The sequence below is a fragment of the Pseudomonas sp. genome (assembly GCF_048265905.1).
Classification (GTDB): Bacteria; Pseudomonadota; Gammaproteobacteria; order Pseudomonadales; family Pseudomonadaceae; genus Aquipseudomonas.
Genome location: NZ_JBLXAP010000011.1, coordinates 1 through 57,671, shown reverse-complemented (window position 1 = coordinate 57,671; position 57,671 = coordinate 1). Strand labels below are relative to the sequence as shown.

General features: G+C 54.4%; 43 protein-coding genes and 1 pseudogene (1 of these 44 running past the window's edge). 29 read left to right on the top strand and 15 right to left on the bottom strand.

All coding sequences use genetic code 11. The features are described 5' to 3' along the window. The 3 genes in view from ACN0UH_RS14950 to ACN0UH_RS14940 are tightly spaced (at most 55 nt apart) and all read right to left on the bottom strand, a layout consistent with a single transcriptional unit that may run on beyond the window. A protein-coding gene (locus ACN0UH_RS14950; RefSeq protein WP_417662803.1) for a lipase family protein crosses the window boundary here: on the bottom strand, positions 1–207 show its 5' portion. The gene continues 1,959 nt to the left of window position 1, outside the view; the window shows 207 of its 2,166 coding nt (coding positions 1–207); its start codon is at positions 205–207; the stop codon falls past the left edge of the window. A gap of 6 nt (positions 208–213) precedes the next feature. Beyond that, positions 214–945: a hypothetical protein gene (locus ACN0UH_RS14945; protein WP_417662802.1), complete on the bottom strand. Its 732-nt coding sequence runs from the start codon at positions 943–945 to the stop codon at positions 214–216. Positions 946–1,000: 55 nt separating this feature from the next. Continuing rightward, complete coding sequence (locus tag ACN0UH_RS14940) at positions 1,001–1,930, bottom strand: LysR family transcriptional regulator (RefSeq protein ID WP_417662801.1); 930 nt, start codon at positions 1,928–1,930, stop codon at positions 1,001–1,003. A 144-nt stretch (positions 1,931–2,074) separates the two neighbouring features. On the opposite strand from ACN0UH_RS14940, the gene ACN0UH_RS14935 reads away from it, so the two are divergent. Next, positions 2,075–3,304, top strand: coding sequence for an acyl-CoA dehydrogenase (locus tag ACN0UH_RS14935; RefSeq protein ID WP_417662800.1), 1,230 nt, complete (start codon positions 2,075–2,077; stop codon positions 3,302–3,304). Positions 3,305–3,387: 83 nt separating this feature from the next. On the opposite strand, the gene ACN0UH_RS14930 is transcribed toward ACN0UH_RS14935, so the two are convergent. Beyond that, positions 3,388–4,779: a substrate-binding domain-containing protein gene (locus tag ACN0UH_RS14930; RefSeq protein WP_417662799.1), complete on the bottom strand. Its 1,392-nt coding sequence runs from the start codon at positions 4,777–4,779 to the stop codon at positions 3,388–3,390. Between the two features lie 162 nt (positions 4,780–4,941). After that, positions 4,942–5,754 carry an exodeoxyribonuclease III gene (gene xthA, locus ACN0UH_RS14925; protein WP_417662798.1) on the bottom strand — a complete coding sequence of 271 codons (813 nt, stop codon included), beginning with the start codon at positions 5,752–5,754 and terminating at the stop codon, positions 4,942–4,944. 142 nt (positions 5,755–5,896) lie between these two features. On the opposite strand from xthA, the gene ACN0UH_RS14920 reads away from it, so the two are divergent. The 5 genes from ACN0UH_RS14920 (at position 5,897) to tpx (ending at position 14,290) form a co-directional block, all read left to right on the top strand. Next, entirely contained in the window at positions 5,897–6,538 is a 642-nt protein-coding gene (locus tag ACN0UH_RS14920) for a GNAT family N-acetyltransferase (RefSeq protein ID WP_417662797.1), read from the top strand. A 133-nt stretch (positions 6,539–6,671) separates the two neighbouring features. Then, on the top strand, positions 6,672–8,411 hold the full coding sequence (locus ACN0UH_RS14915) for an autotransporter assembly complex protein TamA (protein ID WP_417662796.1): 1,740 nt from the start codon (positions 6,672–6,674) through the stop codon (positions 8,409–8,411). Continuing rightward, positions 8,408–12,082 carry a translocation/assembly module TamB domain-containing protein gene (locus ACN0UH_RS14910; protein WP_417662795.1) on the top strand — a complete coding sequence of 1,225 codons (3,675 nt, stop codon included), beginning with the start codon at positions 8,408–8,410 and terminating at the stop codon, positions 12,080–12,082. The genes ACN0UH_RS14915 and ACN0UH_RS14910 overlap by 4 nt, the downstream gene beginning before the upstream one ends. Before the next feature lie 244 nt (positions 12,083–12,326). After that, positions 12,327–13,667 (top strand): alanine/glycine:cation symporter family protein, encoded by a 1,341-nt coding sequence (locus tag ACN0UH_RS14905; protein ID WP_417662794.1) that lies wholly within the window; start codon positions 12,327–12,329, stop codon positions 13,665–13,667. 122 nt (positions 13,668–13,789) lie between these two features. Then, positions 13,790–14,290: a thiol peroxidase gene (gene tpx / locus ACN0UH_RS14900; RefSeq protein ID WP_417662793.1), complete on the top strand. Its 501-nt coding sequence runs from the start codon at positions 13,790–13,792 to the stop codon at positions 14,288–14,290. A gap of 121 nt (positions 14,291–14,411) precedes the next feature. On the opposite strand, the gene ACN0UH_RS14895 is transcribed toward tpx, so the two are convergent. Further along, a complete protein-coding gene (locus tag ACN0UH_RS14895; RefSeq protein WP_417662792.1) occupies positions 14,412–15,407 on the bottom strand; it encodes an aldo/keto reductase in 996 nt (331 codons plus the stop codon). A 121-nt stretch (positions 15,408–15,528) separates the two neighbouring features. On the opposite strand from ACN0UH_RS14895, the gene ACN0UH_RS14890 reads away from it, so the two are divergent. The 12 genes from ACN0UH_RS14890 (at position 15,529) to ACN0UH_RS14835 (ending at position 33,298) form a co-directional block, all read left to right on the top strand. Continuing rightward, positions 15,529–16,446 (top strand): LysR family transcriptional regulator, encoded by a 918-nt coding sequence (locus ACN0UH_RS14890; RefSeq protein WP_417662791.1) that lies wholly within the window; start codon positions 15,529–15,531, stop codon positions 16,444–16,446. 124 nt (positions 16,447–16,570) lie between these two features. Next, positions 16,571–17,263 (top strand): response regulator transcription factor, encoded by a 693-nt coding sequence (locus tag ACN0UH_RS14885; RefSeq protein ID WP_417662790.1) that lies wholly within the window; start codon positions 16,571–16,573, stop codon positions 17,261–17,263. Between the two features lie 2 nt (positions 17,264–17,265). Beyond that, positions 17,266–18,609: a histidine kinase sensor domain-containing protein gene (locus ACN0UH_RS14880; protein WP_417662789.1), complete on the top strand. Its 1,344-nt coding sequence runs from the start codon at positions 17,266–17,268 to the stop codon at positions 18,607–18,609. 118 nt (positions 18,610–18,727) lie between these two features. Further along, positions 18,728–20,956 (top strand): TonB-dependent siderophore receptor, encoded by a 2,229-nt coding sequence (locus ACN0UH_RS14875; protein WP_417662788.1) that lies wholly within the window; start codon positions 18,728–18,730, stop codon positions 20,954–20,956. A 180-nt stretch (positions 20,957–21,136) separates the two neighbouring features. Next, the gene (locus ACN0UH_RS14870; RefSeq protein ID WP_417662787.1) at positions 21,137–22,033 is read left to right on the top strand and encodes an alpha/beta hydrolase; all 897 of its coding nucleotides are present in this window, start codon (positions 21,137–21,139) and stop codon (positions 22,031–22,033) included. Further along, positions 22,030–22,320 (top strand): iron transporter, encoded by a 291-nt coding sequence (locus tag ACN0UH_RS14865; RefSeq protein WP_417662786.1) that lies wholly within the window; start codon positions 22,030–22,032, stop codon positions 22,318–22,320. Before ACN0UH_RS14870 ends, ACN0UH_RS14865 begins: the two co-directional genes overlap by 4 nt. Next, positions 22,317–23,858, top strand: a complete 1,542-nt coding sequence (locus tag ACN0UH_RS14860; RefSeq protein WP_417662785.1) for a PepSY-associated TM helix domain-containing protein — start codon at positions 22,317–22,319, stop codon at positions 23,856–23,858. Before ACN0UH_RS14865 ends, ACN0UH_RS14860 begins: the two co-directional genes overlap by 4 nt. 1 nt (position 23,859) lies before the next feature. Beyond that, entirely contained in the window at positions 23,860–24,195 is a 336-nt protein-coding gene (locus tag ACN0UH_RS14855; RefSeq protein WP_417662784.1) for a DUF3325 domain-containing protein, read from the top strand. Between the two features lie 190 nt (positions 24,196–24,385). Next, complete coding sequence (locus tag ACN0UH_RS14850; protein ID WP_417662783.1) at positions 24,386–25,621, top strand: MdtA/MuxA family multidrug efflux RND transporter periplasmic adaptor subunit; 1,236 nt, start codon at positions 24,386–24,388, stop codon at positions 25,619–25,621. Beyond that, complete coding sequence (locus ACN0UH_RS14845) at positions 25,618–28,719, top strand: MdtB/MuxB family multidrug efflux RND transporter permease subunit (protein WP_417662782.1); 3,102 nt, start codon at positions 25,618–25,620, stop codon at positions 28,717–28,719. The genes ACN0UH_RS14850 and ACN0UH_RS14845 overlap by 4 nt, the downstream gene beginning before the upstream one ends. After that, entirely contained in the window at positions 28,716–31,823 is a 3,108-nt protein-coding gene (locus ACN0UH_RS14840) for an efflux RND transporter permease subunit (RefSeq protein ID WP_417662781.1), read from the top strand. Before ACN0UH_RS14845 ends, ACN0UH_RS14840 begins: the two co-directional genes overlap by 4 nt. After that, complete coding sequence (locus ACN0UH_RS14835) at positions 31,820–33,298, top strand: efflux transporter outer membrane subunit (RefSeq protein ID WP_417662780.1); 1,479 nt, start codon at positions 31,820–31,822, stop codon at positions 33,296–33,298. Before ACN0UH_RS14840 ends, ACN0UH_RS14835 begins: the two co-directional genes overlap by 4 nt. A 53-nt stretch (positions 33,299–33,351) precedes the next feature. Here the strand turns inward: ACN0UH_RS14835 and ACN0UH_RS14830 are convergent, their stop codons facing one another. Continuing rightward, positions 33,352–34,359 carry a TRAP transporter substrate-binding protein gene (locus ACN0UH_RS14830; protein WP_417662779.1) on the bottom strand — a complete coding sequence of 336 codons (1,008 nt, stop codon included), beginning with the start codon at positions 34,357–34,359 and terminating at the stop codon, positions 33,352–33,354. A 368-nt stretch (positions 34,360–34,727) separates the two neighbouring features. Here ACN0UH_RS14830 and ACN0UH_RS14825 point away from each other — a divergent pair, with 368 nt between their 5' ends. Continuing rightward, the gene (locus ACN0UH_RS14825; protein ID WP_417662778.1) at positions 34,728–35,462 is read left to right on the top strand and encodes an SDR family oxidoreductase; all 735 of its coding nucleotides are present in this window, start codon (positions 34,728–34,730) and stop codon (positions 35,460–35,462) included. A gap of 26 nt (positions 35,463–35,488) precedes the next feature. On the opposite strand, the gene ACN0UH_RS14820 is transcribed toward ACN0UH_RS14825, so the two are convergent. The 5 genes from ACN0UH_RS14820 to ACN0UH_RS14800 all read right to left on the bottom strand — a co-directional run bounded on the left by ACN0UH_RS14820 (position 35,489) and on the right by ACN0UH_RS14800 (position 43,672). After that, the gene (locus ACN0UH_RS14820) at positions 35,489–36,415 is read right to left on the bottom strand and encodes a YeeE/YedE thiosulfate transporter family protein (RefSeq protein WP_417662777.1); all 927 of its coding nucleotides are present in this window, start codon (positions 36,413–36,415) and stop codon (positions 35,489–35,491) included. 332 nt (positions 36,416–36,747) lie between these two features. Then, entirely contained in the window at positions 36,748–38,142 is a 1,395-nt protein-coding gene (locus ACN0UH_RS14815; protein WP_417662776.1) for an efflux transporter outer membrane subunit, read from the bottom strand. Then, complete coding sequence (locus ACN0UH_RS14810) at positions 38,139–41,312, bottom strand: efflux RND transporter permease subunit (RefSeq protein WP_417662775.1); 3,174 nt, start codon at positions 41,310–41,312, stop codon at positions 38,139–38,141. The genes ACN0UH_RS14815 and ACN0UH_RS14810 overlap by 4 nt, the downstream gene beginning before the upstream one ends. Positions 41,313–41,324: 12 nt before the next feature. After that, a complete protein-coding gene (gene mexE, locus ACN0UH_RS14805; RefSeq protein WP_417662774.1) occupies positions 41,325–42,572 on the bottom strand; it encodes a multidrug efflux RND transporter periplasmic adaptor subunit MexE in 1,248 nt (415 codons plus the stop codon). Between the two features lie 185 nt (positions 42,573–42,757). Continuing rightward, positions 42,758–43,672: a LysR family transcriptional regulator gene (locus tag ACN0UH_RS14800; RefSeq protein WP_087516956.1), complete on the bottom strand. Its 915-nt coding sequence runs from the start codon at positions 43,670–43,672 to the stop codon at positions 42,758–42,760. A gap of 357 nt (positions 43,673–44,029) precedes the next feature. Here ACN0UH_RS14800 and ACN0UH_RS14795 point away from each other — a divergent pair, with 357 nt between their 5' ends. Further along, a complete protein-coding gene (locus ACN0UH_RS14795) occupies positions 44,030–45,043 on the top strand; it encodes a zinc-dependent alcohol dehydrogenase family protein (RefSeq protein ID WP_417662773.1) in 1,014 nt (337 codons plus the stop codon). 42 nt (positions 45,044–45,085) lie between these two features. Here ACN0UH_RS14795 and ACN0UH_RS14790 read toward each other — a convergent pair whose 3' ends face one another. Then, positions 45,086–46,021, bottom strand: coding sequence for a LysR family transcriptional regulator (locus ACN0UH_RS14790; protein ID WP_417662772.1), 936 nt, complete (start codon positions 46,019–46,021; stop codon positions 45,086–45,088). A gap of 141 nt (positions 46,022–46,162) precedes the next feature. Here ACN0UH_RS14790 and ACN0UH_RS14785 point away from each other — a divergent pair, with 141 nt between their 5' ends. From ACN0UH_RS14785 to ACN0UH_RS14760, 6 genes are all read left to right on the top strand, one after another. Continuing rightward, on the top strand, positions 46,163–46,990 hold the full coding sequence (locus tag ACN0UH_RS14785; protein WP_417662771.1) for an FAS1-like dehydratase domain-containing protein: 828 nt from the start codon (positions 46,163–46,165) through the stop codon (positions 46,988–46,990). Positions 46,991–47,026: 36 nt separating this feature from the next. Further along, positions 47,027–48,190: an acyl-CoA dehydrogenase family protein gene (locus tag ACN0UH_RS14780; protein WP_417662770.1), complete on the top strand. Its 1,164-nt coding sequence runs from the start codon at positions 47,027–47,029 to the stop codon at positions 48,188–48,190. An 11-nt stretch (positions 48,191–48,201) separates the two neighbouring features. Continuing rightward, the gene (locus tag ACN0UH_RS14775) at positions 48,202–49,557 is read left to right on the top strand and encodes an MmgE/PrpD family protein (RefSeq protein ID WP_417662769.1); all 1,356 of its coding nucleotides are present in this window, start codon (positions 48,202–48,204) and stop codon (positions 49,555–49,557) included. Positions 49,558–49,610: 53 nt separating this feature from the next. After that, positions 49,611–50,816 carry a CaiB/BaiF CoA transferase family protein gene (locus tag ACN0UH_RS14770; RefSeq protein ID WP_417662768.1) on the top strand — a complete coding sequence of 402 codons (1,206 nt, stop codon included), beginning with the start codon at positions 49,611–49,613 and terminating at the stop codon, positions 50,814–50,816. Positions 50,817–50,852: 36 nt separating this feature from the next. Further along, on the top strand, positions 50,853–51,671 hold the full coding sequence (locus ACN0UH_RS14765) for an HpcH/HpaI aldolase/citrate lyase family protein (RefSeq protein ID WP_417662767.1): 819 nt from the start codon (positions 50,853–50,855) through the stop codon (positions 51,669–51,671). 75 nt (positions 51,672–51,746) lie between these two features. Beyond that, the gene (locus tag ACN0UH_RS14760; RefSeq protein WP_417662766.1) at positions 51,747–52,751 is read left to right on the top strand and encodes a TRAP transporter substrate-binding protein; all 1,005 of its coding nucleotides are present in this window, start codon (positions 51,747–51,749) and stop codon (positions 52,749–52,751) included. 68 nt (positions 52,752–52,819) lie between these two features. Here ACN0UH_RS14760 and ACN0UH_RS14755 read toward each other — a convergent pair whose 3' ends face one another. Together ACN0UH_RS14755 and ACN0UH_RS14750 are read right to left on the bottom strand one after the other, a co-directional pair. Further along, positions 52,820–53,752, bottom strand: coding sequence for a hydroxymethylglutaryl-CoA lyase (locus ACN0UH_RS14755; protein ID WP_417662765.1), 933 nt, complete (start codon positions 53,750–53,752; stop codon positions 52,820–52,822). A gap of 10 nt (positions 53,753–53,762) precedes the next feature. Next, complete coding sequence (locus tag ACN0UH_RS14750) at positions 53,763–54,965, bottom strand: CaiB/BaiF CoA transferase family protein (RefSeq protein WP_417662764.1); 1,203 nt, start codon at positions 54,963–54,965, stop codon at positions 53,763–53,765. A gap of 204 nt (positions 54,966–55,169) precedes the next feature. Here ACN0UH_RS14750 and ACN0UH_RS14745 point away from each other — a divergent pair, with 204 nt between their 5' ends. From ACN0UH_RS14745 to ACN0UH_RS14735, 3 genes and pseudogenes are all read left to right on the top strand, one after another. Beyond that, complete coding sequence (locus tag ACN0UH_RS14745; protein ID WP_417662763.1) at positions 55,170–56,090, top strand: LysR family transcriptional regulator; 921 nt, start codon at positions 55,170–55,172, stop codon at positions 56,088–56,090. Between the two features lie 178 nt (positions 56,091–56,268). Further along, positions 56,269–57,240, top strand: a complete 972-nt coding sequence (locus ACN0UH_RS14740; RefSeq protein ID WP_417662862.1) for a DctP family TRAP transporter solute-binding subunit — start codon at positions 56,269–56,271, stop codon at positions 57,238–57,240. Between the two features lie 341 nt (positions 57,241–57,581). Next, positions 57,582–57,671, top strand: a pseudogene (locus tag ACN0UH_RS14735) (C4-dicarboxylate ABC transporter); the annotation flags it as partial.

Here is a 57,671-nt window from a genome sequence, read left to right as displayed (position 1 = left end):
CCCGCAATAGATGCTGTCTATGCGGTCAAAACCGTCGTCATCCAGTGTGCCTTGGTATTTCTGGCCCTGACTGTCATGCAAGGTATAGGCAAGGCCGGCATAGGGTTTTCCGTCACCATGCTCGTCAACTAGACGGAAGCTGGCCCAGTGTCTTCGCCTGGGGCAAGCCAGTGTTGCGGGCCTGCTTGTTTTACTTGAGTCATTCATCCCTGATCACTCCTTGCAGTTAGGGTAAACGGTGCAGTCCTGCCCGTTCATTTTGAAGGTCTGAAATACCGGCGGGGTTTGGCAGCGCTGCCAGCCCTCTTTGGGCAGGCATGGCTTCCAGCCTTCCGGGAATTTAATCCAGGTATTGTCTCTATAAGGCCGCTCCTCCGGATTTGCCCGGATATCCAAGCGAACCGTCTTGCCCGGCAATTCCTCGCGCACCAGATGGGCGCCTGCACCTTTGCAGCTCAGGAGTTTGCTGATTTGACCCTTCCGGGAATAGGCCTTGCTGAGCTGGAACAACCACGTACATTCGGCTGTCTTGCTCAAACTGCCATCGGCCTGAAAGGCCGGTGCGCCCTGCGGCAGACTGTCGACCAGCTCCAGACCACCGTTGTCGTAGGTGCGCTGCCAGTCCTTGTCGCCGTAGCGCCCATGGATAAACAGGCCGACGCGTGCCAGGCGCATTTCGCACAGGCCATCGCGGTAGCTGACAGGGATGTTGAAGCTGTACTGTTGCGGGCCGCTTTGAAAATCACTCTCGAAGGAGCGAGCCTGGCTGCGGCCATCGCAATTATTGGCTACGCCATAATGAGCCTGGGCTTTCAGGGAGAAGTTGGCCGGTAGTTCTCCCTCCAGAGTAAAACGCTCACCTGTGAGTGGGGCGAGTGAACTGCAGGCACTTAGCGATACCCCCAGTAATGGCAGCCATAGTGTATGAATAAAATATTTGCTCATCCCTGATCATTCCTTGTACTGGATCATATTTCGTCGGTTATGCGGGTCGCCATCATTATTCGGACTTCTCAGCTTGCTTTTCACGCAAGCTGACTTGCTGGCAAATCTCGATGATTTGCTCACGCATCCAGCGGTTGGCTGGGTCCTGATCGGTGCTTTCGTGCCAGTACAGATGAGTTTCCAGAGTCGGCATTTCCTTTACCGGCAGTTGCATGTAGTGCAGGTCGTTGCTACGTGCGAAACGTTCCGGCACGGTCATCGCCATATCGGTGTTGTGCAATACCGTGTTGGCCATCAGGTAATGCTGAGAGCGCAGGGCAATTTTGCGCTGAATCCCCATTTTACCCAGTGCCAGGTCGATATAGCCTAAACCGCTACGGCGGCTGGATATGTGGATGTGGCTGAGCGACAGGTATTCATCGAGGCTGATTTTGTCTTTCGCCAATGGATGATTTTTACGCAGTGCGCAGACGTAGCGGTCTTCCAGCAGCTTGACGTGGCGCACTTGTGGGTCGGTGTTGAGCGGTGCGTCGATGGCAAAATCAAGACGCCCAGCAGCCAACTCCTTAGTCGTTTCACGGCGACGTGCCAGCATGCTTTCAATGCAGACCTTGGGGGCAAGGCGGCGCAGACGTTGGAACAGCACAGGAAAAATCATCGCTTCACTGAGGTCAGTCATGCTGATGCGATAGGTTTTATTGGCTTGTGTCGGGTTGAACGTACGGCTTTCCTGCACTGAAATACGCAACTGCTGCAGAGCATTACGCACCGGGCCAATGATATTTTGCGACATTGGCGTCGGCACCATGCCTTGAGCGGTTCGCACAAACAGCGGGTCGTTGAAGGTTTCGCGCAAGCGTGCCAACGCATTGGAAACGGCTGGCTGGGTAATGCCAACGATCTGTCCGGCGCGAGTCAGATTAGCCTCGGTGTAGATTGCATCGAAGACGACAAAGAGGTTTAGATCGACCTTGTTGAGATTCATTCCGTAATAGCTCCGAGGCAGTGAATCATATATCGGTGATGAATGTTTATACACGCCGAAAATAGCTTAGGTAAATTTTCATCTGTGATCTAGCATAATTTTCAGCCAATTTAATTACCGTCCAACGTCAAGAAGGTAGCGCCCATGGATTTCGCCTATTCGCCCAAAGTTCAGGACCTGCGTGAGCGCGTCACAGCGTTTATGGAAACCAACGTCTATCCCGCTGAGGCTGTATTTGAACAGCAAGTCAGTGAAGGCGACCGCTGGCAACCGACTGCAATCATGGAAGAGCTAAAAGCCAAGGCTAAGGCTGAAGGATTATGGAACCTGTTTCTGCCGGACTCTGAATTGGGGGCAGGGCTGACCAACGCTGAATACGCGCCGCTGGCTGAAATCATGGGCAGTTCTTTGATTGGCCCGGAGCCATTCAACTGCGCCGCACCAGACACTGGCAATATGGAAGTATTGGTGCGCTATGCCAATGAAGCGCAGAAGAGGCAGTGGCTTGAACCGCTGCTGAGCGGCGAGATTCGCTCGGCCTTTGCCATGACAGAGCCACAAGTGGCTTCATCTGACGCCACTAATATGCAAGCAACCGCAGTGCGTGATGGTGATGAATGGGTGATCAATGGCCGCAAATGGTGGACATCCGGTGCCTGCGACCCGCGCTGCAAGATTCTGGTGTTTATGGGGCTGACCAATCCAGACGGTCCGCGCCATCAACAGCACTCGATGATTCTGGTGCCGATGGATACCGATGGTGTCAAAGTCATTCGTCCGTTGCCGGTGTTTGGCTATGACGATGCACCACATGGTCACGCTGAAATGGTTTTTGAGAACGTGCGCGTGCCTTATGAGAACGTGCTGCTGGGCGAGGGGCGCGGGTTTGAGATTGCTCAAGGTCGCCTTGGCCCGGGTCGCATTCACCACTGCATGCGCTCGATCGGCATGGCTGAGCGCGCGCTGAAACTCATGTGTGAACGCTCGATTGAACGTTCTGCATTCGGTAAGCCTTTGGCCCGTCTGGGCGGCAACATTGATCTGATTGCCGACTCACGCATGGAAATCAACATGGCGCGCCTGTTGACCCTCAATGCGGCCTACATGATGGACACCGTCGGTAATAAGGTGGCGCGCAGTGAAATTGCCCAAATCAAGGTCGTGGCCCCGAATGTCGCGCTGAAAGTGATTGACCGGGCGATTCAAATGCACGGCGGCGGCGGTGTTTCCAATGACTTCCCACTAGCGTACTGGTACGCGATGCAACGTACCCTGCGTCTGGCTGATGGCCCCGATGAAGTTCACCGTGCAGCCATCGGTAAGTTCGAGATTGGCAAGTACATTTCCCGCGAAGCCATGAATGCTTCACGCTAGCACTTGATTGGCGGAGCTTATCGGCAATACAGCGCCCGGCAGTTGGTCCGCCGGGCGCTTGATCCTTGTAATGTAACGACAGCTTAGTAAACCCATACCTCGACACGACGATTTTTGATCCTGCCTTCCTCGTCATTGGCGGCGACTGGAAGCACGTCACCTAGCCCGATGATGTCTTTAAATGCCACACCTTGCTTAGACAGTTCACGGCGCACAGCCATGGCCCGCAACTTGGATAGCAATTCAGCGCGCGCTGGATCAGATTTAGGGTCGCCGAAACCAACCAAGACAACATTCTGATGCAGTTTGTTTTGGGCCTCTAAGTAGTCGAATACCCGGCTAAGGTCGCGCAAAGCCTTGTTATCAAGGTTGGCACTGCCTTCTGCGAAACGAAAATTCACTGACAGCCGCTGCGCGTTGTTGCTCAACTGTTGGTAAGCCTTTGGCATCTCTGGTGTTGCCGCTACCTTGACTGCGCTGACAGTCTGCGAAATAAAGCCGTTTTGCGCAACGATTGCCTGGCCGCGAGGGCTGTGAGCGAAGTCGACCAGTGCTTTTACCCAAGGGTTGGCCTGTGCTGGCGGGTTGTAGAGAAACAAGCGCCGTGACAGTGGGTAATCTTCTGTGGCAATAGCTGTACGCGTCGGCAGCATGGGTTGGGAATCACCGCTGGCAATGGCCAGTGCCTTGGCTTGGCGAATCGAAGGCAGGCCTGTGAAGCCAATGCCTTGCGGGTCGCTGCTGACCGTATCCGAGAGTTTATCGTTTGACTCGAAGCGTTGAGCGGTCGCCGCCAGCGACTTGCCGTTGGCACTGAGCACCAGTTCTTTAAAGGTGTCGTAAGTGCCTGAGTTGTCATCGCGCGCATACAAATGGATCTCACCGGACTGACCGCCCAGTTGCGACCAGTTGCTGATTTCCCCGGAAAATACCTGCGCCAGTTGGTCAGTGCTCAATGAGGTGATTGGATTGCTCGGATGCAGAATGATAGCTAAACCATCAATTGCTATAACCTGTTCTGCGTCGCGACTTTTCATATCGCCAATACGGGCGAGGCTTGTAACTTCTGCATCTTTGATCGGTCTTGACGCGGCAGCAATATCTGCGCTGCCATCTTGCAAGCCAACAAAGCCGGTACTTGAGCCATGGGCTGCGATATTAACCGTAACGTTCTGGCCTTTCGCCGAAGTAGCGGTAACCCGTTGCTCGTTTTCTACGGTGCCTGGCTGGATATCGATTGCACGATAGCCCTGCGCCTCAAGCATGCCCTTGACCAGTGCCGGACCCAGCGTGGCGCCAATGGTGTTTGAGCCTTGGATGCGCAACAGCTGAGCGCTCGGCTGCGTGTTGCTAGCTGCCGGTTGCTGCGCCGCAAATACTGACCAGGGCAGGGCGTAGCAAATAAAACCGAGAAGGATAAGAGTGGAGGCGCGGCTCCACGTTTCACGTTCATTATCGAGCAGGGCGCACGACATGCGGCAAACACCTTGTATGGGTGAGAAGTGCCGCGAAGATAAGACAATATTGTTACGGCAATGTGACGCCTCTAGCGTGCGTGGATGTATTTTTGGATGCTGATCAGCTAAAAGATCGGTGCGCGGCAGTCTTGCTTTGTGCTTGCCGCGCAACCTCAGCTTTTATTCGAGCTCTAGCCAGATAGGCGCATGATCCGAGGGTTTTTCCATGCCGCGCAGTGCGTAATCAATGCCAGTTGTCTTTATTCTGGCTTGCAGGGGCGCGCTGGCCAGAATCACATCAATGCGCAGGCCTCGCTTGGGGTCATCTTCAAAGCCACGACTGCGGTAGTCAAACCAACTGAATTGATCATTCACTTCTGGGTTTTGCAGACGGAAGCTGTCAACCAGTCCCCAGCTTTTCAGGGTGGCGAGCCATTCACGTTCTTCGGGCAGAAAGCTGCATTTGCCGGTTTTTAGCCAGCGCTTGCGGTTCACTTCACCGATGCCAATGTCGCAGTCTTCGGGCGAGATATTGATATCGCCCATCACCACAAGGGCTTGGCTTGGCTGGTATTGGGTGGTCAGCAGCTGTTGCAAGTCAGCATAGAAGCGTTGTTTTGCCGGGAACTTGATCGGATGGTCGCGGCTTTCGCCCTGAGGGAAGTAACCATTCATCACGGTCACCGGATTGCCGTTTTTATCGGCAAAGGTGCCGTATATGAAGCGTCGCTGGGCTTCTTCCTCATCGCCGGGAAAACCCTTGTGCAATTCCAGCGGCGCTTCACGGGAAAGCAGGGCAACGCCGTAGTGGCCTTTTTGCCCGTGGTAATGCACGTGGTAACCCAGCGCGCGAATGTCCGCTTCTGGAAATTGATCGTCGGATACTTTGGTCTCTTGCAGGCCGATAACGTCTGGCTGATGTTTTTCAATCAAGGCCGCCAATTGATGCGGACGGGCACGCAGGCCGTTGATGTTGAAGGAGACAATCTTCATGGCGGCAGATCCAATTCTTTGTAGATGAGACCACTGATGCTAGCCGATTGCGGTATGTGCCTGCCAGCCATCTAGCAGCCTTGGTTGAGCGGTGCTAGGGTGGAGGTAGGCCCTTTACCAATAAGACAAGAGGTCGTCACTGATGCCAAATAGCCCTGCTGAAGTCCGAATGCTCGACGCCGGTTACGCTCAAGAGGCGCGTTCGTTGCTCTATCACGCGTATCGGCTTGAGCCGACTTTTGCTTATTTGTTTGAGGCTGAGCGACCCGGCTTTGACCAGCGAGTGCGGGCCACCATTCGTGAGCTGGTGCAGCAACATTTCAGTGAGGACCAACCTGCAATCGGGCTATTGATTGAAGACCGCTTGATCGGTATCGCTCTGATTGCGCCACCACAGCGCCGGCTGGATCTTACTGAAAGCTGGTCGTGGCGGATGCGCATGCTGTTAACCACAGGTTTTCGCTGCACCAAGCGCTACCTTGAATACCATGCCGCCTTGATGTCCTGTTTGCCGGTTGGCGCTTATCACGTATTACCCTTGATCGGTATCCATCCGGAATACCAAGGCCAACACTTGGGTGAGCAACTGCTTGAGGCCTTGCACAATTGGTGTGCTGATGACCCTAATTCACAAGGTATTGTGGTGGATACCGGTAATCCGCATTATCTGAATTTCTACAAGCGCCAGGGCTACGAAGAGGTGGGTCAAATCGCGGTAGGGCCAGTTATTGAGCATGTCTTCTTGCACCCCAATCCCCAGCAGGTGACTAGGGCAAGCGCTTAAACACGCTGCTTGATCGGCAGTGCACAATTGCGGTTGAACGGCTTATAGGCTGGTACCGAAGTGCCAGATTTTGTGCGGGCTAACTGTATTAAGTGCTCTAGCTGATACTGCGCGCCGTGTTAGCATCGAATTCATGACAGTGGTGAAAAAGCTTTGCGCCGGAGTGGCGCTCATAGTGTTCTGCGCCAGTGTATTGGCGGAATCTCGTTTACGAGTTTCCGTTGATCCGGCGAATAAAGAACTCAAAGCCAACGTGGAAGGTTATATCGGTTCGCTCGGTGAGCGTGATGCCGATGCGTTGCAACGTTTTAGCTTGGTCGCCAAAGAACAGGCCGTCAAAGCCGCTCAGGCTCTTGGCTATTATCAAGCGCAGATCAACATTGAAGTCGTTGACGCAACCCCGCCGCAACTCAAGGTCACTATCAACCCCGGCGAACCTGTGCACCTGCGCAATGTCGTGGTGCGAGTAGATGGACCTGCTGCACAACTCAGCCAGTTTGAATTACCCAAGGGCTCGCGCCTGAAGTCAGATGATGTGCTCAATCATGGCCGGTACGAAGCGGCTAAGAGGCACATTCTTAACCAAGCTTCTCGCTACGGTTTTTTCGCTGGCAAGTTCACCAGCCAACAGCTTGATATTGACCCGCGAGCCGGTATTGCCGATGTGTCACTGATTTATGACAGTGGCCCGCGTTATAGCTTTGGCGAGGTTGGATTCTCTGGCGACTATGACCTCGACAATAGTCTGCTGCAGCGCATGGTGCCGTTCGAACCGAACACCCCGTACAACGCCGATAAGATAGACGAACTTTATCAAGCGCTGCGCTCAAGTGATTACTTTGCCAATGTTCAGGTTGATGCCAATCCCGCGCAGGCCGTTGGCCAGACTATTCCTGTGGTTGTTCAGCTTTCAGCGCGCAAACCGCGCAGCATGGGCCTTGGTCTGGGCTTCTCGACCGACGTGGGCCCCCGAGGGAGGGCTAACTGGACGCGTCACTATGCCAACCCGCAGGGCCACAGTTATGGCGCAGAAATGGAGCTTTCGGCACCACGGCAAAACGTCAGTCTGTTTTATGACGTGCCGCTGGACCCACCCTTGACTGACAAATTCAGGTTCGCCGGCGGTTATCAGTACGAAGACCTGCCGGACACCGACACCCTGAGTAACCTGATTACTGTTGGGCCCGAGTGGCATAGCAAGCTCGATAGTGGCTGGCAGCGGGTTATTTCGCTGAAGTGGCAACGCGAAGAATACGAGTTGGGCGACGACTCTGGCTTGAGTACTTTGCTGTTGCCGGGTATCAGCTATGCCTATTTGCAGAGCGACAGTCAGATCGATCCGAGCCAGGGCTACCGCTTGCAGTTCGATCTTTCGGCGGGCAAGGAGGGCTTGGGCTCTGACTCCGATGTGGTGCATTCCAATGCATCGGTTAAAGGCCTTTACACCCTGGCCAAGAGGCACCGATTCCTGGGGCGGGCGCAGGTCGGCGGAACCGAGTCCAATGGTTTCAGCAATGTGCCGCCCTCGCTACGCTTTTTCGCCGGGGGTGACCAAAGTGTACGCGGTTACGATTACGACAGCCTTTCGCCTGAAAACTCAGATGGCGACAAGATTGGTGGTCGCTATCTGGTTGCCGGTTCGGTCGAGTACCAATACAGCGTCGCTGACAAATGGCGTGTCGCGACCTTCTTCGATCAAGGCAACTCGTTTAACGATCTAGAGTTTCCGTCGCTTAAAAAGTCCTTCGGTTTTGGCGTGCGCTGGATTTCGCCGCTTGGGCCACTGCGTCTGGATTTGGCCAAGCCGATCAATCCCTGGGATGACGATGACGACGGCATTCATATCCACTTCTCGATGGGGCCAGAGCTGTGAATCGTGTGTTGAAGCGCAGTCTCTGGGCTCTGCTGGCCTTGGTCCTGATAGTCATGGTCGCGTTTGCCAGCCTGTTTGCCACGCAAGCGGGCAGTCGTTGGTTGCTGGGCCAAGTGCCGGGGCTGACGCTTGAAAACTTCAGTGGTCGTCTGGCTGGGCACTGGCAGGCCGATGCACTGAACTGGCAACAAGACGCCACGATTGTCGAGGTCAAGCATCCCGAGTTTGAGTGGTCGCCGGGCTGCCTGATGCGCATGACCCTGTGTATCGACCAGCTCAAGGCACAGGCTATCACCCTGCAGTTGCCAGCCAGCACTGATGAAGCCAGTAGCGGGCCGATCACTCTGCCTGAGTTGAATCTGCCGGTTGCGGTAGAGCTGGGTGAGATTGAAGTAGGGCGCTTGCAGCTCAACGGTGTTGAACAACTTCAGGGCTTGCAGTTAGCGGCGCATTGGACGGCTGAAGGCCTGAAGATTGATAAGTTGGATTTGCAGCGTGAAGATTTAAGCGTTGCCTTGAGCGGATTACTGCAACCCAGAGGTAACTGGCCGCTTAAGGTTGCTGGCGATATAAATCTGCCGTCGCCCGATGCCGGGCCGTGGAAGCTGGTGGTGGACATCAGCGGCGATTTACAAAAGACCCTGAATATAGATGCACAAAGCAGCGGTTATCTGCCGGGGCATTTGACCGGTGAACTGCAAGCTCTGGCTGAAAATCTGCCGGCCAAATTGCAGCTCAATGCTCACGGGTTCAAAGGCAGCGCGGCGTTGCCCGATACACTGCGTTTGAACAAGGTCTTACTGACCGCTGCAGGTGACCTGAAGCAAGGTTATAAAATCGACGGTACAGCCCTGTTGCCGGGCGATGGCGGCGATATAAGCCTGCTGTTGCAAGGCCTGGTCACGGGCGAGGGCGCTGATGTCTCGCAGTTGCAACTCAGTGCAGATGACCAGCGCAAACTCGACCTCAATGCCAAGCTGAACTGGAGCGATGGCTTTAGCATCGACGCGAGCTTCGACTGGCAGGATTTTCCCTGGCTGATGCTTTATCCATTGGAAAGCCCACCGCCGGTAACGGTTAAAACCCTCAAGGGCGATATCAGCTTTGCTGATGGAAACTACTTGGGAAACATCGATGCCAATCTGCTTGGGCCAGCAGGGGCATTCCGTGTTAAAACCCCCGTTAGTGGCGACCTGACTCAAGTGCATCTGCCTGACTTACAGGTCGTAGCTGGACAGGGTAAGGCACAGGGCCGGGTTCAAGTCGGGTTTGCGGATGGAGTTAGCTGGGATACTCAACTGCAACTCACTGACCTCAACCCAGCGTATTGGCTGGCGGAGATGCCGGGCACCTTGGCTGGGCCGCTTTCGAGCAAAGGCCAGCTGAAAAATGAAACACTCAATCTAAGTGCCGCTTTAGACATTAACGGCAAGCTGCGTGGGCAAACCGCACAGCTTAAAGTCGATGCTACAGGCGTGGGGCAGTCGTGGAATCTAAGCGCCCTGAATATCAAACTGGGTGAAAACAGCATTAGCGGCAGTGGCGCTTTGGATAAAAAACTGAGCGGCCAGTTACGTTTGAATCTACCACGCCTCGGCCAGCTTTGGCCTGGGCTGCAAGGCAAGATCAATGGCCAGGTCGATGTGGCCGGCAGCCTCAAAGCGCCGCAGGGCAAACTAGCGCTGAAAGGCCAGCAAATTGCCTACACCGATCAGCGAATCCACAGCCTCGATCTTAATGCGACCTTGAACAGTGCACAGCAAGCTAACCTGCAACTGGTTGCCGACGGTATTGCCCTTGGCGAAACCTCGCTTGGGCGCTTGGATGCTAAGGCCCAAGGTAACCAACAACGTCAGCGTCTCACGCTGAACCTCAAAGGCCCAATGCTCGAAACATCCCTGGCCTTGCAAGGGGTGTTGAATGATAAAGGTGCTTGGCGCGGCACACTGGACAGCAGTCAGATCAAAAGTGGTGGTCAGGATTGGCGTTTGCAGCAAGCCGCCAAGTTGGAACGTCTGGCTAATGGTCAAATCACCTTGGGCAAGCATTGCTGGCGCTCAGGCAGTGCTTCGTTATGTGGTGAAGAGCAACGCTTGTTGCCGGACCCGCGAATCCGTTATCAGCTCAAAGGTTTCCCGTTGGATAGCCTGACTCAGTGGTTCCCGGATGATTTCGCCTGGAAAGGGCAGTTAGATGCGGCGATCAAGCTGGATGTCCCGAGCGCAGGGCCTGGCGGGCAAATTACGCTAGATGCCGGGCGCGGCTCATGGCGCGTGCGTAACGCGGGCGAGTGGAATGATTTCAATTATGACAATCTGCGACTGGTCAGTGATTTGAAACCGGCACAGATTGTCAGCACTTTGCAGCTTAGTGGGCCGAAGATCGGCCAACTCAATGTTCAGGCCAAGCTCGACCCGAGGCCAGGTCCGCGACCGATATCGGGCACTTTTAATTTACAGGGCGTCGACATTTCGCTAGCCAGACCTTTTGTTCCGATGGTCGATACCTTGACCGGTCGCCTCAGTGGTAACGGCACGTTGTCGGGCACACTACTAGCGCCGCTGGTTAATGGTCGGGTGCAATTGAGTGAAGCCGAGATTTCCGGCGGCCAGTTACCGACCGACTTTAAAGACTTGCAACTACTTGCCCTGATCAATGGGCAGAACCTGCAGCTGACTGGCGGCTGGCGCAGTGGGGAGAAGGGCGCTGGTAAGTTAAAAGGTAATCTGGCGTGGGGAGACGGGCTTGCCGGTGAGTTGAACATCAGCGCCAAACAGTTGCCGGTCAATGTTGAGCCTTACGCTGCGCTAGAGGTAGAGCCGGATATCACTGTCGTCGTGGCCAACGAGCAAATGTCGGTACGTGGCAAGGTGTTGGTGCCGCGCGGCAGCATTGAGGTGCGCGAGCTGCCGCCTTCCACGGTACAGGTATCGAGCGATGCGCGGATCGTTGGCAGCCAAGCGGTGGACGACAAACCCGTGGCCATTGCAATGGATGTCGATGTAATCGTCGGGGAGGATGTGCTCAAGTTCAGTGGCTTCGGGCTCAAGGCTGAAATCGCCGGCAATGTGCACATTGGCAATGACCTTGATACCCGCGGCGTGCTGAACCTGAACAACGGCAAGTTCAACGCTTATGGCCAGAAATTGACAATCCGCCGCGCTCGCCTGCTGTTTGCCGGGCCGATAGACCAGCCGTATCTGGATGTTGAAGCGATCCGCACTGTCGATGATGTGGTGGCCGGGTTACGTTTGACGGGTAATGCTGCTGAGCCGAAAAGCGAAGTGTTCTCAGAGCCGGCAATGAGTCAGAACCAGGCCTTGAGCTATTTGATCCTGGGCCGGCCAATCGGGCAGGACAGTGGCGACAGCAACCTGATCGGTCAGGCGGTAGTGGCGCTGGGCCTTAAGGGCTCGTCACCCTTCGCCGGAAATATTGCACAAACCATGGGCATCGAGGATTTCCAGCTTGATAGTGAAGGCAGTGGCGATAGCACCAGCGTGGTCGCCAGTGGCAGGCTTTCTGAACGGCTTAGTCTGCGTTACGGTGTCGGGGTGTTTGAGCCGGTAAATACCGTGGCCTTGCGCTATGAATTGACCAAGCGCCTGTACCTTGAGGCCGCCAGCGGTTTGGCCAGTTCGCTGGATATTTTCTTCAAGCGTGATTTCTGATCAGTTGTATTGTGAAAAAACTCTTCAAAATCAACGCTCCATTCTTAAAAAGGCGTGGTAGCATCCCAGTCCATCAATGTGCTGTAGCACTTTGACACAACTAGGTTGCTGCAACGCTTGTCGGCTTTACGTGACCCGTGACATCGACCTGTTGTCAGCATAGACAGTGGCGCTTATCGGCGGCATGTCCTGACTATCAGCCCGGTAACAGCTGGCGCTGAACAACAACAAAAAGGAGCTAGTGATGGAGTTCATCAACAATCTGGTCAACCAGGTTAACGGCCTCGTCTGGGGGCCGCCAATGTTGGTGTTGATCCTCGGCACAGGTCTTTTCCTGATGCTGCGTTTAAAGTTTATGCCGCTGACCCATATTGCCACGGGCTTCCGCCTGATGTGGCGCGGCCGCACCAAAGGTGAGGGCGAAGTCGGCGAAATCACCCCATTCCAAGCATTAATGACCACCCTTGCAGCCACCGTCGGTACCGGTAATATCGCCGGTGTAGCAACGGCGATCTTCCTCGGTGGCCCGGGTGCGCTGTTCTGGATGTGGTGTACCGCTCTGGTGGGCATGGCGACCAAATACTGCGAAGTGGTGTTGGCTGTTCACTACCGTGAGAAAGATTCACGCGGTGCGTTCGTCGGCGGGCCGATGTATGCCATCAAAAACGGTCTGGGCAAGAAGTGGGCATGGATGGGTGCAGCCTTTGCCATCTTTGGTGGCTTTGCCGGTTTTGGTATCGGCAACATGGTTCAGGTCAACAGTATGGCCAGCGCCATGCAAGAGACGTTCAACGTGCCGCCGCTGGTTACCGGTGTTGTCAGCATGGTGCTGGTGGGCTTGGTAATTCTGGGTGGTATCCGCCGTATCGGTAAGGTTGCTGCTTCACTTGTTCCATTCATGTGTGTGGCCTACATCATCGCTGCAATCGTGGTATTGGTGGTTAACGCTGCGGCGATTCCGACTGCATTCGACCTGATCATCACTCACGCCTTTACCCCAATCGCTGCGACTGGCGGCTTTGCGGGTGCTGCGGTGATGGCGGCGATCCGCTTTGGTGTGGCGCGTGGTATTTTCTCCAACGAAGCAGGTCTTGGTACTGCAGGTATTGCGCAGGCAGCGGGCACCACTGACAGCCCGATTCGCTCTGGCATGATCGGTATGCTCGGGACCTTTATCGATACTCTGGTTATCTGCACCATGACCGGCCTGGCAATCATCTGTTCGGGCGTATGGAGTAGCGGTGCCAGTGGTGCGGCATTGTCTGCGGCAGCATTTGACTCGGCCATGCCGGGCATTGGCGGGCCAATCCTGACTATTGCCTTGGTGGTCTTTGCCTTCACCACCATTCTGGGCTGGAGCTACTACGGTGAGCGCTGCTGGGAATACCTGATGGGGACCAAAACTATCCTGCCATTCCGCCTGATCTGGGTGCTGGCTGTGCCTTTCGGTGCAATCGCCCAACTGGATTTCGCCTGGCTGGTAGCAGACACCCTCAACGGCTTGATGGCACTGCCTAACTTGTTGGCACTGTTGCTGCTGAGCCCGGTAGTGGTGAAGCTGACCAAAGAGCATTTCAGCAAGTAGATGGCGGTTAAATTCCACGCGGTTTGTGGGGTTTAAGCCTGATAAAAAAGCCTCGCAATCGCGAGGCTTTTTTATGTGCGGCATGTTTTACTGATGCTTTGACAACCAAGAGGATCATTGTAATGACTCAAGTAACCTTGCGTGGCAATCCTGTAGATGTAGCAGGCAACTTGCCTGAGGTTGGCCAACAGGCTCCGGCTTTTACTTTGGTGGGTGCAGGTCTGGCTGACGTAAGCCTGAGCAGCCTGGCGGGTAAGCGTAAAGTGCTAAACATTTTCCCAAGCGTCGACACGCCAACCTGCGCCATGTCCGTACGTAAATTCAATACAGAAGCCAGCGCGCTGGAAAACACTGTCGTTGCTTGCATCTCGGCGGATCTGCCATTTGCTCAGGCTCGCTTCTGCGGTGCAGAAGGTTTGGACAACGTAGTGAACCTGTCGACTATGCGCGGTGCTGAGTTTCTTAAAGATTATGGCGTCGCTTTGACTTCTGGCCCATTGGCCGGTGTTGCGGCACGTGCAGTTGTGGTCCTCGATGAGAACGACAAAGTTCTGCACAGTGAGCTGGTAGCAGAAATCGGTAGCGAGCCGAACTATGACGCCGCAATTGCTGTGCTCAAGTAAGACTGCGCTTATGCGCTGAGAAACCGCTGCGCTAGTTTTTTCAGAGCCTTGCTAGCGGCGCATAAATAAAAACCGCAATCAACTCGATTGCGGTTTTTTGTGAGCGGCTTAAATGGCTAGATCACAGGGTCAGCATAGCCATCGACTCGGCGCCATAACGCTCACCGGCCGCAGCTTGCGCCGGGAAGATAGCGTTCAATACAGCAAGCTCCGTAGCACTTAGACTGATTTCCAGTGCCGCAATGTTTTCTTCCAGGTAACGGCGACGTTTGGTTCCAGGAATCGGCACAATGTCGCTGCCCTGCGCCAGCACCCATGCCAAAGCCAGTTGCGAGGCTTTAACGCCTTTGTCTTGTGCCAGCTGTTCAACCTGGGCAACCAGCTGTAGGTTCTTGGCAAAGTTCTCACCTTGAAAGCGCGGGCTGAAACGCCGGTAATCGTCTTCGGCGAAATCATCAGGGCTTTTCAGTGCGCCAGTTAGAAAGCCGCGCCCCAGTGGGCTGTACGGCACAAAGGCGATGCCCAGTTTGCGGCAGGTCGCCAGTACCTGATTTTCCTCAGGATCACGTGTCCACAATGAGTATTCGCTTTGCACGGCGCTTATCGGGTGAACCTGATTGGCACGCTGCAGGGTTTGTGGCGCGACTTCACTGAGCCCGATATAGCGAACCTTGCCTTGTTGGACCAAATCCGCCATTGCGCCGACGGTATCCTCAATCGGCACGTTAGGGTCGATACGGTGTTGGTAATACAGGTCGATATAGTCGGTCTGTAAACGCTTAAGGCTGCCTTCAACGGATGCGCGAACGTAGTCTGGATGACCACTCACACCGCGTACATGCGGGTTGTTTGGGTCACGTAGCAGGCCGAACTTGGTAGCGATAAAAGCCTGCTGGCGTTTGCCTGCCAAAGCCTGGCCGAGCAGTTCTTCATTGCTGTGTGGGCCGTAGGCATCTGCTGTGTCGAATAGATTTAAACCCAATTCAAGGGCGCGGTGCAGGGTGGCGATTGATTCGCTTTGGTTCTGGTTGGTCACGTAGAAATCGCTCATGCCCATGCAACCCAAGCCAATTGCAGATACCTGCGGACCGTTGTGACCGAGTTGGCGAGTTTTCATTGGTTAAACCCCTTGCGAGTGAATGTACGATCAGTTTGGCTGTTATCTATTGCTAGATAAACCGGCTAAAATTGCATGCACTATTTTTAAAAACAAAATAATAAAGGCGGATGAAACGACGATGGATCGGGTCTTGGCAATGCAGGTATTTAGCCGGATTGTGGAGCTGGGCGCTTTTGGCAAAGCAGCCGATAGCCTTGGTATGTCGCGCGCATCAGTGACCCAGCTGATCAAACAGCTTGAGAGTCATTTGGGTGTGCAATTGCTGCAGCGTACCACCCGTCAAGTACGCGCTACCTTGGATGGACAGGCCTATTATCAACGTTGTCTGCTGCTGTTGGCTGATATTGAAGAGGCTGAGTCGTTTTTCTCGCAAACCCGAGATAACCCGCAGGGGTTGTTGCGCATTGATCTACCTGCATCGCTGGGACACCGAGTAATCATTCCGGCACTCGCCGATTTTTGTGCGCGCTACAGCAAGATAGAACTGATTGTTGGCTCATCCGATCGTCCGGTTGAGCTGGTGCGTGAAGGTGTCGATTGTGTCGTCAGGGCAGGGGATATCCACGATCTAAGCCTAGTCGCCAGACCGCTTGGACAACTGCCGCAGATTACCTGTGCAAGCGAGGCCTACCTCAATAAGTTCGGTACCCCGCAGAGTCTTGATGAATTGTCTGCTCACCGGGCCGTCAATTTTGCTTCAGCGCTTAATGGCCGTGTTTTTCCCCTCGAATTCAGCGTGAACGGCAAGCTAGTCACATTTGTGCAGCCGGGCTCTATCACGGTGACTAATGCCGAAGGTTATGTAGCCGCTTGTGAAGCGGGGTTGGGCATCATTCAAGCGCCGTATTATCACCTGCGTGAACAAATCGAGGCAGGCACCTTGCGCGAGATACTTGCCCAGCACCGACCGCCTGCAATGCCACTGACCGCGCTGTATCCGCCGCAGCGACAACTTTCCCGGCGGGTGCGGGTATTTGTTGATTGGCTGGTTGAGCTGTTTTCGGCGGAGCAATGGAGTGAAGGGGCTGATAAGTAGCTCAGGTGCTTGTAGTGCGCTGCACGGCTTAGCTCGCGCCTTGTGCTGATGTTCAAACGGTCAATAATCTGGCAATATTGCAACTGGTTATTATTTGCGTTTGATTGTTATGGCTGGCGGCACAATGACTTCTCACATTTTAGCGATCGAAGATGATCCGGTGCTTTCTGTGCATTTGCACGAGCATCTGTCCAGTCGCGGTTTTAAAGTGACTCTGCACGGTGATGGCAAAGCAGGGTTAGCCCAAGGTCTGAAACAAACCTTTGATTTGGTCTTGTTGGATATTCTCCTGCCGAGCCTAGATGGTCTCAAGGTTCTGGCGCAGTTGCGTCAAAACAGCAACGTGCCGGTGATCCTAATGTCGGCACTTGGTGCCGAACAGGATCGTATTGCCGGTTTTAGTCAGGGCGCTGATGACTACTTGCCAAAACCCTTCACCATGGCTGAGCTGGAAGTGCGTATCGCCGCAATTATGCGGCGAGTGGCCTATGAACGCGGTTATCGAAAAGTCACTAAGGCTGTGCCAACGCTTGAGCTTAACCAGCAACACAATGACGTTCGCCATAATGGCCAGTGGGCGCAATTGACCGTTACCGAGTTTCGCCTTCTGGAGTTGCTGATCGAAAATGCGGGCGAGGTGCTAAGCAAGGCATTTCTTTATCAGCAAGTGCTGCATCGGGCTTACTCCCAGCATGATCGCAGCCTCGATATGCACATAAGCCATGTGCGCCGTAAGCTTTCAGCCATCGGTTATCTGAGCGGTCGTTTGGATACAGCCTGGGGCAAAGGCTATGTATTTGAGCTTGATCAGAGCTGAACATGACCCGTCGCTATCCATTGTTTTGGCGCCTTGCAGTGCAACTGCTCGGTGTGTGCATTCTTATCGCCTGGGGCGCTTGGTATTGGAGCGGGATCATTGAGCAGCGCAGCGCTTACCTGAGTCCTGCTGCGCAACAACGACTGCATTTATATGCCGATGAGGCGGAGCAGGCTTGGCTGCAAAGTGGTGCTGATGGCGTCGAGCGTTGGGTCGAGCAAATGGCCGTTAGTGAACCCGGGATATGGGTTGCTGTGATCGGCAGCAACTTGGAAAGCCTGGGGCGACAGCCATTCACCGCCGAAGAGTATTCCCACTTGCGCCGGTTACGCATTGTCGATGGCCCCATGAGCCAGCGCGTTCGTGGCTTGCCGTATCTCGGCATACCCTTTGTGCAGGCGCCAGATCAGGGGCAGGTGGTTATTCAGTTGCCACGACGTTTCGTCCCTGAAGGCTTTACCTGGTCTATGCAAGTGCTTCTACACGGTGTGGTGCCGGCGATTTTGGCATTGCTACTGTGCCTGTTGATTTATCGCCAGATCATCGCGCCGCTGGGTTATTTACTCGATCAGGTCAATGCACTTGGCGGTGACAACCTGGCGGCGCGCGTATCACCCAAGCTAAGTCGGCGCCAGGATGAGTTGGGCAGGCTTGGCCGAGCGTTTGATCACATGGCTGAGCGACTGGACAAAACTGTATCGCGACAACGGCAATTGCTGCGCGATGTATCCCATGAGTTACGTACACCGCTTTCGCGCTTACGGGTGGCGGGCGAGTGCGCAACTGATGTGTCAGAGCTGCGTTTGCGCTTGGAGCGTGAAGTCGAGTCGATGCAGGTTCTGGTCGACGGCACGCTCGAGCTGGTCTGGATGGACACCGAGCGGCCGCAGCTAGATTTGCAAAGCATTGATGTGGCGGCGTTATGGGGCGTGCTCTGTGAAGATGCTTGTTTCGAAAGCGGTTGGGACGCCAACAGGTTGCGTTGCCAGTTGCCCGAGAACTGCCAAGTGCGCGGCCACCTGAACAGCTTTGCGCAGGCTTTGGAAAACATTCTGCGTAATGCCATTCGCTACTCACCGGCGCAAGGGTGCGTGTATTTACGTGGTCAACGCGATGAAGACAGCTGGCTGCTGCATATCGAAGATGAGGGCGGCGGTGTCGCTGACGCTGAGCTGGAAACAATCTTTCAGCCCTTCACCCGTTTGAGCGCTGCGCGGCCGGGTGGTGAAGGTTTTGGACTGGGCTTGGCTATCGCCAGAAGTGCCGTGCGTCTGCAAGGCGGCGAGCTGTGGGCCGACAATGGCGACACGGGGCTTCGGCTTTGGTTGCGTTTACAAAGTGTATAGTTTGTAAATGATCTTTATTCTCTAACGAGAATCAATATCATCTCCGCCATCTAGCGCAGAGGTGAGCTTGTTACCAGCTCATTTCTTGCACGCAATTGGCAGACATGGAGAGATGTTGATGCAGTACCGCCCAAGACTTAATCATCTGACATTGGCTTTTTTGGCCATGAGTGGTTCGCAGGTTGGATTTGCCGCTGACTCAGCAAAAAATGCAGATGGCACTGTGCAGTTGCAGGACGCTTATGTACTGGGGACTGCCGAGGAAGAGCTGAAACAGGCGCCGGGTGTTTCGATCATCACTGCTGAAGACATCAAGAAACGTCCGCCGGTCAATGATCTCTCCGATATCATCCGCAAAATGCCCGGGGTTAACCTAACCGGCAACAGTGCGACTGGTCAGTACGGCAACAATCGCCAGATCGACATTCGTGGCATGGGCCCGGAAAACACCCTGATTCTGATTGACGGCAAACCTGTCAGCTCGCGTAACTCTGTGCGCATGGGCCGCAGTGGCGAGCGTAATACCCGTGGCGACAGTAACTGGGTGCCTGCAGCGGCAGTTGAGCGCATTGAAGTACTGCGCGGGCCTGCTGCTGCGCGTTATGGTTCTGGCGCGGCGGGTGGTGTGGTCAACATTATTACCAAAGCCCCAACCCATGAGCACAGCGGCCAGATAACGGCTTACACCAACCTGCCTGAAAACGATGCTGAAGGCGTGACCAAGCGCATTAACTTCAATATGGCTGGGCCAATTGTCGAGGCGTTGTCGTACCGCTTATACGGTAACTTCAACAAGACGGATGCCGATGACCTGTCGCTCAATGAAGAGTTCGCCACAAGTCCAACCGCAACCCCACCAGCCGGGCGCGAAGGTGTGCGCAATAAGGATGTGAGTGGGCTTCTGCGTTGGGATCTGGACCCGCAACAGGTGCTCGAGTTTGAAGGTGGCTATAGCCGTCAGGGCAATATTTTTGCGGGTGACCGAGCTGTTAGCACCAATGGCACCGAGCTGATCAGTCAGCTCGCCGGTGATGGTAAAGAAACCAACGTGATGTATCGCCAGTCTGCATCGGTCACCCATCGTGGCGACTGGGATTTCGGCACATCGCAGGTTGTTGCTTCTTACGAGAACACCCGTAATCATCGCCTTAATGAGGGCTTGGCCGGTGGTCCAGAAGGCAGTATTACCACCGCTGACGACTGGTCGACTTCCGAGCTGAAAGCGTACCGCTTGGCAGGTGAAGTAAACATGCCGCTGCAAATCGGTCGTCCGCAGGTGCTGACGCTTGGGACCGAGCTTACCCGCGATGAGTTGGACGATCCGTATTCAATGACGCAGAGCACCGGTAATGGCGGTGCTGTGCCGGGTGCTGACACGGGCGTTCGTTCAGGTAAGGCAGATGCCGACAATTACGCAGTATTTGCCGAAGACAATATCGAGTTGAGTGACCGCTGGATTCTGACTCCGGGCTTGCGTTTCGACCATCACAGCCAGTTCGGAGGTAACTGGAGCCCGAGCCTCAACACCACCTACAAAATCACCGATGCAATCTCGTTGAAAGGGGGTGTTGCCAAGGCATTCAAGGCACCGAATCTGTATCAGTCCAATACTAATTACCTGTACTACACCCGTGGCAACGGCTGTCCGGTTGACGCCCCGAGCCTGGGTGCTGGTTGCTACATACAGGGCAATGATGATCTTGATGCGGAAACCAGCATCAACAAAGAGATTGGCATTGTCTATGACCAAGCGGGCTGGAACGCTGGGATTACCTATTTCCACAACGACTATAAAGACAAGATCACCGCAGGTCTTGATCAAGTGGCTCAAACCACCAGCAATGGTCGGGTTTTCCAATGGGAAAATGCCCCGAAAGCCGTGGTTGCAGGTTGGGAAGGCAGTTTGAATATCCCGCTGCTGGGTAATGAAGGCGAAATCCTCAGCTGGAATAACAACTTCACCTACATGATTGAAAACACCAACAAATCGACCAACGAGCCATTGTCGATCATCCCGGAATACACAATCAACTCGATGCTTGATTGGGCGGTTACTGACAGTCTCGACCTGTCATTCAATATGAGCCATTACGGCAAGCAGGAACCACGCAACCTGACCTCACGTGGCGGGCCCGCAACTGGCGATGAGCTAAGAACTCGCGGCAGCTACAGCGTATTCGGCTTAACCGGAAATTATGAATTGGATGACACCTGGAGTTTCTCGACCGGGATAAACAACCTGTTCGACAAGGAACTCAAGCGCGAAGCCAACTCCGGCGGCGAAGGTGCCAACACCTACAACGAGCCGGGTCGCTCTTACTTCGCCTCGGTGACTGCGAACTTCTAAATACTGTGCTCCTTTGGCCGCTCTAAGGCATCTCTGAAAAACTACTGCGCGTCGCTCGCTACCTTTTTCAGAAGACATCTGACCAGCGGCTTTCACTCCGCCAGCGACCCTGGCGGAGTTCTTTGTTTTCGGCTGTTGCGAAAGCAATCAAGGCTGTGATGGATTGAGGAAGCGGATGTAATGAAGTATTTGCTGTTGTTGTTATCTTTTCTGCCCTGGATGGCGCAAGCCAAGCCAGACCTGACACGAGTCATGGGAGAGACCTTAGCTGAGCGCGGCTCTGAGTTTTTCAACTTTGAGCACTTTGATCTGTCTTCGGCAGATAACCAGCGCCACTATCGGGTTTATCTGGCAATTCCCAAGCAGTCAGCGCCAGCGTCAGGCTATCCGGTGTTGTACATGCTCGACGGCAATGCCGCATTGGCTGCCCTCAAGGATCAATGGTTTAGCGGTTTGTCTGAGATGCCGCTGCTGGTGATGATTGGCTATGCCGGGGAGCGGGTGATCAACCCTGCAGAACGCACGCTCGACTACACCCCAGCGGCTCAAGCAGGCCAGCCGTTGGTTTTTCAGGGACGTAGGGCGGGCGGGGCATCTGCATTTTTGCAGTTGATTGAAGGCCAGATCAAACCCGTTGTAGAGGCTAAGTATCTGCTGGATCAGCAGCGGCAAAGTCTTTGGGGGCATTCATTTGGCGGTTTGTTCGTACTCAATACCCTGTTTACCAAACCACAGAGCTTTAACCGCTATATCGCGGCAAGCCCCTCATTATGGTGGCAGTCGGGTTTAATCCTGGAGATTGAAAAGCAGCTACCTGCCGATGCTCAAGCACAACTGCTGATCGTACATGGCGAGCTGGAAGGGCAAACGCAAAAGAGGCGGGAAGTGCCCAAGGAGCGCGCTGCTGCTATGCGTGCAGTGGGAACTGATGCATTACCCAGAATGGTCAAGCGCTTGGCAGAAATACCGGGCTTGCAGCTTGAGTATCAACAATTGCCGGGGCTTAGCCATGGGCCAATGTTGCCCGCGTCTATCCCGTGGGCGTTAAAAGTCGCAACGGAGCCACAAGCACAATGAAAGCTCAGGCGTTTAGTTGGTCGATGCTGTCACGGGTGCTCGCCGCGATATTTGCCGGTTACCTATTTACCTACGCATTCACTGCAGCACTGTCGCAAGTGCTGCCCACCGAGCCGCGTGCGGCAATGACAATCGCAACCTGGCCAGCCTTTGTGATCTACCCATTGGTGATTCTCTGGGCGTTCGCCTGCGCTCGCGTGCGGGTTGTGTGGAGCGGTTTATTACTGGCCAGCGCTGTGTTGCTAATCATTGGATTTTGGCCGCAATTAATGAGAGTTTGGTCATGAAGTCACAATCGTTAACGCAATCGATGTCGTGGTTGCATACCTGGGTTGGGCTGGTGTTTGGCTGGTTGCTGTTTGCTATTTTTCTCACCGGAACCCTGGCCGTATTCGACAAGGAAATCGATGTCTGGATGCGCCCCGAAGCGCCCGCGCATAAAGTCGATCAAACCCAAGCTGTGCAGCGGGCAATTACCTATTTGCAGGCCAGACACGCAAATGCTTCAGCATGGAATATCGGCTTGCCGACCGAGCGCTCACCGGGCTTGACTGTGTCTGCTGGCGAGCAGCGGCGAGGCGGGCCACGGCAATACCTTGACCCCAACACGGGTGAACCGATAGCGGTGCGCGACAGTGCCGGTGGCGGTCACTTTTTTCGCTTTCACTTCACCCTCAATATGCCGCGCAATATTGGTATCTGGCTGGTCGGTTTTGCCGCGATTGGTATGTTGGTTGCGCTGTTTAGCAGCCTGATCATCCATAAAAAGTTCTTCAAAGAATTTTTTACTTTCCGGCCGGGTAAAGGCCAGAGGTCGTGGCTCGATGCGCATAACGCCACAGGCGTGCTGGTGTTGCCTTTCCACTTGATGATCACCTACACCGGGCTGGTGATTTTCTCGGTCATTTATATGCCTGCTGCGGTAGATGCCCTGTTCGATGGTGATCGCCAGGCCGCTTTTGGCCGCGATCAGCATGGGCATCACGGCGCACATGCTGTCGCTCCCGCTACTGCTGCTGGCCAACTGACTGCAATCGGCCCGGTATTGGCTGAGGCAGAACGGACGATGGGGGAAATCGGTTCACTGTCGATCAGCAACCCTGGACGTAGCGATGCCAGGATTGAAGCGCGCCCGGTGCTGGGCAACAGAATCGAGCTGACCAAAGGCAAGAGCATGACCTTCGATGGGTTAAGCGGCAAGGTTGTGACGCAACCGGAGCAGAGCCGTGGCGCCATTCTGAGTCAGCGGGTGATCGCGGGTTTGCATTTCGCCCAGTTCGGTGGTTACCCGATGCGCTGGTTGTACTTTCTTTGCAGCCTCGCCAGTTGCGCAATGATCGCCACCGGCTTGGTGCTGTTCACCGTTAAACGTCGCCGTAGGCATGACGCAGAAGGCCCTATCGCTGCTTGGCTGTATAAGGTGGCGGAACGGCTGAATGTGGCAATCATTCCCGGCTTAAGCATTGCCTGTATCGGCTATCTGTGGGCTAACCGCTTGCTGCCCGTCGAGGTGGCGGAGCGTGGAGCGCTTGAGGTACGGGTATTTTTCGCCATTTGGTTGTTGAGCCTGATCCATGCCTGTTGCCGCCCATATATTCAGGCGTGGCGTGAGCAGTTGGGCTTGGCTGCGTTCCTGTGCCTGGCCTTGCCGCTGCTCAGCACCATAACCCTGCAACAACCCTGGGCAGAGCCTATCCGAGTATATGTTGAGCTGACTGCGATTGGTTGCGGTGCATTACTGGCTTTTTGCGCTTGGCGAGTAGGCCAGCCCAAGGTGCGGATTACCTCGCGTCGTCAGTCTTCAGTCGCGGTACAGGTGCAATAATATGTTGATCAATTTCTTTGCCGGACTGTTGCTGGTTTATTGCGCCATGTCGGCACTTTGTCTAGGTATAGAGCGCCACTACAAGAATGTCTGGAAGCGTGAGCCACAAACCTATGTCTGTCGCGCTTTACGGGTTGCCGGTTGGCTGTTGCTGGGCGCGGGCTTTATGGCCTGCGTATCTAGCTGGGGCTGGGCCATGGGCCCGATTGGCTGGCTGGGGCAGGTCAGCCTGGCGGGTTTGCTGCTGGTTATGAGCCTGCCCTATAAACCAAGGCTGGCGTTGACCTTGCCGGTGATTAGCGCACCGGTTTGGTTGCTTGCCTGGGTGTTGTTGTAATGGCTGGATCAGGTATCGGGGATTTCAGCCGTTTGGTCAAAACTTAACCATTTATTGCGATTTGCCGCTGCTGATTTGTGATTGTTTGGCACAAACTGCAACAGACCATAAGTAAATAGCTGGTAAAGAGGCTTTGCTTAGGCCTTAAGAGTGCTTATCGTTCGTCTTCCTCTAGGAAGTGATCTGAGATATGCCTGATTCGAACAACACCCTAATCCCCGCAAAAGCCTCACGCCAATGGTTGATTGGACTGGTTTTACTGGTTGTCATCGCAGCATTGGTATGGGGATTCTGGCCAGCAAAACCAGAGCCAGTGAGCGGCAATCGCTTTGGCGATATGGGGCCAGTACCGGTGCGTGTGGCTGAGGTTGAAGCTGCAGATTTCCCGATCGAATTGAAAGCCCTCGGCACAGTGACCGCCTATAACACGGTAAATGTGCGTGGCCGGGTTGACGGCGAGCTGATGAAGTTGCTGTTTACCGAAGGGCAGAGAGTAAAGGCCGGAGACTTATTGGCGGTGATTGACCCACGGCCGTATCAGGTCGCCTTACAGCAAGCACAGGGTACGGCTCTGGAGAATCAGGCACAGTTAAAAAACGCTGAAATAGATCTGGCGCGTTATAAAGGGCTGTACGCAGACGACTCGATTGCCAAGCAAACCCTGGATACTCAACTGGCGCTGGTGAATCAGTATCGTGGCACGGTTAAGACCAATCAGGCCGCCGTTGCTGAAGCCAAGCTCAATCTTGATTTCACTCAGGTACGTGCACCTATCAGCGGCCGTTTGGGGTTGCGTCAGGTCGATATCGGCAATCTGGTGACTTCTGGAGATGAATTGCCTTTGGTGGTGATTACTGAAACCACACCGATTGCGGTGATGTTCACCTTGCCTGAGGCGGAATTGCCCGGAGTGTTGAAACACTATCGCGCCGGTGAAACCCTCGCGGTCGAGGCTTGGGATCGCAGCGAGAAAACCCTGTTGGCCAAGGGGCAACTAGAGACGCTGGATAACTTGATCGATACCGCAACCGGCACGGTCAAGCTCAAGGCACGCTTTGCCAATACCGATGAAATGCTCTATCCCAACCAGTTTGTAAATGTGCGCCTGCGCGTTGAAGTTCGTAAAAATGTCGATGTGATTCCCGCCGCTTCGCTGCAGTTTGGTTCCAATGGCCCCTTCGTTTATGTCGTCGACAAAGAAGACAAGATCAGCATTCGCCCGGTCGAGGTCGGGCCAAGTAACGGTGAAACAACCTTGATCGAGAAGGGCGTCAGCGTCGGCGAGCGGGTTGTTCTTGAAGGCACTGATCGGCTGCGTGACGGCAACAAAGTCGAGGTTCTAGGCACCGGCTTTGCGCCTGAGCCAGATGCGGCGCCAGTGCCTTTGGCCACTGAGACTGACGGTCAACCGAAGCGCAAAGCATGAATGTTTCTCGCCTGTTTATCCTGCGTCCGGTCGCGACTACGCTGATTATGGTGGCGATTTTCCTTAGCGGGATTATCGCCTACCGATTGTTGCCGGTATCTGCCTTGCCTGAGGTTGATTACCCGACGATCCGGGTGATGACCTTGTATCCGGGCGCCAGTCCAGACGTAATGACTAGCGCGGTGACCGCACCCCTTGAGCGTCAGTTCGGGCAGATGGCTGGTTTGAAGCAAATGTCTTCGACCAGTTCGGGTGGCGCGTCGGTTATCACTTTACGGTTTAACCTTGAGATCAGGCTGGACGTCGCCGAGCAGGAAGTTCAGGCGGCAATTAACGGCGCGACCAATCTGTTGCCCAATGATTTGCCAGCACCACCGGTGTACAGCAAGGTCAACCCGGCTGATACGCCAGTGATGACCTTGGCAATCAGTTCGAAAACCCTGCGCTTACCGGAAATAAACGATCTGGTTGATACCCGTCTGGCGCAAAAGCTGGCGCAAACCAGCGGTGTTGGTTTGGTCTCGCTGGCGGGGGGGCAACGCCCGGCGGTGCGCATACGGGTTAACCCCGATGCACTGGCGTCTTATGGTTTGAACCTCGCGGATATACGCACGCTGATAACCGCCAGCAACGTCAATCAGCCGAAGGGTAACTTTGACGGCCCGACCCGTGTTTCTCAGCTCGATGCCAATGACCAACTGATATCGGTGGATCAATACCGACAGCTGATAATTAACTACAGCGAAGGCGCCACTTTGCGCCTTAAAGATGTGGCCACCATCGTCGATGGAGCCGAGAACCAGCGGCTTGCCGCCTGGGCCAATCTGAATGAAGCCATTCTGGTAAACGTGCAACGCCAGCCGGGCGCCAACGTAATTGACGTGGTAGATCGCATTCAGACCTTGCTGCCGAACCTTACTGAAGGCTTGCCTGCCAGCGTTGACGTGACGGTGCTGACCGACCGAACGCAAACCATTCGCGCCGCGGTTACTGATGTGCAGCACGAGATGATGATGGCTATCGCCTTGGTCGTGCTGGTGACATTCCTGTTCCTACGACGGCTGTCGGCGACGATTATTCCTTCGATTGTGGTGCCGCTATCGCTGATTGGCAGCTTCGGCATCATGTATCTCGCTGGCTTCACCATCAACAATCTGACCTTGATGGCGTTAACCATTGCCACCGGCTTTGTGGTTGATGATGCGATCGTCATGCTGGAGAACATCGCGCGGCATATTGAAGAGGGCGAAACGCCGTTCAATGCGGCGCTCAAGGGCGCCAAGCAGATTGGTTTCACCTTGGTGTCGTTGACTATTTCGCTGATTGCGGTGCTGATTCCGCTGTTGTTCATGGCTGATGTGGTTGGCCGTCTGTTCCGCGAGTTCGCTATCACTTTGGCTGTGGCGATTTTGATCTCGCTGGTGATTTCGCTGACCCTGACCCCAATGATGTGCGCACGTTTGCTCAAGCGCGAGCCAAAGCCAGAACAGCAGACAGGCTTTTACAAGGCCAGCGGCGAATGGATTGATCGCCTGATCCACCATTACGGCGTGTGGTTGCAATGGGTGCTCAAGCGTCAGCCACTGACCCTGTTGGTCGCTATTGGCACTATGGCGCTGACCGTAGTTTTGTATCTGGCTGTACCCAAAGGCTTCTTTCCGGTGCAGGACACGGGCGTAATTCAGGGCATTTCCGAGGCGCCGCAATCTATTTCCTTTAGCGCCATGAGCGAGCGCCAGCAACGACTGGCTCAGGTGGTACTGCAAGACCCTGCAGTGAACAGCCTGTCGTCCTACATTGGCGTCGATGGTGATAACCCGACGCTGAACAGCGGGCGCATGTTGATCAACCTCAAGCCACACAGCGAGCGTGATGTGACGGCCAGCGAGGTAATTGACCGGCTTCGTCCTGAGCTGGCCAAGCTCAGCGGTATTCAGTTGTATTTGCAACCTGTGCAGGATTTGTCAATCGAAGACCGGGTCAGCCGCACGCAATTTCAGTTCAGCATGGAGTCGCCTGATTTCGCTTTACTCGAGGAGTGGGTGCCCAAGCTGGTTAGTCGCCTGCAACAACAGCCTGAGCTCACTGACGTTGCCAGCGATCTACAAAACCGTGGTCTACAGGTTTATCTGGATATCGACCGCGACATAGCAGGGCGACTGGGGGTAAAAGTCTCAGATATTGACGATGCGCTGTATGACGCATTTGGTCAGCGCCAAATCTCAACTATTTACACCCAAGCCAACCAATACCGAGTGGTTCTCGAAAGCGAGAATGCAGGCAGTATTGGCCCGGCTGCACTTCGCCAAATTCACGTTGCAACCGCCGACGGCACGCAGGTACCGCTTTCCGATCTGGCGAATATTGAGCAGCGCGCCGCCAGCTTGCTGGTGAATCACATTGGCCAGTTTCCGGCAGCAACCTTGTCATTCAACCTGGCGCCCGGTGTTGCCTTGGGTAATGCGGTTGACGTGATCGAGCAGGCGCAGCAGGACATTGGTTTACCAGCGGGTGTTCAGACCGAATTTCAGGGCGCTGCACAAGCTTTTCGCGCGTCGTTGTCGAGCACCTTGCTGCTGATTCTGGCAGCAGTGGTAACCATGTATATCGTCCTCGGCGTGCTTTACGAGAGCTATATTCACCCAATTACCATCCTTTCGACCTTGCCTTCGGCCGGTGTGGGAGCTTTGCTGGCGTTGCTGCTGACGGGCAATGATTTGGGGCTGATTGCAATCATCGGCATTATCTTGCTGATCGGTATCGTTAAGAAGAACGCGATCATGATGATCGACTTCGCCCTCGACGCAGAACGCAACCAGGGCATGCAACCCGAAGCAGCTATCTACCAAGCCGCTTTGTTGCGCTTCCGACCAATTCTGATGACCACGCTGGCCGCGCTGTTTGGAGCGGTGCCGCTGATGCTGGCCACAGGCTCGGGTGCAGAGTTACGTCAACCATTGGGCTTGGTCATGGTTGGCGGCTTGTTGGTCAGCCAGTTACTGACGTTATTCACCACGCCAGTGATTTACCTGTACTTCGACCGCTTGGCGCGCCGCGTCAGTGGGCGCAGCGCCGCAGGGGTTCTAGTTAAGCCATGAACCTCTCCGCGCCCTTTATTCGTCGTCCTGTTGCGACCTTGCTGCTGAGTCTGGCGATCATATTGCTCGGCGCGGTCAGCTACGGTCTGCTTGCAGTCGCACCGTTGCCGGATATGGATTTTCCGGTGATTACCGTTGATGCTTCATTGCCGGGCGCCAGCCCGCAGATCATGGCATCTAGCGTCGCGACTCCGCTGGAGCGTTCACTGGGAACCATTGCCGGCATTAGCCAGATGAACAGCCGCAGCAGCCAAGGCAGCACGCGAATCATGATCGAGTTTGAGCTCGACCGTGATATCAATGCCGCTGCCCGCGAAGTTCAGGCCGCGATCAATGCCGCGCGCGACTTGCTGCCAAGCGGGATGCGCAGCATGCCGACGTACCGCAAGATCAACCCCTCGCAAGCGCCGGTGATGGTGCTTGCGCTGTCATCCGATGTGCTGAACAAAGGTCAGCTGTACGACGTAGCTTCATCGGTTATCGCGCAAAAACTGTCGCAGGTAACCGGTGTTGGTGAAGTGCAGATTGGCGGGAGTTCGCTGCCAGCAGTGCGTGTATCACTGCAACCACGCATGCTCGACCATTACGGCATCGCCTTGGATGACGTGCGTGAGGCGATCAGTGACGCCAATGCCAAGCGGCCCAAAGGCGCGGTCGAAGATGCCACTAACCACTGGCAAATTCAGGCCAGTGACCAGCTTGAGAAAGCCGCTGATTACAAACCGATGATCATCCGCTATCAAGATGGATCGGTGGTCCGCCTAAGTGATATCGCAGATGTCACCGACGGCGTTGAGGATCGCTACAACAGTGGTTTCTACAACGATCAGAGCGCGGTTCTGCTGGTGATCAACCGTCAGACTGGCGCCAATATCATCGAAACCATCGCCAGTATTCGCGAGCAATTACCTGCACTGCGCGCAGTGATTCCTGCGAGCGTTGAGCTGCAAGTGGCGATGGACCGCTCACCGGTCATTCGCGCAACCTTGCATGAAGCCGAGCGCACTTTGTTGATCGCCGTGGCCTTGGTCATTCTCGTGGTTTATGGCTTCCTTGGCCGCTGGCGCGCTTCGATGATTCCGGCATTGGCCGTGCCTGTGTCGTTGGTGGGTACCTTTGCCGCCATGTATTTACTCGGGTTTTCATTGAACAACTTGTCACTGATGGCGCTGATTTTGGCCACGGGGCTGGTGGTCGACGATGCAATCGTGGTGCTTGAAAACATCTCTCGGCATATCGAGGCTGGCGAAACGCCAATCGCGGCCTCGTATAAAGGAGCCAAAGAGGTTGGCTTCACTCTCTTGGCAATGAACTTGTCGCTGGTGGCGGTATTTGTCTCGATTCTGTTTATGGGCGGCTTGGTCGAGAGCCTGTTCCGCGAATTCTCGATTACTTTGGCAGTGTCGATCATCATCTCTTTGCTGGTATCGCTCACGCTTACGCCGATGCTGTGCGCGCGCTGGTTAAAAGCCGAGGATCAACAGCGTCCGCCTGGCCGTTTGCAGCAGCAGTTAGAGCGCTTTGGTGCGGTCGTTCTGCGTGGCTACAAACGCAGTCTGGATTGGGCATTGCGCCACTCTTTACTGATGCTGCTGAGTTTGTTTGCAACCATCGCGTTAAACATAGTGTTGTTTATCATCGTGCCGAAAACCTTCTTGCCACAACAGGACACCGGCCAGTTGATTGGTTTTGTCCGTGGCGACGATGGTTTGTCGTTTCAGATGATGCAGCCAAAAATGGAAACCTATCGCCGGGCAATTCTCAAGGATCCGGCTGTGGAAAGCGTTGCCGGTTTTGTGGGCGGCGGAGCGGGGATCAATAACGCGTTTATTATCGTGCGCCTGAAACCCATTACTCAGCGCAAGATTTCATCGCAAGATGTGATCAATCGACTGCGCAATGAGGTGCCTAAAATTGCCGGTGGCCGCCTGTTTCTGATGCCTGACCAAGACCTGCAAATTGGCGGTAGGCAAGGGCGTAGCTCCGAGAACGAATACATATTGCTGTCGGGTGATCTCGATCAACTGCGTGTGTGGCTGCCCAAGGTGCGCGAGGCGCTGCGAGCGTTGCCTCAGTTGACGGATATTGATGCCAAAGAAAACGAAGGTGCGCAGCAAATCAGTCTGGTGGTTGACCGCGACATGGCCAAGCGTTTTGGTGTGGATATGGCCATGGTCACCAGCGTGTTGAATAACGCCTACAGCCAGCGGCAAATATCGACCATCTACGACACGCTGAATCAATACAGCGTGGTCATGGAAGTCGATAAAAAATATGCCGAATACCCTGAGTCGTTGGACCAGATCAAATTGATCACTGCCGATGGCGAACGTGTACCACTATCGACATTTGCCCGCTGGGAACGCAGCCTTGAGGAAGACCGCGTGAACCATCAGGGCCAGTTTGCCTCGGAGAATATCGGCTTCTCTTTAGTTGAAGGTGTAAGCCTCGATGAAGCCACCAAGGCGATTGATGACGCGGTTGCCAAACTCAATTTGCCTACCGAGGTACAGGGCATGATGAGTGGTACCGGTGCCGCCTTCCAGAAGACTCAAGACAGTCAGCCGCTGATGATTTTGTTGGCATTAGGCGTGGTTTATATCGTTTTAGGTGTGCTGTACGAGAGCTACATTCACCCATTGACGATTCTTTCAACGCTACCTTCCGCTGGGGTTGGTGCATTGCTGGCGCTGGAGCTACTCAATACCGAGTTCAGCCTGATCTCGCTACTGGGTTTGTTCTTGCTGATTGGGGTGGTCAAGAAAAACGCGATCCTGATGATTGATTTGGCCTTGCAGCTTGAGCGCCAGCAACATATGAGTCCTTTTGAGTCGATCCGCCAGGCATGCCTGTTGCGGTTCAGGCCGATCATGATGACCACGCTGGCAGCTATTCTTGGCGCATTGCCCTTGGTGCTCAGCAGCGCTGAAGGCTCGGAAATGCGCAAGCCGTTGGGGATTACCATTGTTGGCGGGCTTATTCTCAGCCAGTTGCTCACCCTTTACACCACACCGGTTATTTACCTTTACTTCGACCGCCTGCGCCACCGGGTTAACCGCTGGCGTGGCGTGCGTACCGATGCAGCCTTGGAAACACCTTTATGATTACTAACGCCCGTGGCACGCGCCTTTTGAGCCTGCTTGCATTAAGTATTGCACTGAGTGCATGTGCGGTTGGCCCGGACTACAAGCGTCCTGAACTCAACACACCTGAGCAATTCAAACAGGTGGCTGGCTGGAAAGCAGCCGCGCCCAGCGATGCGCTGGAACGTGGCGCTTGGTGGGAGCTTTATGGTGACGCGGAGTTGAATGCTCTGGTTGCGCGGCTAAACGTGTCCAATCAGAATTTAGCCGCTGCCGAAGCGCAGTATCGTCAGGCCCGCGCCTTGGTGCGTGGCGCCCGTGCAAGCTTTTACCCAACACTTTCCGGCAGCACCGGAGTGACCCGAACCGGCCAGGGTGGCGGCAGTAATGTGGTCTCGACATCTGATGTGATCAACTCTGGTGGTAGCAGCTCATCAACCATCACCAAAAACTACGACGCTACGCTGAATGTGGCGTGGGAGTTGGATATTTGGGGCAAGTTGCGGCGTTCGCTGGAATCGAGCAAAGCAGGTTTTGAAGCCAGCGCGGGAGATTTGGCGGCCGCTAAGCTGAGTTATCAATCCGAGATGGTTCAGAACTATCTGCAATTGCGCGTGCTTGACGATCAAAAGCGGTTGCTTGATGCAACCACAGCGGCTTATGCCCGCTCGTTGAAGTTGACCGAAAATCAATACAACGCCGGTATTGTGCCCAAATCTGATGTGACTCAGGCGCGCACACAGCTCAAAACCACTGAAGCCCAAGCGATTGACCTCAATTGGCAACGTGCGCAACTTGAGCATGCCATTGCGGTGCTGGTGGGTGTTTCGCCTTCGGAGCTGAGCATCATGCCGCGCGAATTGCTGCCTAAATTGCCTCAGGTGCCCGTTGCTCTGCCTTCACAGCTACTTGAGCGCAGGCCTGATGTCGCAGCCGCTGAACGCCGGGTTATCGCGGCTAACGCCGATATAGGCGTCGCTGAGGCCGCATGGTATCCAGACCTGTCCATTTCAGCATCAGGCGGTTATCGCGGCAGTAGTTTTCATGACTGGATTAACTTACCTAACCGGTTTTGGTCGATAGGACCGAATTTGGCCATGACCTTGTTTGACGGCGGCGCGCGCAGTGCGGAAGTTGAGCGTAGCGAAGCGGTGTACGACCAGACTGTGGCGCAATATCGCCAGTCGGTACTCGATAGTTTTCGTGAAGTTGAAGATTATCTGGTGCAGCTAAAAGTCATGGAGCAAGAGGCGCTCGTGCAGCAGGAAGCACTTGAGGCTGCGCGTGAGTCATTGCGGCTCATCGAAAACCAGTACAAGGCAGGTACCGTCGACTTCAATAGCGTGGTGACGGTTCAGGCCAGTGCATTGAGCAACGAGCGGACTGCGTTAACGTTGTTGGGCAGCCGTCTGACGGCGAGTGTGCAGCTGATTGCCGCGCTGGGCGGCGGTTGGACAGTTGATCAACTGGTCCCGCCTGCTGACAAGCAGGATTAAGCCCAGACCCAAGCCAGCATCAACGGATGTTGGCTTGGATCAAAGGTGGGCGGTTACTTACGTGATTTACGGTTTACGATCTGTGCAGCCTTCATGACATCGGCGCCGATCTCTTGCTCAAATTGTGCCCAGACTGGCTTCATTGCTTCACGCCAGGCTTGGCGCTGCTGATCGTCGAGAACGATGATCTGGCTGCTGCCTGAGCTTTCAATACGATTGCGATCCGCCAGGTTGGCTTCTTCCGCATGACGATTCACTGAGTAAGTGACCTCATCGATAATCCCTTCAAGCACCACGCGAGTGGCGTGCGGAATGCCGTACCAAAATGTTGGGTTGCTCACCAGCATGTAGTCGAGCACGCCGTGGTTGGTTTCGGTGATGTACGGCTGAACGGTATTCAGCTTTTTGCTGTAAATGTTCGACCATGGGTTTTCCGCGCCTTGTACCGCACCCGTTTGCAATCCCTTGAAAACCTCAGAGAAGGGCATGATCTCTGGACTGGCTGATAGCTGATTGAACTGCGCGCTAAGCACATCAGAAGGTTGAATGCGAAACTTCAGACCCGCAGCATCCGCAGGCATGTGCAAGGCTTTGTTGGCCGACAATTGCTTCATGCCGTTATGCCAATAAGCCAGGCCGATAATGCCTTTATCTTCCATGCTGCGCAGCAATTGACGGCCTTTTGCACGTTTTTGAAAGCGGTTGACCGCGTCTAAGTCGTCAAACAAGAAGGGTAAATCATAGATTTGCAGCTGCTTGGTGTAAGCGCCGAACTTGGCCAACGACGGCGCGAGCATCTGTACCTTGCCATCTTTCAGCGCTTGCATTTCATCGGCATCGCCAACCAGTGAGGAGTTGGCATACACCTCGACTGCAACTTTTCCTTCTAAGCGCTCTTCGACCAGCTTTTTAAACAGCAACGCGCCTTGCCCCTTGGGTGTGTCGTCGGCGACGACATGGGCGAACTTGATAACGATTGGACCATTTTGCTGGGCACTAAAGGCGGAGGTCGAAGTGATCGTCATGGCACAGGCAGCCACGGCAAACAGTTTCTTAAGCATGAGGAATCCCTTTATTTTTTCTTATCAGTGTTGGCGCTTTGCGCGTTTATCTGTATCGCAATGCCTGTGCCAATTTCATCGATTGGGCCGAGGGCAATACTCACTGAAAAAACAGGGTGAACCAGTTCGCAGTGGGTGGCGATTTGTCGCCATGTTCCGGGCTTTTATCAGCGGATTATTGCCGGTTGCAGCGACAGAGCAAGGGGCTGAATACCTTGAAAACCAATCTTTAGATTGTATGAGTCCAGATGACTGGTAGTTCAGACGCGCAGATTCGCAGCTATACAGAAGGAAGCCATAGATTTTGCATTACCTAAGTTACAGCCCGGCACTCACGTGCTGCGGAGCACTAACAAGAGAGAACAATTATGTCTAAAGTTGCCATAGTCACAGGAGCTTCAAGAGGCATTGGCGCAGCCATTGCCAAGCGCTTGGCCAAAGAAGGCATCAGCGTGGTGGTCAATTACGCTTCAAACCCATCGGATGCCGAAGATGTGGTGCGGGAGATAATGGCAGCAGGCGGTAAAGCCTATGCGGTTCTTGCCGATATCGCTGATCCGGTTGCGGTCGAAGCATTGTTTGATCAAACCGAGGTCGCGTTTGGCGGCATCGATATTCTGGTCAACAATGCCGGGGTTATCCAGCCGGGCCTGGTGCCACTCAAAGACACTGATGATGAACTATATCAGCGGATATTTTCGATCAATACCCAAGGCACATTCAACACCCTGCGTCTTGCCGCTACACGTCTGCGCGACGGTGGCCGCATCGTTAATTTTTCGACCAGCGTGATTGGCATGGCGTTGCCCGGTTATTCAATTTATGCCGCCTCCAAGGCTGCGGTTGAAGTCTTTACTCAGATTTTTTCCAAGGAACTGCGTGGCCGCCGGATCAGTGTCAACGCCATCGCGCCTGGGCCAACGGCGACTGATCTGTTCTTCAATGGCAAGACGGATGAACTGATCGAAAAGCTAACGCTGCAACCGCCACTTGAGCGCTTGGGAGCGCCGGAGGATATCGCAGGCGCTGTGGCATTTTTGATTAGCGAGGAGGGCGCCTGGGTCAACGGCCAGACGATCAGAGTCAACGGCGGCATCGTCTGATATTTAAGACTGTAAGCGTTCAGGCATTACCGGTTGGTTTGGATCTGTTTGCGTAGCCGAGTGATGTATTCCTTAAGCAGGATGCTCAATACAATCCCACTGCAAATAGCCAGCAGCGGTAACGTTGTCGTCAGGTGCAGTGTTGGGAATACCAATAATATTTGCGAGTCGTTACCGCCCAGCATCATTGATGCGCCGACGCCCATCAGTGTTCCGGCGCACAGGTAACGGCTCGAGTCGAGCAAGTTGAACGCCCGGTAATCGAAGGTTTTACGGTAAATGGTGAAGCAGTACATGCCAATCAAGAGCATTGAAAAAATACCGACCCGCGTCGCACTAAGGTGCCATTCCTGTATCCATACCGCCTGGGACAAGTCATAAAACAGCAGGCTTGGTGTCCACTGTGGCTCGAAGGTATAGAGCGCGCTGGTCAGCAGGCCAAGTAAAATACTCAAGCCGACATAATGTTTCTCACGTTGAAAACGGACAAGCACTAGCAAGCTGGCAATCACCAAGCCAATGGCCAATAGATAGTTAAAGCTTGAAGGTGAGGGGGCAAGGGTGCGTTTTTCAGTTATATCCATGTTCAGGTGATGCCAGAGCACAATCCCGACAACCCAGCCAATAATGGTGAACGCCTTACTCAAGTCCCCACGTGCCAGTTTGGTCAGGGTGCCAACACTGCAGCCGTTATTGAGCACCGAGCTGACGCCAAACAATAAGCCACCAAGGATGATGTGGTGATAAGGGGCAACCGGTTGATAAAAGGGTTGTGACACGCCTAGGTATTGATACAGCGGAGTCAGGAGAAGGCCAAACAAGCCGCAGGACGCCAGCGCAACAAACAGGGTTGGCCGTTTATGCATTGCCAGGGTGATAGCCGCCACTAGGCACAAGCCCATGCGCTGCGAGACCCAGCCGATCAGAAATGCCAGTGTAAGGGGAATAAGCACTACAACCTCGTTGACTGCCCACGCCTTGCGTAGTGCGTCCTTGTCCAGAGCAACTCCGCGATCACTGCCACGCAGCCACAGGCGTGCCTGTATTTTTACGGGTTAGTCGCGGGATTAACACTAGAGTGACAGTCCTGTGATTTGTTACGGCGAGATATGCAATCTCAGAAATAAAACCTCAACGCCAAAGGTGCAGTTCATTGGCACGGCAATGCCACGCAAGCCTGAGGCTGGATGATTACATTGGTTAATCGCAGGTCGCTGCGATATTAAAATAAAAGCCCCGCAACCGTTACCGGGCGGGGCTTTTAGGGTGGCACGGCTAACCGTGATTAGCTGCTCGGTTGCCAACCACCGCCGAGGGTTTTGTAGATAGCCACGATGCCGCTATACAACTCAACTTCAGCCTGAGCTTGAGTGTCTTCGGCAGCCAAACGTTCACGCTCGGCATCGAGCAACACCAGAAAGTCGACTGTGCCTTCACGGTAGCGCACGGCGGCTTGATCGGCTGCTGCCCGACTGGCTTCGGATTGGCGAATCAGGGCTAGCAAACGTTGTTGGCGTTTGGCGTAGTCACTAAAGGCGTTTTCTGACTCTTCCAGTGCGAGCAATACTTGCTGCTCGTATTGCGCCAGAGCGCCTTCAGCTTCGGCGTCAGCGCCGCGAATCCGTGCTTTGACGCTGCCCAGATCAAACGCCGCCCAGGTGATGCTCGGAGAAACACCCCACGCCCGCGCCGCAGAAGAACCAATCTGCGAGCCACGGCCGGCGGTGAAACCGAGAAAACCACTCAGGCTGACCCGTGGAAACAAGTCTGCGGTAGCTACACCGATATTGGCGGTGGCCGCTGCCAGGTTTTGCTCGGCAGCGCGAATATCCGGGCGTCGGCGCAGCAACTCGGCAGGGTCACCAATCGGTAGCGCTTTAGCAATCGCCGGGATCGGTTTGGGCGACAAGTCAACGTTGAGCTGATCCGCGCGCTGGCCGAGCAGAGTGGCGATGCGATTACGCGCCCGCACTTGCTCTGCCTGCAATTGCGGCACGCTGGCTTCAACGGCGGCAAGACGCGCATCGGCGCGTAGCACATCCAGTTCGCTGCCGACACCTGCATCGCGCAGATGCTCGGTGATGCCGCGTGACTCTTCCTGATTGTGCAAGTTTTCACGCGCAATTTGCTCACGCAATTGGGCACCGCGCAAACTGCCGTAGGCATCAACCAGTTCGGCGATCAAACTTACTTGCAGCTGATAATAATCTGCTTCGGCAACTTCGATTTGCGCGTCACTGGCTTCAAGTTGGCGCTGGATTCGACCGAAAAGATCCAGCTCCCAGACCATATCCAGACCCAAGTCATAACGCTCGGTTTTAACCCGGTCCTCAGTGATGTCCGGCTGTTGTGCCTTACCAATGTCGCTACTGGCGCGACTGGTAATGGTTGGAAGGCGGTCGTTGGCAACATCATCACGAATCGCCCGTGCAGCCTTTAGACGTGAGAAAGCTACACGCAGCTCACGGTTCTCCTGCAAAGACTGATTCACCAGTTGGTTCAGCGTAGGGTCATCAAACTGCTGCCACCACAAGGCTTCAAAGTGCTGCTGGTCATACTTTCCAGCATTCAACTGTGCCAGTTGCGCCGGGCTGTTTTCAGGCTGTTTAAAGTCTGGACCAACAGCGCAGGCAGATACCGCCAAGGCGAGCAGGGCAGGTGCGAATAACTTCAACTTCATGCACTTGCCTCCTGCAGATGTAGCGCGCGTTTAGCTTGGCGCTTTTCTACAAATTTACGAATCAATACATAAAACACTGGGGTTAGCAGCAGGCCGAAGAAGGTCACACCGAGCATGCCGCTAAACACCGCGACGCCCATGGCATGGCGCATTTCAGCACCCGCACCAGAACTGAATACCAGCGGAACCACACCCATGATGAAGGCAAAGCTGGTCATCAGAATCGGCCGTAAACGCAGGCGGCAGGCTTCCAGCACCGCACTGACTGGGTCCATACCGGCTTCTTGCTGTTCTTTGGCGAACTCAACAATCAGAATCGCGTTCTTACAGGCCAACCCGACCAAGACGATGAGGCCAATCTGGGTGAAGATGTTGTTGTCGCCACCGGTCAGAATCACCCCGGCAATTGCCGACAAGAGCGTCATTGGTACGATCAATATCACCGCCATCGGCAGACTCCAGCTTTCGTACTGAGCCGCCAACACCAGGAACGCCAGCAACACGCAAAGCGGGAAGACAAACAGCGCTGTATTACCGGCCAGAATTTGCTGGAATGTCAGCTCGGTCCACTCATAACTCATACCGTTTGGCAGTTGCTCTTTGAGCAGGCGCTCCATCGCAGCTTCGGCTTGGCCTGAGCTGTAGCCGGGGGCTGCGCCACCGTTGATTTCAGCGGTAATAAAGCCGTTGTAATGCATGACGCGATCAGGGCCGGAGCTGTCTTTGACCTTAATAAAGGTCGAGAGAGGCACCATTTCACCGCGATTGTTACGTACCTTGAGCTGGCCAATCTGGTCCGCATCAACCCTGAACTTCTGGTCAGCTTGCACATTCACCTGATAAGTGCGGCCAAACCGGTTGAAGTCGTTGGCATACAGCGAACCCAGATACACCTGCATGGTGTCAAAGATATCGCTGATGGCGACGCCGTGAATCTTGGCTTTGTCGCGGTCAATGTCGGCATCAATTTGCGGGACGTTTACCTGATAACTGGTGAATAAACCGGCTAGCTCAGGTACCTCGCGGCTTTTGCTGATGACGTTTTGCACTTGCTTATACAGTTCGTCATAACCCTGGTTACCACGGTCTTCAACCTGCACTCGGAAGCCACCGATTGTTCCCAGACCTTGAACCGGAGGCGGTGGGAAAATCGCAATATAGGCGTCCTGGATATCGGCAAACTTGGCATTCAGCGCAGCCGCAATGGCGTCAGCTGAAAGGTTCGGATCCTTACGCTCATCAAACGACTTGAGTGTGGTAAACACGATGCCGCTATTGGGGCTGTTGGTGAAGCCGTTGATCGACAGGCCCGGGAAGGCAACAGTGTTGGCAACCCCTGGATATTCACTGGCAATCTCGGACATACGCTTGATCACATCTTCTGTGCGATCGAGGCTTGCTGCATCCGGCAGCTGGGCAAAAGCCACTAGATATTGTTTGTCCTGCGGTGGCACGAAACCAGTCGGCGTGCTGGCGAAACCAAAGTAGGTCAACGCCAATAGCCCGCCGTATACCAGCATGGCAATGCTGCTGCCACGCAGTACCCGTGCGACTGTGCCGACATAACCATGACTGGCTCGCTCGAACATCCGGTTAAAGGGCTTGAATAACCAGCCACCGAACAGGCGCTCCAATACGCGGGAAAAACGGTCTTTTGGCGCGTCATGGCTTTTCAGCAAGGCCGCAGCCAACGCTGGAGACAGCGTCAGCGAGTTGAATGCCGAAATCACTGTCGAGATCGCAATGGTCAGAGCAAATTGCTGATAAAACTGGCCGGTAAGTCCGGAGATAAACGCCGTCGGTACGAACACCGCACAGAGTACAAGCGCAGTCGCAATGATTGGTCCTGTGACCTCTTTCATTGCCTGTTTAGTTGCCTCAACAGGGGTTTTACCCAGACCAATATTACGCTCGACGTTTTCCACTACAACGATGGCATCGTCGACCACAATACCGATGGCCAATACCAAACCGAATAACGACAAGGCATTGAGTGAGAAGCCAAACATGTGCATCACTGCAAAAGTACCGATCAGTGAAACGGGTACCGCAGCCAGCGGAATGATCGATGCTCGCCATGTTTGCAGGAACAAAATTACCACCAGAACCACCAGCACAATGGCTTCGAGCAAGGTGTGTACAACAGCCTCGATAGAGCCACGGACAAAGATGGTTGGGTCGTAAACAATCTCGTAATCGATGCCCTGCGGGAAGCTTTTTTTCAGCTCAGCCATGCGAGCACGCACCGAATCTGAAATCTCGATAGCGTTAGAGCCGGGGCGCTGGAACACCGGAATGGCGACCGCCGGTTTATTATCCAGCAGTGAGCGCAGCGCGTACTTGCTAGAACCTAACTCAACCCGGGCGATGTCCCTGAGGCGAGTGATTTCACCATTTTCGCCAGCGCGAATAATGATGTTCTCGAACTCTTCCTCGGTGACCAGACGGCCTTGGGTATTGATCGACAACTGAAAGCTGTTATCGCCAGCGGTGGGTGGCGCACCCAGTGAACCGGCAGCAACCTGGCGATTCTGCTCACGAATGGCATTGACCACATCGGTAGCAGTCAGATTACGTGAAGCTACTTTATTTGGATCAAGCCACACGCGCAGCGAGTAGTTACCCAAGCCGAATAGTTGTACATCACCCACGCCGTCAAGACGGGCAAGCTCATCCTTGACATTGAGCGCAGCGTAATTCGACAGATAAAGCATGTCGTAGCGGTTATCTGGCGAGGTTAAGTGAACCACCATGGTCAGGTCTGGCGATGCCTTATCGACCGTGACACCAAGGCGTTGCACTTCCGTGGGCAAGGTTGGCATGGTCCGGGTTACCCGGTTTTGTACCTGAACCTGCGCGTTGTCGAGATCGGTGCCCAAGGCGAAGGTAACCGTCAGGGTCAATGCACCGTCAGAGGTGGCCTGCGAAGACATATACAACATGCCTTCAACACCGGTAATGGCTTGTTCGAGTGGCGAGGCAACCGTTTCCCCGATTACTTTCGGGTTGGCGCCTGGAAAGCTGGTACGTACAACAACGGTTGGCGGCACTACTTCAGGGTATTCACTGATCGGCAACTGGAAGAGCGAGATCGCACCGGCAATCAAAATCAGTAGCGACAGAACCGCTGCGAAAATTGGCCGTTTGATAAAAAACTGAGAGAAATTCATAGATTTTTAACCTTAGCCGCGAGGTGATGCATTTGGCTGAGCAGGGCGTTCAGCAATGTCCACCGCGCTATCAACTGATGAGTCAACCTCGTTCCGGAGGCGCGCAAGATTGGCCAGCGTTTGCTCGTCAGCCATGGCGACGGTTTGTGGGTCAACGGTTGAGCCAGGCATTGCATGCTGCAAGCCGTTGACGACGATTTTGTCGCCTTTTTCCAAGCCGCTGCGGACAATGCGCAAGCCTTCGACTTTGGGGCCCAGTTCAATTGCGCGATAGCTCACGCTGTTGTCATCGGCGAGTACCAGTACGAATTTTTTACCCAAGTCCGTACCTACGGCAGCATCCTGAATCAGCTTGGCTGAATAGGTACCGCTGCCGACCAGCTTGAGCCGTACATACAGGCCAGGGGTGTATTCACCATTGCTGTTGTCAAACACTGCGCGGCCACGAATAGTGCCGGTTTGCGGGTTAACCTGGTTGTCCAGGAAATCGAGCTTGCCCAGGTGCGGGTTGCCGGTTTCGTTGGATAGGCCCAAATAAACCGGGCTAGCGTCGCGAGTATTGCCCCCCGATTTCTTCGCTATTTCTACGTACTTTAAAAAGGCCTGCTCATCGGCATCGAAGTAGGCATAGACCTTATCGGTTGAAACAACGGATGTAAGCAGCGATTCACTGGCTGTAACCAGGTTACCGGCGGTGATTTCTGCACGGCTGACGCGGCCATCAATCGGTGAGGTTACGCGAGTGAAACTGAGGTTTAGTCGCGCATTTTCAAGCTCTGCCTGAATGCCGGCTACTGTTGCTTGAGCCTCTTGCGCAGTGCTGGTTCTGGCGTCAGCTAGCTCAGCTGATATGGCATTGCTTTTGCGCAGGCGTTCGCCACGCTGAGCTTCACTGCGAGTGCGCGAGTAGGCCGAACGGGCTTGATTGAGTTGTGCTTCGAGGCGTTTAACTTCGGCGTTGAAAGGACGCGGGTCAATCTGGAACAGCAAGTCACCTTTCTTGACCAAGCTGCCTTCATCGAAAGCGACCTTGTCGATAAATCCAGATACCCGTGGACGAATTTCAACTGACTCTGGCGCTTCCAAGCGCCCAGTGAATTCATCCCATTCGTTGATCGGTTGTTCGATAACTTCAGCAACACTGACCTTCGCTGCATGTTGCTGTTGTGAGGTTTCCTCAGTCTTGCCGCAAGCACTGAGAACCACTGCCGCAAGTACTGCAAGTGGAAGGTGCCAGATCTTGTTGTTTGGCTGTTCCATGATTTTTCCCGCCCGTGGGTGTAATGAATGGGCGGAGTGTGAGTCGCAATGACCTGGCTATCGAATCGAACGCTACGAAGTTAAGTATTATTGAAAATGATTATAAGCGACTTATTATTGTCACAAGCCAATAGTAGTGCAGGATTTCAGCCGTTTAAGGAGTTGTGCGCACAATTGGTGCGCATTTAGAGGCTGTCTGGGTCGCCCACAAACATTTGAATCCGCGAGCGTAACCAGCGTTCAGCAGGATCATTGTCCTGTGCGCCGCGCCAAGCCATGTGTAACTCAAAGGTTTGGGTCTCCAGTGGCAGCGGTTCGGTGCGTAAACCGCCGGCCGCGGTCAAGGTGGCGGCTGTGTAGTCGGGCACACTGGCGACAATGTCGGTACCACTGAGCAGCGGGCCGAGCGCATTGAACTGTGGAACGGCGAGCACGACTCGGCGTTTACGGCCAAGCTTTTCCAATTCGCCGTCAACGAAACCGCCAAGATCTCCAGCGAATGACACCAGTGCATGGGGTCTTGCGCAGTAATCATCGAGTGAAAGTGCGCCAGGCACGGTGTCTGCGCGCAGCAGCATGGCCTTGCTGCGCCGCACCACTTTACGTTTGGCGTTGGCCGGTAACTCTTCGGTGTAGGCAACGCCGACTGATATCTCGCCAGATGACAAGAGCCCAGGCATTAATAAGTAATTGGTCCGGCGAATAACCAACACAACGCCAGGCGCTTCTGCACGCAAGCGTTTGATCAGCGGTGGCATCAGGCCAAACTCGACGTCATCCGAAAGACCAATGCGAAACACGGCGTTGCTAGTCGCCGGATTGAAATCAGCGGCGCGGCTTACTGCTGTGGAAATTGAATCAAGCGCAGGCGACAGCAAACCAAAGATTTCTTGCGCGCGTGCGGTCGGCTCCATGCTGCGGCCCGTGCGCACAAACAATGGATCATCGAACAAACTGCGCAAACGGGAGAGGGCCGCACTGATTGCAGGTTGACCGAGAAATAGCTTCTCGGCTGCGCGAGTCACGCTGCGTTCGTGCATCAGCGTTTCAAAAACGATCAGAAGATTAAGGTCTACACGGCGAAGATCGTTACGGTTCATCTATCGTCCATTTCAAGTAAGAATGCTCAAGGAACCACAGCAAAACTACTGCGCTAGGTATTACTGCGTTGAAAAGCTGCTCAAAATGCTCATTTAGAACATCTAAACTGCGCTTTTTCGCACCTTCCCGCCTTGTACTCCCGTCGCTCGCTACCTTTTTCAGCGGTTCCTCAAGCTTCTGAACGCATCAGGCTAATGCGGATGATGCTGCCTTAGTAATACACTAGTGCACACTGTTAATATTGTAACCACGTATCATCATCGACAGACATGGTGAATATTAGTACTGGCATGTGGTATTGCTTACAAAGGCCCGATAAAGTCTAAGTCTAAAGGGGTCAACCGAAGAGGTTTATGATGTCCCGCATTATCCGTTTCCATCAGTTTGGCGAGGCAGATGTCCTCAAAATCGAAGAGCGCTCGCGCCCTGCGCCTGCCGCTGGCGAAGTGTTGATCGGCGTCGAATCCATCGGTGTTAGTTGGCAGGACGTGCTCTGGCGCCAGAATCTTGCGACCACGCAAGCGCAACTTCCGGCTGGACTGGGTTATGAAGTCGCCGGTGTGATTTTAGCAGTGGGTGAAGGCGTTGACGACCTGGCTGTTGGTGACAAGGTTGCCAGCTTCCCTGCGCACAGCCCCAACGATTATCCGGCTTACGCTGAAGAGGTGGTGTTACCGCGTACTTCAGTGGCGCGCTACGCGGACGTTCTGACGCCTGAACAGGCCTGCGTTCACTTTTTACCTTCCATGGTTGGTTGGTTCGGCATGGTCGAGCTGGCTCGGGTAAAAGCTGGAGAAACGGTGTTAATCACTGCGGCCAGCCGCTGCTGGGGCCCGTATGTCGTGCAGATGGCCAAGGCTTTGGGTGCGCATGTTATTGCCGCTACCGATACTGATGAGGATACCGATTTCCTACGCGAACTCGGCGCCGATCATATTATCCTGACTGAAGAGCAAGACCTGGTCAGCCGGGCAAAGAAACTGACCAACGATCGTGGCGTTGATATCGTCATGGATACCTTGGGTGGCCCACAAATGTGCCTGCTTGGTGATGCACTGGCTCCGCGTGGTCGCTTGGTGTTATACGGGCTGCAGGGCGGTAATGAGACGCCATTCCCAGCCTGCGCCGCTTTCCAGAAGAATATTCAGTTCTTTGTCCATTGCATCGGCAACTTTACCGGCAAGAAAGAGCTGGATATCCCGCAAGATAAAGAAGCGGTTGCCCGGGCCGTGCAAGGTATCAATCAACTCACCGGCGATGGTTTGCTCAAGCCGCTGATTGATAAAAGCTTTGCCTTCGACAAAGTCGGCCAAGCTCATCTGTACATGGACGAATGCCCAAGCCGTGGCCGTGTAGTGATTAACGTCTGACACGCAGCATGTACATAAGCAGACTAAAACGCCCTGACAGGTTCAGGGCGTTTTGCTGTCTGCTGCATCCTTCACGCTTTGTGGCTCTTGAATTAGCGTGGGCCTCAGGGTTGCAATCAGCGCCCGAACACTGCCGGGTAAGGCGTCTAGATCACGTACCAGAATGCTGCGCTCGCGCACCGTCCACGGTTCATCAAGCTCAATAGTTGTAAGTTCCATCGTGCGACTGTGGCGGCTGGCTGCTGACTCAGGAATGATGCCGATGCCAACCCCTGCCTCGATCATGCGGCAGATGGCTTCAAAGCTGGAAACCTGAATCCGAAGTGATAGTTTTTTGCCGAGTTTCTCAACATGTTCACGCAAGAAGCTCAACAGCGTACTGCCTTCGTGCAGACCAATATGCTGATATTCAAGGGTATCGCGCAGGGTTACTCGCGGTTTATCGGCAAGTGGGTGATTTTTTGGCACCGCCAGCAACAAGCGGTCAGTGCTGAAGTGCAGCACTTGTAATCCGCTGACTTCAACGGGACCGGCGATGATCCCCATGTCAGTTGAGCCATCGAGTACACCGCGAACGATGTCACGGCTTAAGCGCTCTTGCAGGTCGACACTGACTCCGGGGCGTTCGGCGAGAAACCCGGCAAGAATTTCTGGAAGGAATTCAGTCACTGCTGTGGTGTTGGCAAATATGCGGATGTGGCCCGCTGCGTCCGCACCGTAGTCAGCAAACTCACTTTTCAGGTAATCAACCTGACGCATAATCAGCCGTGCATGGTGCAGCAGGCGCTCACCTGCGGGTGTCAGTTCAACTCCGCGACTGTCGCGGTAGAGCAGGCGCGAGTCGAGCTGTGCTTCCAGTGATTTGATGCGCGCGCTGGCAGCAGCAGGCGACAGGAAGGCACGCCGTGCTCCCTGAGTCAGGCTCGGCGACTCAGCAATATGAATAAACAAACGCAAATCGGGTAAATCAAAGTGCATAAACAATCCCTGTATTACTTAATGAAGCCAAACTCAGCGTTCAGAATAGCTGAACGCTGAGTTATGTAAATGCAAATTCACAGAACGCTGTGTCAGACGCATCCTAAGTGCAACTAAAAAGAGCACTGCTGGAAGTAACCCATGACTGACGCCGCATTATCTGCCTGGATTGGCCGTTCCGAAGAAGTCCACGATCAACTGAGTCGTAACCTGGTGATGCGCGTTGCCGCAACGCTGGGTGAAGAAACCCCGGCCCATGGCGAAGCGTTACCGCCACTGTGGCATTGGGCGTTTTTTCAGAACCCGGTGGCCGAGAGCGGTCTGGGTGAGGATGGTCATCCGGCACGCGGGGGCTTTTTGCCACCGGCTGATAACCGTAATCGCATGTGGGCCGGCGGCAAAATCGAGTTTATCCAGGGTTTGCGTGTGGGAGGGGATGCCACGCGCGTTTCAACGATCACCCATATCGAAGAGAAACACGGCAGTACCGGCGCGCTGTTGTTTGTCACCGTGCAGCATGAGTACTTTCAGGATGGCGAGCTGGCCATTCGTGAAGATCAAAACATTGTTTACCGCGAGCCAAGCCCGCCGAAAACCAGCAGCGGTCAAGCGCTGGAGGCAGGTGATTGGCAGGAATCGATCACCCCGACTTCAACTCTGTTGTTCCGCTACTCGGCCGTGACCTTTAACGGTCACCGTATTCATTACGACTGGCCTTATGTGACTGACACCGAGGGTTATTCGGGGCTTGTAGTACACGGCCCATTGATTGCCACCTTGAGCCTGCGTGCCTTTTGCCGGGCCAATCCACAAGCCCGTCTGCGCCAATTTTCTTACCGCGGCTTGCGTCCGTTGGTTGCGCCGCAACCATTTGAGGTCGGCGGCAAAATTGAATCGAGCGGAACAGCCCAGTTGTGGGCCGGAAACGAAGCAGGTGTTGCTCAGCGCAGCGAAGTGAAATTTGACTGATACAGCCAAGCCTTTGGCTCAAACGAGATGCGAATCATGAATCCGAACAAGAACCCAGAACTCAATGCCATTCGTGAAGGCGTGCGTGCCTTGTGTGCCGAATTCCCAGCTGAATACTGGCGCAAAATTGATGAAGACAAAGGCTTTCCAGAAGCCTTCGTCAAGGCCCTGACTGACGCTGGTTGGCTGTCGGCGATGATCCCCGAAGAGTACGGCGGCTCTGGTCTGGGGCTGGCTGAAGCTTCGGTCATTCTTGAAGAAGTGAACCGTTGTGGCGGCAACTCCGGCACGGTGCACGGGCAGATGTACAACATGTTCACTTTGTTGCGTCACGGCAGCGAAGCGCAGAAGCGCTATTACCTGCCGAAGCTGGCAAGTGGTGAGCTGCGCCTGCAATCAATGGGCGTGACCGAGCCAACGACCGGTACTGACACCACCAAAATCAAAACCACTGCGGTCAAGCAGGGTGACAAGTATGTAATCAACGGCCAGAAAGTATGGATCTCACGGGTCCAGCATTCTGATCTGATGATTCTACTGGCACGTACCACGCCGCTGGCAGAGGTGAAACGAAAGTCTGAGGGCATGTCGATCTTCCTGGTCGATCTACGTGACGCAATCGGTAATGGCATGACCGTGCAACCCATTGCCAACATGGTCAACCACGAAACCAATGAACTGTTCTTCGATAATCTTGAACTGCCTGCCGACAGCCTGATTGGCGAAGAAGGCAAGGGCTTCCGCTACATTCTTGATGGTTTGAACGCAGAGCGCACACTGATTGCTGCCGAGTGCATTGGTGATGGCCGTTGGTTTATCGAAAAAGCCAGCCAATATGCCCGTGATCGTGAAGTGTTTGGCCGCCCGATTGGTCAGAACCAAGGCGTGCAATTCCCGATTGCCGAAGCTCACATTGAAATCGAAGCAGCCGACCTGATGCGCTGGCGCGCCTGTGATGAATATGACGCCGGTGAGAATGCCGGTGCTAGCGCCAATATGGCCAAGTACCTGGCAGCGAAAGCCTCATGGGAAGCGGCCAATGCTTGCATGCAAACCTTCGGTGGCTTTGGTTTCGCTTGCGAATACGACATTGAACGTAAGTTCCGAGAAACGCGTTTGTATCAGGTGGCACCAATATCGACCAACCTGATTCTGTCTTATGTCGCCGAGCACCTGCTCGATCTGCCTCGTTCATTCTAAGGTAGCTAAACATGACCCATACCGAACAGCTAGCCGCGTTTTTGGCTGATTTGCGTTATGAACAGCTGAACCATGCGGTGCTAGCCAAGACTGAAGACTTGTATCTCGACTGGCTTGGTTCTGCACTCGCCAGCCATGATCGCCATCCGATCCCGTTATTCGAGCGTTATGCACAAGCCATGGGCCCGGCCACAGGCAACGCGGAGATTCTGGTGAGTGGCAAAACCACGAGCCCTTACTTTGCTGCGCTGGTGAATGGCGCCTCATCGCACTTGGTCGAGCAGGATGATTTGCACAATAGCTCGGTCTTACACCCCGCAACTGTGGTGTTCCCGGCTGCATTGGCAGCCGCTCAGGACCTCGGTTGCAGTGGTCAGGAATTAATACTGGCGGCGGTTGCCGGATACGAAGCGGGGATTCGCATAGGTGAGTTTCTCGGGCGCTCGCACTATACAATTTTTCACACCACAGCCACCGTCGGCACCCTTGCCGCTGCAGTAAGCGTTGGCAAGCTGCTGAAGTTTGATCGCGAGCAGTTCATCAATCTGCTCGGAACTGCAGGCACTCAGGCTGCAGGTTTGTGGGAGTTTTTGCGCGACGCCGCTGACTCCAAGCAATTGCACACCGCCAAAGCTGCTGCTGATGGTCTGCTTGCTGCTTATCTGACCGCTGAAGGTTTGAGCGGGGCGCGCAACATTCTGGAAGGCGATCAGGGCTTGGCTGCTGGTATGTCCAGCGACGCCGATCCGAGCAAGCTGTCCGATCGGCTAGGCAGCCGTTGGGCACTGTGTGAAACATCGTTCAAGTTCCATGCATCCTGCCGTCATACGCATCCGGCTGCTGATGCATTGCTTGCGCTGATGCAGGCTGAAGGGCTCGGCCACGAACACATCGAGCAGGTCACAACGCGGGTTCATCAAGGCGCAATTGATGTACTTGGCCGCGTGGATGTGCCCAGCAGTGTGCATCAGGCCAAATTCTCCATGGGCACCGTGCTGGGTTTGATTGCGGTGCATGGCAAGGCTGGGCTACCCGAGTTTGAGCAGTTCTCATTGCACGACCCACGTGTTTCTAGCTTTCGGCAAAAGGTGCGTATGCAACTTGATGCAGAAGTTGATCAAGCCTATCCGCAGCGTTGGCTTGGCCGTGTTGAAGTGCTGACTGTCGACGGTCGCCTTTTACAGAGCTCGATCGATGACCCCAAAGGCGATCCAGGCAACACCTTGTCGCGCGCTGAGCTGGAAGACAAGTTTCGCCGGTTAATGGCATTCGCTGGACACAATGATTCAGGCAAAGCGGATGAGCTGATTGCGCAGGTCTGGAACTTGCGCCAGTGCGCGTCAGTGCGCGGCTTGTTCCAATCGTGACATCAGATTCTGTGCTGGTTTAAGCCTGAGCGGTCTAATAAGAGATTAAAAAAATGAATACCCCTACAAGTTCACCACGTCCGTTGGATGGCATCACTGTTGTCAGTTTGGAGCACGCCATTGCTGCGCCATTTTGTACCCGCCAACTGGCTGACCTTGGGGCCCGCGTGATCAAGGTCGAGCGTCCGCTCACGGGTGATTTTGCGCGGGGCTACGATGAACGTGTCTCCGGCCTGGCTTCGCACTTTGTGTGGACCAACCGCTCGAAAGAGAGTTTGACCCTGGACCTCAAGCAAGCGCCTGCAACCGCTGTGCTGGAAGACTTACTGGCCAAGGCTGATGTGCTGGTACAAAACCTCGCGCCGGGTGCAGCTGCGCGCATGGGATTATCGTTCGAGACCTTGCATGAGCGCTTTCCGCAGTTAATCGTCTGCGATATTTCAGGCTACGGCGAAGGCGGCCCGTATGAGCAAAAGAAAGCATACGATCTGCTGATCCAAAGTGAAGGTGGCTTTTTATCCGTAACCGGTGGTGAAGGCGAAGAGCAGATGGCCAAGGCCGGTTGCTCGATTGCCGATATTGCCGCCGGTATGTACGCCTATACCGGTGTGTTGTCCGCACTCATGCTGCGCGGCAAAACCGGGATCGGTAGCCGGGTTGATGTATCGATGCTCGAAAGCCTGGTTGAGTGGATGGGTTACCCCATGTACTACGCCTACCAAGGCGCCACGCCACCGCCTCGCGCAGGTGCCGCACACTCAACCATCTACCCTTACGGGCCATTCCCCGCAGGAGATGGCGGCACCGTGATGCTCGGTTTGCAGAACGAGCGTGAGTGGCGCGCTTTCTGCGACAAGGTGCTGATGCAACCTGAGCTCGCGGATGATCAACGCTTTTCAGCCAACTCAAAACGTTCTGACAATCGCACAGAATTGCGCGCAATTATTGTTGAGCGATTTGCTGCATTGACGGCTGAACAAGTCATTGCACGGCTTGATGAGGCGCAAATCGCCAATGCTCATGTCAATGACATGGCCGGTGTATGGCAGCACCCGCAACTCAAAGCCCGTGAGCGTTGGACTGAAGTGCAGAGTCCGTCGGGCATGCTTCCCGCGTTGTTACCACCGGGTCGAAACAATGCCTTTAGCCCAAGAATGGACGGTGTTCCAGCGCTGGGCCAACACACCGACAAGCTACTTGCTGAGCTGGGTTTGAGCGCCAACGATATTCAGAAATTGCACGACCAAGGTGTCGTTTAAGGCGCGCCTGTGCAACCTATAAAGAGCGATAAGACTATGAACTCATCGACCATTCGTACGGCATTGTTTGTGCCAGCATCGCGTCCGGAACGTATTCCTAAAGCACTTGCCGTTGGCAGTGATGCAGTGATCGTAGACCTTGAAGATGCAGTAGAGGAAAAGCTCAAGGAGCAGGCTCGGGCTGATCTTGATGCGTTTTTACAGGCAAACCCAGATGCCCGACTGCATGTGCGCATCAACGCTGCAGGGCACGCCGGGCATGAAGCCGATATTGCGCTATGTGCGCGGCACCAAGGGGTTATCGGCGTGCTGCTGCCGAAGATAGAAAGCGCGGCACAGGTGCTTCATGTTGCCGCCTGCAAAAAACCAATTTGGCCTATTGTCGAAAGCGCAAAAGGTCTGCAGGAGCTGGTTGCAATTGCCCGGACTGAAGGGGTTGAGCGTTTATCCTTCGGTGGTCTTGATTTGGGCTTGGATCTCGGTCTGGCGGCTGGCACTGCGGGAGCTACACGTATGTTGGATCAAGCCCGATTTGCCATTGTGTTGCAGACACGCCTGGCTAATCTGGCGCCAGCCCTTGATAGCGTTTTCCCGGCAATAGATGACCCCGCTGGACTCGCTCAGTTTGCTCGCGACGCCAGCGATATGGGCTTTGGCGGCATGCTTTGCATTCACCCAAAGCAAGTTGCAGTTGTACACCAAAGCCTGATGCCAGCTGCCGATGAATTGGCTTGGGCTCAACGTGTAATGAGTGCAGCAGCGCAGGGCGCTGGCGTGTTTGTGGTAGATGGGCAAATGGTGGATGCACCGGTTCTCGGGCATGCCAAACGTCTACTCGAACGCGCAGGAATGTAATTGAAAACGCGCTCAAACAGCCTTTGTGCATTCGCGCGGAGGTGGAGTTTTACCAACAATAACAAGAGGTGTTCCATGTATAAGATTCCGTTTAAGACACTGCTATGCGCGGCTGCTGTATCGATGTCGGTTGGCTTCGCCAGCTTGGCTCACGCCGCAGACCCGATCATCATCAAGTTCGCCCACGTGGTCGCAGACAACACCCCTAAAGGCAAGGGTGCATTACTGTTTAAGAAACTGGTAGAAGAGCGTCTGCCGGGCAAAGTACAGGTTGAGGTCTATCCAAACTCATCACTCTATGGTGACGGTAAGGAAATGGAGGCCTTGCTCTTGGGTGATGTACAAATGTTGGCGCCGTCACTGGCAAAGTTTGAGCAGTATTCCAAACCGATTCAGATCTTTGACCTGCCATTTTTGTTTGACAACCTGGCCGCGGCTGACCGTTTTCAAAGCAGCCCACAAGGCAAGGCTTTGCTCAAGTCGATGGAAAGCAAAAACATCACAGGTTTGGCTTATTGGCACAATGGCACCAAGCAATTATCGGCAAATAAGCCATTGCGTGTTCCGGGCGATGCCCGTGGCCTGAAGTTTCGTGTGCAGGCATCCGCCGTACTTGAAGAGCAGTTCAAGGCGATCAGGGCTAACCCACGTAAAATGAGTTTTGCCGAGGTTTACCAAGGCTTGCAGACAGGCGTGGTCAATGGCACCGAGAATACTTGGTCGAACTATGCCAGCCAGAAAGTCAATGAAGTGCAGAAGTACATGACTGAGTCGGATCATGGCCTGATCGACTACATGGTGATTACCAACACCCAGTTCTGGAATGGCTTGCCGGACGATATCCGCACCCAGCTTGATGAAATCATGGGCGAGGTGACTGTTGCGGTGAATAAAGAAGCAGCGGATCTGAACCAGAAAGCCAAACAGCAGATTGCTGATGCTGGCACCACCGAAATCATCACCTTGACCCCTGAAGAGCGTGCTCAATGGCGTGAAGCGATGAAGCCGGTCTGGAAGAAGTTTGAGCCAGAAATTGGCGCTGATCTGATCAAAGCGGCTGAGGCTTCAAACACGCCGTAAGTGTTTATTGCTCTGGTATAAAAAACGGCTGACAGCAAAACTGTCAGCCGTTTTTTATTGGCTGCAGATCAGTTTGTCGCTTCCATCCATTTAGGTTTTGGGTAACGTCGATCAGCCTTGCCAGCTTTGAGAATCGCACCGGGCACATCATGGCCGAGCAATTCAGGCAGGCTGGCGGCAGCTTGCAGCAGCGAGTTGAGATCAACCCCGGTATCAAAGCCCATACGCTGGAACATATGCACTAAATCTTCTGTGCAGATATTACCGCTGGCCCCCGGCGCATATGGGCAACCGCCGAGCCCGCCGAGCGAGGCGTCAAAGCGGTCAACACCCGCATTCAGTGCTGCGATTGCATTGGCCAAACCCATGCCGCGGGTATTGTGAAAGTGCAGGGTGAATACGCTTTCAGGCCAGCGCTGCAGGGCCTCGCGGCTGATGCGCTCAACTTGCGCAGGATCGGCCATGCCGGTGGTGTCGCAGAGCGTGATGCCTTGCACGCCGATGTCGGTCAGGCGTTGAATCAATTCATATACGCGAGCCTCGGCTACGACGCCTTCAAAGGGGCAGCCAAAGGTGGTGGACAGAGACGCATTGATAAACACATCGCTGCCACGGGTGACTTCGATGATCTCCTTGAACTGCGCCAGTGATTGCTCAGGGGTCATACGCAGGTTAGCCAAACCATGGGTATCACTGGCGGACATCACCAGATTGACCTCATCAACCTGACATGACAGCGCACGTTCACAGCCTTTAACGTTAGGCACCAACACGGTGTATTCAACACCCGTTACGCGCTCAATGCTGCGCATTACTTCTTCCGCGTCGCGCAAGTTTGGAATTGCTTTGGGCGAGGTGAAGGAGGTGGCTTCGATCTTGGCCAACCCACTGTGCGAGAGGCGATTGATCAAGGCAATTTTGTCTTCGGTGGCGACAAAGTTTGGTTCTATCTGGAAGCCGTCGCGTGTGGCCACTTCCTGAATATACAGACGCTTGCTCATCATCATTTCCTCAAACTATGCCACGGTCGCGCAAGCCCTGGCGCTGCTCGTCGGTCAGGCCCAGGCCTGCCAGTACATCATCGGTATGTTCACCCAGCGCCGGGCCTCCGGTGCCGATGCGGCCCGGTGTGCGGCTCAACTTTGGCAGCACGCCCGGTACTTTCAATGGGCCAGCAGCGGTTTGTACGGTTTCGATCATCTGCCGCGCAAGGTAATGCGGGTCTTTAACGATATCTGCAGCGGTATAAGGGAAACCTGCCGGTACGCGGGCTTCATTGAGCGCAGCAAGCACTTCGTCGCGGCCACGCTGGCATGTCCAATCGGCAATGGCCTGGTCAATCAAGTCGGCATGCTCGCTGCGGCCATCGTTCTGTGCCAAACGTGGATCGTTGGCCAGGTCTTCGCGGCCCACCAGGGTCATCAGGCGCTTATAGATACTGTCGCCATTACCGGCGATTAGTACGAAGCTGCCATCATCACAGGGATAAGAGTTTGATGGCGTAATGCCGGGTAGGGCGCTGCCAGCCGGTTCGCGGATGTAGTTGAAGGCGTCGTATTCGGGAATCAGGCTTTCCATCATGGCAAAGACTGATTCATATAACGCCACATCAATGAATTGACCCAGCCCGCTGCGCTGACGTTCTTGCAGCGCGAGCAATACGCCAATCACGCCGTAAAGCGATGACAGGGAATCGCCGATGCTGATGCCAACTCGCACCGGCGCTTGGCCCGGATAACCTGAAAGGTGACGCAGACCGCCCATTGCTTCACCAATCACACCAAAGCCGGGGAGATCACGGTATGGGCCAGTCTGGCCGTAGCCAGAAATGCGCAGCATAATCAGCCGCGGGTTGATTTGCGACAGTTGCTCCCAGCCCAGCCCCCAGCCTTCAAGCGTTCCGGGACGGAAGTTCTCAACTAGGATGTCGGCTTCAGCAATCAGCTTGCGCACGATGTCCTGACCTTCCGCTTCCTTGAGGTTCAGTGTCAGTGACTGTTTATTACGCGACTGCACATGCCACCAGAGTGAGGTGCCATCCTTAATCTTGCGCCATTTGCGCAGCGGGTCGCCGACCTTTGGAGGTTCGATTTTCACCACTTGCGCGCCAAACTCGCCGAGTAGTTTGCTGGCGAACGGGCCTGCAATCAGTTGGCCCATCTCAACCACTTTTAACCCTTGCAGCGCCATGTTGGTCACGTTTTGATCTGTCATTGTTGTGCCTCTAGCGGGGTGCTTTGTTCTCTATGGTTGCAGAATTACTCAACCCTGATTCGAGAACAATTGATCAATTATCAAGCCTGACTTCGTATTCTACGAAGTTAATCTGTGAGAGCCTTGTCTGTATTGGATAGCGACCCCCTGCGAGCTTTGCATCAAGCGCCAGGTTTTTCTCAAGACTGGCAGAGGACAGACGTCATGCGCCGTATCGACTTCACCACACTCAAGGTTTTTATCGCGATTGCTGATGAACGCAGCCTGACCAAGGCCGCCGAGCGTGAGCATCTCGCATTGGCTGCGGTCAGTAAACGGGTGAGTGATCTCGAAAATCAGTTGGGCATCAACTTGCTTTATCGCCAGCCCAAGGGCGTTGAATTGACTCCGGCCGGGCATGCGTTGCTGCACCATGCACGCACAGTCATGGATAACCTTGAGCAGATGAGTGCAGACCTCAGCGAGTTCAGTGAAGGGGTTAAGGGCCATGTGCGTATTCATGCCAATACATCTGCGGTGATTGAGTTTCTACCCGAAGACTTGAGTACGTTCACCCAGTTGCATCCAGAGGTGAAAATCGACCTGGAGGAGCGGGTCAGCAGTGAAACTATCCGTGCCGTCCGCGAAGGGCTGACCGACATTGGCATTTTTGCCGGGCATGTACCCGCTGATGATTTGCAGGTATTTACTTACCGCCACGATCAGTTAGTACTGGTGACACCGCATGATCATCCACTGGCTACACGCAGTTCGGTAGCCCTGCGTGAAACCGTGGGTTATGACTTTATTGGCCTGCAACAGGATGCTTCGCTACACAGCCTGCTGCAGCATTCGGTCCATCATCTTGGCGCCTCTTTGCGTTTGCGTATTCAGGTGCGCAGCTTTGAGGCGATATGCCGCATGATCCATACCGGCATGGGCATCGGCGTGTTACCTGAGATTGCCGTGCGTACTTATCTGCCAGCCTTGAATGTACAAATGGTGAATCTCACCGATGACTGGGCACGGCGCGAAATCAAGATTGCGGTGCGCAGTATTGATGGGCTTTCGGTGACGGCAAAACAGATGCTCGAACATTTGGTAAGCAGTGAGTCCCGTGCTAGCGACTTGTGCTTGCCTTCGTGAATGCCGAAGGCCTTATTGCTCAAATGTGAATTTCAGTGGGGAAAAACGCAGGATAGAGTTCGCGAGTCGATGAAATGCCGAACAGCCCGCTGCATGGCGTCGTCGTTTCAACGCTCAGACAAAAACAATAGGAGCTCACCCCATGAAGTATCCATCTGTACGTCGTGTCCTGCTGGGCATGGTCACTGGTTTTGCATTGGCTGGAGCCCTGACTGCCCATGCAGCCGATCCCATTCTGATCAAGTTTTCGCACATTACTGCTGATAACACCCCGAAGGGCAAAGGCGCACTGCTGTTCAAAAAGCTGGTTGATGAGCGTCTTGCAGGCAAAGTTGAAGTACAGGTTTACTCCAATTCATCGTTGTATGGCGATGGTAAAGAGATGGAAGCCCTGATGCTCAATGAGGTGCAGATGCTTGCGCCAGCACCATCAAAGCTTGAGCAATACACCAAGCAATTGCAGCTGTTTGACATGATGTTCCTGTTTGACAACATGGCCGCTGCACAGCGCTTCCAGAATTCTGACAAGGGCAAGGCGATGCTCAAGTCGATGGAAGACAAAGGCATCACCGGCCTGGCGTTTTGGCTCAACGGCATGCGCCAGCTGACCGCCAACAAGCCACTGATCAAGCCAACCGATGCTCGCGGCTTGAAGTTCCGGGTGCAGCCTTCCGACTTGCAAGCTGCGCAGTACAGCGTGTTGCGGGCAGTGCCGCGTAAAATGTCTTTCGCCGAGATTTATCAAGGCCTGCAGACTGGCGTAGTCAACGCTCAAGACAACCCTTGGTCGAATATCTACAGCCAAAAATTTTATGAAGTTCAGAAGTACATGATCGAGTCGGATCATGCGATTGGTAACTACGTGTTGATTACCAACACCAAGTTCTGGAATAGCTTGCCAGCTGACATCCGCAGCCAGCTTGAAGAAATCGTTGCGCAAGTGACGACTGAAGTGAACAAGCAAGCAGCTGAGGTCAACGAACAAGCCAAGCAGGCGATCCTTGACTCAGGCAAAGTTGAATTGATTACCCTAACGCCTGAACAGCGTAATGCCTGGCGTGATGCGGTGAGCCCCGCGTGGAAGAAGTTTGAAGCGCAGATCGGCACCGATGTAATCGAAGCGGCTAAAGCGGCGAATAAAGCCAATTAAATAGCCCCCGCGACCATGTTTATAGATGGTCGCGGACTCAGTTTCAGGCATTTGGCTAACCCCCCGAAAACTTGACTGATCCAGTGCCCCCCACTTTGGCCACCTTTGCAAGCAGATATCTGTTTTTTCATAGGTTGCCCAAGCATTTGGGTTAGTTGAGTACCTAGCCAAACGCCTGCTTTATTCCCATGCGTTGCCTATGCAATAGCATCTTCAAACCGGCCTTCGGCTGAAGCGAAACCGGCATGCACCAATAGTGAATGTCGAGCTACAGGTTGCTGGGGTAGAGTCCCGCTTTCCTTATGGATCAAACCAATAAAAACTCGTTCAGGAGACTTCTAATGGGCGCCCTAAGGCGCGTTTGGGACCACTTCGAAGAAGGCTTTATTGCCTTTTTATTAGGGTCGATGACGCTAGTAACCTTTACCTAC

Excerpts from the sequence above, each read along its gene's own strand:
- ACN0UH_RS14765 (WP_417662767.1), top strand. The coding sequence starts at position 50,853 with ATGAACTCATCGACCATTCGTACGGCATTGTTTGTGCCAGCATCGCGT.
- ACN0UH_RS14800 (WP_087516956.1), bottom strand. The coding sequence starts at position 43,672 with ATGAACCGTAACGATCTTCGCCGTGTAGACCTTAATCTTCTGATCGTT.
- ACN0UH_RS14785 (WP_417662771.1), top strand. The coding sequence starts at position 46,163 with ATGACTGACGCCGCATTATCTGCCTGGATTGGCCGTTCCGAAGAAGTC.
- ACN0UH_RS14740 (WP_417662862.1), top strand. The coding sequence starts at position 56,269 with ATGGTCACTGGTTTTGCATTGGCTGGAGCCCTGACTGCCCATGCAGCC.
- ACN0UH_RS14750 (WP_417662764.1), bottom strand. The coding sequence starts at position 54,965 with ATGACAGATCAAAACGTGACCAACATGGCGCTGCAAGGGTTAAAAGTG.
- ACN0UH_RS14815 (WP_417662776.1), bottom strand. The coding sequence starts at position 38,142 with ATGAAGTTGAAGTTATTCGCACCTGCCCTGCTCGCCTTGGCGGTATCT.
- ACN0UH_RS14935 (WP_417662800.1), top strand. The coding sequence starts at position 2,075 with ATGGATTTCGCCTATTCGCCCAAAGTTCAGGACCTGCGTGAGCGCGTC.
- ACN0UH_RS14915 (WP_417662796.1), top strand. The coding sequence starts at position 6,672 with ATGACAGTGGTGAAAAAGCTTTGCGCCGGAGTGGCGCTCATAGTGTTC.
- ACN0UH_RS14880 (WP_417662789.1), top strand. The coding sequence starts at position 17,266 with ATGACCCGTCGCTATCCATTGTTTTGGCGCCTTGCAGTGCAACTGCTC.
- ACN0UH_RS14920 (WP_417662797.1), top strand. The coding sequence starts at position 5,897 with ATGCCAAATAGCCCTGCTGAAGTCCGAATGCTCGACGCCGGTTACGCT.
- ACN0UH_RS14875 (WP_417662788.1), top strand. The coding sequence starts at position 18,728 with ATGCAGTACCGCCCAAGACTTAATCATCTGACATTGGCTTTTTTGGCC.
- ACN0UH_RS14850 (WP_417662783.1), top strand. The coding sequence starts at position 24,386 with ATGCCTGATTCGAACAACACCCTAATCCCCGCAAAAGCCTCACGCCAA.
- ACN0UH_RS14890 (WP_417662791.1), top strand. The coding sequence starts at position 15,529 with ATGGATCGGGTCTTGGCAATGCAGGTATTTAGCCGGATTGTGGAGCTG.
- ACN0UH_RS14795 (WP_417662773.1), top strand. The coding sequence starts at position 44,030 with ATGTCCCGCATTATCCGTTTCCATCAGTTTGGCGAGGCAGATGTCCTC.
- ACN0UH_RS14840 (WP_417662781.1), top strand. The coding sequence starts at position 28,716 with ATGAACCTCTCCGCGCCCTTTATTCGTCGTCCTGTTGCGACCTTGCTG.
- ACN0UH_RS14775 (WP_417662769.1), top strand. The coding sequence starts at position 48,202 with ATGACCCATACCGAACAGCTAGCCGCGTTTTTGGCTGATTTGCGTTAT.
- xthA (WP_417662798.1), bottom strand. The coding sequence starts at position 5,754 with ATGAAGATTGTCTCCTTCAACATCAACGGCCTGCGTGCCCGTCCGCAT.
- ACN0UH_RS14830 (WP_417662779.1), bottom strand. The coding sequence starts at position 34,359 with ATGCTTAAGAAACTGTTTGCCGTGGCTGCCTGTGCCATGACGATCACT.
- ACN0UH_RS14825 (WP_417662778.1), top strand. The coding sequence starts at position 34,728 with ATGTCTAAAGTTGCCATAGTCACAGGAGCTTCAAGAGGCATTGGCGCA.
- ACN0UH_RS14770 (WP_417662768.1), top strand. The coding sequence starts at position 49,611 with ATGAATACCCCTACAAGTTCACCACGTCCGTTGGATGGCATCACTGTT.
- ACN0UH_RS14780 (WP_417662770.1), top strand. The coding sequence starts at position 47,027 with ATGAATCCGAACAAGAACCCAGAACTCAATGCCATTCGTGAAGGCGTG.
- ACN0UH_RS14845 (WP_417662782.1), top strand. The coding sequence starts at position 25,618 with ATGAATGTTTCTCGCCTGTTTATCCTGCGTCCGGTCGCGACTACGCTG.
- ACN0UH_RS14870 (WP_417662787.1), top strand. The coding sequence starts at position 21,137 with ATGAAGTATTTGCTGTTGTTGTTATCTTTTCTGCCCTGGATGGCGCAA.
- tpx (WP_417662793.1), top strand. The coding sequence starts at position 13,790 with ATGACTCAAGTAACCTTGCGTGGCAATCCTGTAGATGTAGCAGGCAAC.
- ACN0UH_RS14930 (WP_417662799.1), bottom strand. The coding sequence starts at position 4,779 with ATGTCGTGCGCCCTGCTCGATAATGAACGTGAAACGTGGAGCCGCGCC.
- ACN0UH_RS14865 (WP_417662786.1), top strand. The coding sequence starts at position 22,030 with ATGAAAGCTCAGGCGTTTAGTTGGTCGATGCTGTCACGGGTGCTCGCC.
- ACN0UH_RS14810 (WP_417662775.1), bottom strand. The coding sequence starts at position 41,312 with ATGAATTTCTCTCAGTTTTTTATCAAACGGCCAATTTTCGCAGCGGTT.
- ACN0UH_RS14855 (WP_417662784.1), top strand. The coding sequence starts at position 23,860 with ATGTTGATCAATTTCTTTGCCGGACTGTTGCTGGTTTATTGCGCCATG.
- ACN0UH_RS14895 (WP_417662792.1), bottom strand. The coding sequence starts at position 15,407 with ATGAAAACTCGCCAACTCGGTCACAACGGTCCGCAGGTATCTGCAATT.
- mexE (WP_417662774.1), bottom strand. The coding sequence starts at position 42,572 with ATGGAACAGCCAAACAACAAGATCTGGCACCTTCCACTTGCAGTACTT.
- ACN0UH_RS14745 (WP_417662763.1), top strand. The coding sequence starts at position 55,170 with ATGCGCCGTATCGACTTCACCACACTCAAGGTTTTTATCGCGATTGCT.
- ACN0UH_RS14940 (WP_417662801.1), bottom strand. The coding sequence starts at position 1,930 with ATGAATCTCAACAAGGTCGATCTAAACCTCTTTGTCGTCTTCGATGCA.
- ACN0UH_RS14905 (WP_417662794.1), top strand. The coding sequence starts at position 12,327 with ATGGAGTTCATCAACAATCTGGTCAACCAGGTTAACGGCCTCGTCTGG.
- ACN0UH_RS14755 (WP_417662765.1), bottom strand. The coding sequence starts at position 53,752 with ATGAGCAAGCGTCTGTATATTCAGGAAGTGGCCACACGCGACGGCTTC.
- ACN0UH_RS14760 (WP_417662766.1), top strand. The coding sequence starts at position 51,747 with ATGTATAAGATTCCGTTTAAGACACTGCTATGCGCGGCTGCTGTATCG.
- ACN0UH_RS14860 (WP_417662785.1), top strand. The coding sequence starts at position 22,317 with ATGAAGTCACAATCGTTAACGCAATCGATGTCGTGGTTGCATACCTGG.
- ACN0UH_RS14835 (WP_417662780.1), top strand. The coding sequence starts at position 31,820 with ATGATTACTAACGCCCGTGGCACGCGCCTTTTGAGCCTGCTTGCATTA.
- ACN0UH_RS14790 (WP_417662772.1), bottom strand. The coding sequence starts at position 46,021 with ATGCACTTTGATTTACCCGATTTGCGTTTGTTTATTCATATTGCTGAG.
- ACN0UH_RS14945 (WP_417662802.1), bottom strand. The coding sequence starts at position 945 with ATGAGCAAATATTTTATTCATACACTATGGCTGCCATTACTGGGGGTA.
- ACN0UH_RS14885 (WP_417662790.1), top strand. The coding sequence starts at position 16,571 with ATGACTTCTCACATTTTAGCGATCGAAGATGATCCGGTGCTTTCTGTG.